Genomic DNA, 55900 nt, shown 5'->3' with positions numbered 1-55900 from the left:
AGTGCCCCAAACCAATGTCTATGAGGCGTTTCCGTCAATTCTGTTAATTTAAACTTTTTGTTAAGTTATGTTTTTTAACTGACAACAGAAATCTACCTAGAGTAGTGAGGATAATACATAATTACAAAAGATGGGTTGGGGAAATCTGACTTTGGGGAACCCAGCCGAAGAACGAATATAATTTAACTCAATATCAGACGTTATTTCACCCGTATAAGTTTCAACTCTCGGCAATACTTTACGTAGTTAAATACTTGGTTTTACTTGAAACCATAAAATTGTTTCACTAAGTATATACATGGTAATTAGCAATTAATAATAATTTGATGTTACAAATCCACTAATCAAGCTAATTGATGCTTGTATAAATATTGCTTGCAAATACTGTTACTGTGATGGAAAAATACACCATATTTGCTAAATTTTCCAAGTCGGAATTGGAAGCAAAACAGGCTCTAACCCATACTACAGAGTTATGTTGTCTACTGCACTTAACTGAAATCCCTGATACTTTAATACGTAAGTAATTAGACAAACTTCAGTTAACAATTCAAAATTCCAAATTCAAAATTAAAGACATTTTGAGGCAGGGATTTAAACCCCGACTGAAACTGGGACTACGTATAGACGTAGCGCAAAATCTGTAGCTTGCTTCTCGCAGTCATCACAACTTTGTAACAAAGAGGTCTTAAACCCTTTGACTTACGATAAAACTTGATAGATTTTGGGTATTCCTGAATCAAGATATGAATGAGCTTCGCAGAAAACCAATGTAGGTGCTAATAGCGCCAATGGATTCTAGTATGCTGGATAGCGATCGCTATTCTAAATAATAGGGATAAATGTAGGAATTGTTCGTTTTAATTTTTGAGCAAAGCCAAAGACGCTTGACTTCCAAACAAACATGAGCCATTGGTCTAAGGCGATAGCGTAGCGTTAGCGAGCCTGCGAGCGTCTGACTCCGCCAACGCCAAAAGTAAAAAAACTGGGCTTGATTTATCGTCCGTTCGAGGATCTAACAATGGGGTTTTCTACAGATTCTCGATATTGTTGGACTTCTTCTGTGTAAGCAATTGGTAGAACAGCTTCAACGTTTTCATGGGGACGAGGAATAATCACCCAAGACTCTAGAGTACCACCATAAACATTTTCTGCGGCTTCAACACCAGCAGCCATAGCTGTTTTGACTTCAGAAACATCGCCACGAATATTAACTGTAAAGCGAGCGCTACCAACTCGGATGTAACCAACCAGAGTGACTCGACCAGCTTTTACCATAGCGTCTGCTGCTGCTAGCACAGCAGGAAAACCCTTCGTTTCCAGCGATCCGACTGCCTGTAGGGACATTAGTAATCTCCTGTATGAATAAACGATAATGTGGCGCGACAAATTAATTGTACGAAGCTTCGCTACAGATTTTGATGGCGAAATTGCTTAGAACATACGGAAAGGTTCTGATTTTTCAGTGAAATGGATTGGTAATATAGTTTCCACATTTTCCGGGGGATTGGGAACAATGTAATGGGTGATTACTGTTTGGGCCTTTACTTGCTCTCCAGCATCAATACCTTCTGCAACAGCTCTTTTTACTTCAGCAACTTGTCCCCGGACGGCAACTACAAAGCGACCACTCTCGGCTAGACCATAATACACCAGTGTGACTGCGGCAGATTTTACCATTGCATCTGCCGCGGCTAAGACACTAGGAAAACCTAAAGTTTCAATTACGCCAACCGCCATCGGCATGGCATTAGCTCCTAACTCAAGAATAAGTGATATTAATTGTACGTGGGTTTAGTCCCAATTTTGACATTTTGGAAAACTTTCTTTAATGGTGACTTGGAGGAGTAGGGAGTAGGGAGTTAGAATATTTTGATGGGGGCGCAATTATATTTTATATATTACTAGCGATAATTAATAATATTAGTTTTTGTAATTTTGTGGTTTAACAAAATCAGCGATGTTTGGAAGTGACCTAGTACGATAAACTGATATTTATGTTTCCGAATTTTCTTCCTACAGCAGTTGGGCAACTAACAGAAGCAGCCTCGATCGCTCTAGCTCGGAGTATTCAAACTTCTGCGATCGCAACACCTTTAACTAATCAACCAATTACCACAACTTATGTTAAACAAGGGAGCGATGGAACTCCTATTTTATTAATTCACGGTTTTGACAGTTCTGTATTAGAATTTCGTCGGCTTTTGCCATTGCTTGCTGAAAATAATGAAACGTGGGCAGTGGATTTGTTGGGTTTTGGCTTTACAGATAGGATCTCAGGGATTGCCTATAGCCCAACTGCGATTAAAACCCATCTTTATTATTTTTGGAAAAGCCTGATTAACCAACCTGTAATTTTAGTTGGGGCTTCAATGGGGGGTGCAACAGCGATTGATTTAGCGCTAACTTACCCGGAAATTGTCAAGAAGTTAGTGTTAATTGATAGTGCTGGGTTGGCAGGTGGTTCACCATTAAGTAAATTAATGTTTCCACCATTGGATTATTTAGCAACTCAGTTTTTGAGTAATATGAAGGTGCGCGATCGCGTTTCCCGCATTGGGTATAAAAATCAAAGTCTTGCTTCTTTAGATGCTTTATATTGTGGCGCATTGCATCTACAAATGCCGAGTTGGCATCAAGCTTTGATTGCTTTCACAAAAAGTGGTGGTTACAGTGCTTTTAGATTTCAAAAATTATCACAAATTGTGCAACAAACCCTAATTTTATGGGGGGATTCCGATAAAATTTTGGGCACTAAGGACGCCATAAGGTTTAAAAGAGCAATTCCACATAGTACCCTGACCTGGATTCAAGATTGTGGACATCTTCCTCACCTAGAACAACCACAAATCACTGCCCAGCATATTTTAAAATTTTGTAGTGAATGATATTACTTTTTCAGCTGACACTCAAAAAATTTAGGCTTTCTGTTCTGAAGTTGACGCCAATGAGCAACACGCTTTGCCCCTACGAAGTTCTGTTCTACTCAATCAAGAACTATAAAAGTGGTCTGGTTCTAGCTCTATAGTCCATTAAGGCTCCTTGGCTAATGACAGTCCGCCCGTTTCTTCTGGTAGTGGGAATCTGTCCTCTTTGCAGAGCCATGTATTAAAGTACTGTGGTCTACACCCAAAAATCTCGCTGCTTGTACAAGTGAAGTACCCTGTTGCAGGATACTCCCTCTTCTTCTGTTCCTAATTGATGAGGGACGTATCATGGCGAAATGTAAAGAACAACTTAAGAAATCTCAATTTTCTACGAAAAAAATCTAAGAATTAACATTAATTTACAATTAGCGAAGAGAAGGCAATGCTGTGTCAGAAGAGGACAGCAGAGCTAATTTGATTTTTTTCTAATTAGATTGATATCTAATTCGATCATAACAAATTATGGAGAAAGAACAGTTTCAGACCCTGTTGCGATTTTTCAAAGCTTTAGCAGACGAAAGCAGATTGAAGATTGTAGGTATCCTGGCGAATCAGGAGTGCAGCGTCGAAGAATTAGCTGTATTACTGCAACTTAAGGAACCGACTGTATCCCATCATCTAGCGAAACTTAAGGAATTAAATTTAGTCACTATGCGCCCTGAGGGTAATAGTCGCCTGTACCAGTTGGATAGTGAGGCTTTGCAAAGCATCAGTAAGCAAATTTTTACACCTGAGCAAATTGCTTCTTTGATACAGGATGTAGATACTGAAGCCTGGGAAAACAAAGTATTGAAAAACTATTTTGATGTCGATGTCTCCGATAACAACTCTGTCCAACGCCTCAAAGAAATCCCTGCTAGTCGCAAAAAGCGCTTAGTAATTCTCAAGTGGTTAGCAAATAGATTTGAAATTGGGGTTCAGTATCCAGAACGCACAGTGAATGATATTCTCAAGCACTACCATCCTGACTACGCCACCCTACGACGGGAATTGATAGGCTACCAGTTGATGCAGCGAGAGAATGCAGTTTATTGGCGTTCGGGCTGATAATTGCTTGCCACGGGCTACCGCCAAGGACGCAAAGAAAGAAGTAAAAAATTTTGCCGCAGCCTCAGAAATAAATGGTATCAAGCTTAAATTATTTGTGAAAAATAAGATTCCCAACTTATTTGAAAAGTTGGGAATCTTATTTTTCATAAGGAGATATATTTTTATATCAGAAATTATTTTCCCAAATAAGCTTCGAGAACTTTTGGATTCGTTTGAATTTCTGCTGGGATACCGTCAGCCAAATTCTGTCCTTCGGCAAGTACCCAAACACGATCGCACAAGGACATAATGACATCCATATTGTGTTCAATAATCAAAAATGTCATGCCATCTTGCCGATTCCAAGTAATAATGCGATCGCAAATATCATCAATTAATCTCGGATTTACCCCTGCTGCTGGTTCATCCAACAAAATTAACTTGGGATTAGTCATGAGTGCGCGTCCCATTTCCAATAGCTTGCGTTGTCCGCCAGATAAACCACCAGCATAATCGTGTGCTTTTTTTGCCAAGCCCACTGATTCTAACAAAAACATTGCTCGTTCTTGGAGTTGCTTTTCTTCCTTGGCTACTATATGCGGTTGTAACTGCACTTGCCAAAAGTTTTCACCGGTTTGTTTTTGCGCCGCCAACAACATATTTTCTAACACCGACAACCGCGAGAGAGTTCTTGCAACTTGAAAGGTGCGTATTACCCCTTGTTGGGCGATTTGATATGGTTGCAAATTGTGAATAGGTTCGCCGTCAAAAATTACTCGTCCTTTATCTGGGCGGATGAAGTTGGAGAGTAAATTAAATAAAGTGGTTTTACCAGCACCATTGGGGCCAATTAAACCCGTGATGCTGCCTTTTGCAACTTCGATTTTTGCTTCATTAACTGCCTTAACACCGCCAAAGCTTTTAGAAAGTCCAGTGGCTACGAGCAGAGGAAGTGGTGATGATTGGTTATTTACCAAGGGTGAGTTCCTCCTTTTTCCCTAAGATACCTTGAGGACGCCAAATCATCAGTACCATTAAAATTAATCCGATTACCATGATGCGAAATGCACCCAAACGTGCTTCATCAAAGGGGACGATTCTAGGTAAAACTTCTCGCGTGATGGCATCGTAAGCGAAGAAAATTACCGCGCCTAAGATTGTGCCAATATTATTACCAGAACCGCCTAAAATCACCATAATCCAAGTATCAAAGGTCAGCTGGGGCTGAAAATTATCAGGATAAATAGCGCCGAGTTGCCAAGCGAAAAAAGCGCCAGCGATGCCAGCGATCGCACCTCCAAGCATGAGAGATTGTAATTTATACCAAAATACATTTTTTCCCAGTGCCTTGGGAATTTCTTCATCTTCACGGATAGCTTTGAGAATTCTACCCCAAGGCGATCGCACCAAAATTTCTAACCGCCAAAATACAAGTGCTAAAACCAACAGCAACACCAACATCAAGCCTGCTTTTGGGTTGTAGTTATACAGTCCAATTACCCCAGATATATAAATTGCTACTGCCAAAACTGCTAACAAAATTCCCACTCCCAAACGTGATGCAAATTCTTGTTTGCTATTCAACCTTTGGCTAGAATCAGCGGCTTTAAGTCTTTGGGCAGTGCGAATCCATCGCCATAACGTAAACAAAGTTACGACAGCTAATAGTGTTAACAGTCCAATCATCACTAATCTCAAAAACAAACTCGGCTGTGTGGAGAAGGGTATGGGATAACTTTGTACGCCAAACGCTCCAGAAACCCAAGAATTTCCTACAGGTAATTCCTGATTATTGACTACTAAACGAATTAATTCTCCTGTACCAATGGTGACAATTGCTAGGTAATCTTCTCGCAAGCGCAGAGTCGCAAAACCAATTATCAAACCCAACAAAGCGGCTACGATTCCTCCAAGGAGCGCCGATATCAGTAGAGGAACGCCCTTGAAGCTTAACAACACAGTTGTATATGCTCCCAGGGTCATGAAAGCAATATGACCAAAATTAATTAACCCAGTAAAGCCCCACTGCAAATTCAGTCCGAGAGCGAATAGGGCAAAACTGGCTGTAGAAATTGCTAAGAAAATGAGATATTCAACCATATTAAGGAGTGGAAAGTAGGGAGTAGGGAGTAGGTAGAAACGCGATTAATCGCGTCTGTAAGGAGTGGGGAAGTTCCAACAAATAAATTATCGAGTTGAGGTTAAAAGGTTGAACTTGATCTTCCCACACGCCCCTCAGCCTTCCTACCTCCCAGACTGAGCGAATAAATTTTAGCTTAGCTTGAGCATAGTACTGCAATTTTCGTTAAGCCTGACTAATTTTTTGGGAATACTATTTACTGTTGGTGTTTGCTTATAAGGAATAATTAACGTATGAATTTGCTACGACTGAGAATGCATCATTTAATCGAGCAGTTAGCCGACGAGGATCTGCAAAGCATTTGGGACGTTCTTGAAGCTTTACATTGTGACTTTTATATGCTTAAAGCCATACAAAAAGTGAAGCGATCGCAGCAGCCGTGGGACATCTTAACCCATGATGAAGCAATACGACTGCTAATGTTTTTCTAAGGTAGCAGTGCTTTCGATCTCGTTTCAGTATGGGTAGCTTGCTTGTTTGCAGGAGTGCACGATCCAAAATCTCAAATCCAAAATCCAAAATGGTATAACGTCTAGTGAGTCTAGAAGTGCGCTATGCAAGGTCTTTTTTGCTAGACCTGAAAAATTTAGAACCTGCTGCTTACGAGCGGGTGTATGATTTTGTGTTTACTCAGTTTGCCCAAAAGTGGCAGTTGAGTGGACTAAAAGAGCTACGACAGCTTGATAGTGAAGGAATTTTTCACCGCTTCACTCTAGATAATTATCTCATTGGTATAGAAATTAGGGGTGAAATTGTGAAATTTTTGCGTGTCATCCCTATGCCAGATGTTTAAAGGAAAGAGTTAAGCGAACACTTAAAACTGTAAACTGTATAAGGCTAGGCAGGGATCGCTATTACCTTCCATTAAACTGGTTTTTGAAAAACACTTTACTTGAGATTTCCCTATGGATGCTAGGGCACTTTGGCAACGATACCAAAACTGGTTATATTTCCACGAGGGATTGGGACTGTACTTAGACGTAAGTCGAATGCGGTTCGATGATGCCTTTGTGGAGTCGTTGCGGCCGAAGTTTGAAAAGGCGTTTGCGGATATGGCTCAACTGGAGAAGGGTGCGATCGCAAATCCTGATGAGAACCGCATGGTTGGACACTATTGGCTGCGAAATCCTGATTTAGCGCCAACTCCAGAACTTACACAAGAAATTGTCCAAACCCTCGAACAAATCGAAGCCTTTGCGGAAAAAGTCCAAACAGGTGCTATTCATCCTCCCAGAGCCAACCGCTTCACAGATATTATCTCTATTGGTATTGGTGGTTCCGCCCTCGGTCCCCAATTTGTCGCTGAAGCTTTGGCGTCTGATTTCCCGCCCCTGAAAATTCACTTTATTGATAACAGCGATCCGGCAGGTATCGATCGCGTTCTGAATCATTTGCGAAACAATCTTGCCAGTACTTTAGTATTGGTAATCTCCAAATCAGGGGGAACGCCAGAACCTCGCAATGGCATGATTGAAGTTAAAAAGGCTTACGCCGGTCATAATTTGGAATTTGCTCAATATGCGGTAGCTATTACTAGCCCTGATAGCAACCTCGATAAAGTAGCCAAAGAGGAAGGCTGGCTGGCTAGGTTTCCTATGTACGACTGGGTGGGAGGACGCACCTCAGAAATGTCTGCTGTGGGGCTAGTACCAGCAGCGCTGCAAGGCATTGATGTCCGCGCCATGCTGCAAGGTGCAAAAGAAATGGATGATGCCACCCGCGTCCCAGATGTGAAGAATAACCCAGCAGCCTTGCTTGCTTTGTCTTGGTACTTTGCTGGGAATGGAAAGGGTGAAAAAGATATGGTTGTTCTACCTTACAAGGACAGCCTATTGTTATTCAGCCGCTATCTGCAACAGCTGGTAATGGAATCCTTGGGCAAGGAAAAAGACTTAGACGGCAAAACTGTTTATCAAGGCATCGCCGTTTATGGTAACAAAGGGTCAACAGATCAACATGCTTACGTCCAGCAGTTGCGCGAAGGTGTGCCGAATTTCTTTGCTACCCTCATCGAAGTTCTGGAAGATCGTCACGGGCCATCGGCAGAAATAGATCCGGGAGTTACATCCGGCGATTATCTTTCCGGTTTTCTCCAAGGAACCCGACAAGCACTTTATGAAAATCAGCGCGATTCCGTCACAGTCACTATTCCCCAAGTTAACGCCCGCATTGTAGGGGCATTAATCGCTTTGTATGAGCGTGCTGTTGGTTTATATGCTAGCTTGGTCAACATCAACGCCTACCATCAACCAGGCGTAGAAGCTGGCAAAAAAGCCGCCGCTAGTATTCTTGACTTGCAAACACGAGTAGTAGCAGCGCTACAAAAAGAAAAAACTCCCCTTTCTTTGGAAGAACTTGCCGAAAAGGCTGGTGCATCAGAGCAAGTTGAGGCGATTTACAAGATTTTGCGTCATCTCCATGCCAATCAGCGCGGTGTGGTTTTGCAAGGCGACCTTCATAAACCTAGTAGTTTAACGGTTTCTGCTAGCTGATAACTTTAGTGTAGATATCACATTTTGTCGATAATTGTTGTATCTGCAACAATTTTTTATTGTGAAGCATTTTAGATAGAAGGTCTACCTTCAATCTAAGATGCTTCATTGTATAGCTGGTAACTCATTATTTTAATTATGAATTGCCATTAGGCGTTGGTTAAAGTAGCTCTTAGGTAAGAAACAGCGATCGGGTAAAAAAGGATTGTTGACATTTTGAGACAAAAAAGTACTTGGCTTATCTCTATGGCAAAACGGCGGTACAATTCCCCAGTCTTCTGCCAGCCAAATCCAGTATCCTGTTTCAATCCTGCCGTAGTTTGATACCGTTAGAATCTCCCCAACACTATTGTTAATCGATACTAATTCTGAAGATGATTTGATTTCAGTTAACAGCCAAGCTAATTCATCTACAGAAAAGTAATAGCTATTCTCCGCGGCTATGTTGACAAAATGCTGTGGACTTTTTGCTGTTAACAATTGTTCTTTGAGAGACGGCGTTTTTTGTGCTAAGTCAAAAAGATCCCATATCTGTTTTCTGCTGATTAAAAACCAGGCAAGTTCTTCTGCGGTTAGATTGTAACCATTTTCTGTTGCTAACTTAAGAAATGGCTCAAGACTATCAGTTTCTCCTAGTTGATATTTGAGTGCGAAAGTCTGCTCTACCAATGACAAAAAATCAATAATCTTTTGCCATGTAACTCTGTTAAACTTTTTGTTAACTTTTATTCTCTCTTTCCAATAATTATATTTATCTTCTTGAAGAAAAAAGTTCCAAATTTGATAATACATGACTCATCTTTCCTAAGTCTTAAACTTGCTACTGGATTGTATTTAATGAATACCAGTGTAGTAAGTATAAGAAGACTCTTCGACAGTATTTAGTTGATTATCTAATGTAAATGAAATTACACAGTAGCTAAGTATAAATTTTTTGTAAAGTTTATCACTATAAATTAAAAATACTGAGGAAAAATTCCAGATAGCGATGCTTAGGTTAGGCATCGCTCGTTGTTAGTTCCCATAATATAAAGTTAAAGCAACATCAAGAGGTAGGAAAGGATGACTGAATCAACTGCAAAACAACCTGCACGTCGAGGGACAATCTTTCCAGAACGTACTTTATCATCAGAAGAACTTGCCAGACGCAAAGCAGAACGCGAAGTATTTCATCAGCGTTGTCGTGCAATATTTGAGCGTGTGCGTTCTGATTTAATTGAAGAACACTATGGTTGATATATTGCAGTGGAGCCAGATAGTGAAGATTATTTCATTGATAAAGATATAGAAGTAGCTAGTCAGAAAGCACGCGAGAAATATCAAAATGGTGTAAATTGTATGTTTTGCCTAGATAAAACTGGAGCCACTGGTACAATATGATTCAGGGTTAATTGCTGTTAATTAATTGGAAGGTAATGAAATCATGAATATCCAAATTAAACCTGAATTAGAGCAAATTATCCAAGCGCAAATTGCTATAGGTAGATATGCAAATCCCGAAGAAGTGATTAGTAAAGCATTGAAGTTGCTATTACAGTGGGAAGAAGGTTATCAACAGTGGGTTGAAGAAACACGACAAAAAGTTGACGTTGCTATTGAGCAACTGGATAGAGAAGAAGGTATTGATGGAGAAATTGTAGTCGAACAATTACGAGAAAAACTGCGTCAGGCGAGAGAAACTCAAGGATGAAGCGACATATTATTTCTCCAGAAGCAAGTCAAGATATATCAGAAATTATTGATTATTTTGTAACTAAAAATATTAATGCTGGAGAGAGTTTTGTTAAAAAGTTTGACCAAAAGTGTAGATATTTAGCTTAGCTAATTTCCCAAATATGGGGCGCAGCTACGAAAATATTAAAGTTAATTTGCGAGGTCTTCCTTTAGATGGCTACATTATTCTTTCTCGGGTTATAGATAATGGAATTCAAATCCTCCGTGTAGTTAGCGGTTATCGAAATATAGAATCTTTATTTGCCGAACCAGATGAGTAAATTGGTCTTTTTTTGGCAATCATACACTAGTTTATTTTAGATTAATATGTAAATCGCGTAAAAAGTAAAAGCGATCGCTCTTCCAATCACTGCTTTTAATTCGTCCTAAATAGCCTGTTAATGGCGAAGAAAGTTCTATCAATAAATTGTGAACTACCTCATCAGTTAGTTTGGGGTTATGAGTGGCATTATAATGAACACGAATTTCTGTAACTGTGAAATTCTGGTGTATAGCTTTTGAATTTTCGTTGTCTTGTTCAGAGAGTTCTTTGACTGCTATAGTAATCTGCGATCGCAGACTAATTTCTATATAAATCTGGTCAATATATTTTTCTACTTCCTCATCAGATTGACCAGCTTTTAAATATTCTTTGAGTTTAAATAAATCTACTGAATTGCGATAGTTACTTTGCAATTTGACTAATTTCTGAAGTGTTTCTGGTTTAATGATAGACATACCTTGTACTTTTGCAGCGTCTTGTAGTTGAGTTGTTGGTTCGCCAGGGCCAATAATTAATTTAGCGGCTTGGTTAAAAAGGTCTGGCCGCCGTAGCATTCCCAAGTTCAATAATTGCACTGCGGTATCGTTGGGAATCTTTCTACCTGCCTTGCATTCACCAAATAGTGGGTATGGTTGAGAACAAAATAAGTCTAAACCACCTGCACCGCCTTTATGAGCATAGTCAATGGTAAATCCCAGAAATTCGAGACTATCACGGACTATATTTTCAAAATCTGTACCAGCTTGGTAGTTGGTTTTTTTCTCTTCTTGTTCGATGCTGCGATCGCCTAATTTTGCGATATTATTTATCCAAGCGAAATCTGCATCGGTTTGCTTAATAATGAGATTGTCACTACTCCAACCTAAAAGTGCTTTGATATCATCGTCTAATTGTTTAGCTGCTGGCTCAGTAATGGTAAGAGATGCGATCGCACTTTGTAATTCTTCCAGTTCCGGATGCAGTGGTGGCTGTAGGTTTTCTAGTTGATGCTTGCGTTGGGCGAAAGTGCGATCGGTTAAAATTGGCTTGTCTTCAGAAACCTTTAGAGAATTAGGTAAACTAACAAACTTTCCTAACTTTTCCTGAATGTTAGGATTAGCTGCGACTTCATATAATTCGGACAAATGATAAACACGCAAGTAAGCCAAGAAAATATGCTGTTGTTTCTGTAATATTGCTTCAAATACTTCTGGATTCCATATTGTTAACTGAGAAAAAATATTTAAAGGTTTAGTCTTATCTAAGATTTGGCAGCGTTCACATCTAGCCCAAGCTTTAATTGAAACTGTCTTATGAGATAAGAGTGGTAATTGTAACTGTTTTTCATTTTGAAGTAAGCTTATTTGCTTAGGTTGGAATAAAACACCTTGACTGGTTAACTGTGTCAATGTAATTTGAGCAATGGGTAAAAAAGTTGCGCGGTAGTATTGCTCAATTGAAAGCTGATTGACTGAATAATCAAGGGGATAAAGAGCGAATTTTTGTCCATTATTAAGCAATTTACGAGGCATGGATGCAACAATTCGCCCTTGTATTAAAGCTTCAATATCAGGAGCAGGTAGACACAGAGCGTTATAAATCAAAACTGATTCGTTCATGATTAACTAAATAACTCGCTCAAATCGTCTGAGGTCTCTGTTTCATTGATATTTGAAGAATTGAGGAAGCTATCTATTAGTTTAATATCTTCCTCCTCTTCATTAACGGCAGGCATATTACCAGATGGATTACTTAAAATTTCTCGCAGTAACAGATTATCAACTGTAATCTTCTTCTGGACAATGATATCAAAAATTTGCTCCTCTGTTAGTTGATAAGTGAGTCGCTTATGATAAATATCGAAAATTGCTATGAGTGGACGAATTTGTTCTGCTATTAAATTCACATTTTCACCACCTTTTTCTGATATAAGTTCATTAAGTAACTTATATGCTTCAGAATTTTTCCTCATTTGTTCTATTTTCGATTGGGAACGAACTAAACAACCACGAGTTAATTCAAAAGTTTCATAGTCAGTTAACCGTTTTAATGCCGCATTTAACGTAAATTGAGAAGATTGGACTACAGCTACACCAATTTTTACTTCTTTCCCATTTTCACTACCAATAATCTTAAAGTTGATAAAGTTTTTATTCTGTGTTTTAGGCTTGATATCTTTTGTAATTTCTTCAATCAAAACTTCTTCGATAGTCTGACCTTTCAAAGACACAAAGCCAAAATAGATAGCATCAGCAATTAGGTCGCTATTCTCTAGGTAATCTCCAATATCTGCTTCACTTTCCCTTTTCAATGCCAGTTCAAATCTCTCAAATGGATCGGATGGTAGTACCTCTTCCTCAACCTTAAAGTTATTTGCACACCACAGTAAAGCCTCCCTAACAGTTGGTTTACTTATTTGTCCGTATTCTTTTAAGTTACTTTCTTCAAAGGGATAGAGTTGATGAGGAGGAATTAAGTTTTTTGTCTTGTAATACTCTTGCAGCCAAAGACTTACTAATTGAACCATCAAATTACCGCTAACTGGGTCTAATTTTAGTGGTTTTCTTTGTGTATATTTTGAAATTCTATCAGGCGTACCACTTTCTATTTGATCTATCTTATCTCTCCATGTTTCAGGCATCATTACTGTAAGAATAACAACACCTTGACTCAGTTCAGAGTTTTCAAGAGTATCATGCAGAATTTTGACAAAATTAGCAATTAAGTATTCTGTTGGCAGTCCATCATCATTACAGTTGTTAATAACATCTATTTCGTCAAAACAAATGATAACTGGGTTATAGAAACTAACTAAATTCAAAATTTGCTGAATATTCTTCAGAGCTTCAGCTTCTCTATCTTGGTTAGTTTTACTAGGATTTGGTAATCCCAACTCGTCTGCATTAAATTGAGCTAATTCTTCACCAGATAGCCATTTAATTGCATATGTAGCTTGAGTTTCTGAAAGCGTCCACAAAATAGCCCGAAGAATATAAGGATCTGCATTGGGTTTATTTTTAAGAACCTGTTTTTGCAGAGCATTCATTAAGTTTTTATTTTGAGCCAAACTATTTGCATAGGCTTGGTCAAATTTTTTAACTAACTCTGCTGGAGTAGGGCAATTATCGCTTCTACCTTCATTTGCCATAGCTGTAGCTACTTCCTGCCACTGCTTTACGCCTTGGCTGCCAGTTTTACTGAGGCTATCTGCCAAGGTTTGCTGGAATTGGTACTTAACCAAATTTAAGTCTGTATAGTTATTACCACCTGCATAAACAAATAAAGCGCCACCTTCTTTTTCCAGTTGATGACGAATGCGACGAATGAGATGAGTTTTTCCAACTCCTTTTGGCGCAATTATGGCAATTGAGGTCACTTTGTCTTGACTAGATTCACTTTTTCGCACAAATTCAATTGCTTCAAAAACTTTATTAGAAGCATGGGCATTTAGGGTGGTTACATCAGGGAATCCTTTTCCCCAGACATCCTGTTGTTGAGTGATGCCTGCGTTAGTAAATGGATTATGACTTTTAATGGCGGCGTTGACGGCTTCTATGGGAGAAATAGGGGTATTTGTCATAGTGATGTTATGGTGCAAGGAACTACAAATTTTTTGCCAAAATCCTATTAAATCAAGCGTTTGGCATAAGAACGTAGTTGTGTGCCAGGTAGAGATATTGAATCTTCACGTTTATCAGGGGTAAAGTCTGGTACTTCTCCAGTCATCAGCTGCAAAATGTCATGAGCTTGCATTTCTATTAGCCACTCATTAAAGTTTGTACGACTAACCCGATCGCCTATTTCTCTCCTAATGCGATAAATTGGCACCAAATCATCTAAGTTGTAGTTTTGGTTCAGCTTGTCGTAAACTTCCAACGCGGCTGACTTAAACTCGTTGTAAGAAGCGATCGCCCCAGTCTTCCCATTAAGTAATACATCTGCACTAGCTACCGCAACATCAATCTGACTAATCCACTTAATTAAGGCATTCGCCGCCCAAGTTCCGACAATCGTCCCTTCAAACTTAAAATCACCACTTCTCAAACCCTCACCCAATACCTCTAAACCCTTGGGAGATATCAGAGAATATCCCTTTTTGGAAATTGCGATCGCTCCTTGCTTCTGTAATTCCTCGAATATGCCTTGATAATCTGCTACCTTTTTAGTTTTTGATACAATTCGTTTTGTGAGTAAACCTTTACTTACTTGCTGCTCAATTCCTCCCAAATCCCACAAAGCTAAAAGCAGACGGGTTCTAGTTTGGGTTAAATTTTTTGATGTCATATTTAGTGTGTTTTTTGACAAATATCATCGTAGTACCTGTATCTTTCTAAGTTATTGAGCCACGTAAAAATAACCGAGAAATTGCTGAATATTTTTATCTTTTAAGGAAATAAATTCATAAAAAATCAACAAGATATTTCGTTGGGATGAAGGGAGTTTCTCTCAAAGGCAAGATGCAATATTTAATAAATTCGCTCATTATGTTAATCAAATGCCGTAATTGTGCTGTTGTAAATCAGCAGTAAATGTTTTTGCAATCCCAGGCAAAATAACAGGAACTCTAACTCTGTTGCTACAACAGCAAGGCTTTTAGTAAACGTAGTTGATGATGAGATACGATGATTACAATATTTAAAGAACGTAAAGTAGTTTCACGTTTGCTGGCTGTGTTGCTTTCGGCATTGCTAACAGTGCCATTGCTGAGTAGTTGCGGAGGAGGTTCTCGAAATGCTTCAGTGCCACCACCTGTTGACGATACTGTTGGTAGAACAGTGAGCGATCGCAGCACCCAACCTGAAGTTAAAAAGGGCTTATCTGGCGGTCAAAAAGTAGCTATCTTGGCGGGTGCAGCAGCACTTTACTACCTCTACAACCAGCATAAAAATGCTCCCCAAGAAGGAGCGCAAGGTAAGTACTATCTTTCCAAGAATGGGCGTGTATACTACCGTGATGCTGAACATCGCGCTCACTGGGTAACTCCACCGTCAGAAGGAATTCGAGTACCGGAATCTGAGGCCCAGCAATACCAGCAGTTCCAAGGCTATAACGGACGTTCCACAGGTCGCGACCTAAGTAACTTAACTTCATCAGCAGCTCCGGCACTTTAGATCGGCAGAGGTGTTCGCAGAGGATAACGCCGATCGCCCATGTCGGAAACACGAACTTAAAATCAGGAGATAAATCATGGTAAATGACTTTTTGCGAAAGGCGAAAGATTTCCTCTTGGGGTCAAACCGCGACCAAGCTGAAATAGATGAATACCGCGATCGCAACGTCCGCCCAGCTAGCGAAGATCCCTACGGCGACCCCGCAGACCCAGCATCTTACGGTAACGTCCGCCCAGCTAGCGAAGACCCCTACGGCGACCCCGCAGACCTAACATCTTACGGTGATGTCCGTCCAGCCAGCGAAGACCCCTATGGCGACCCCGCAGATCAGGATTACCGCCGTTAACAGAAAAGTAATATTTTTTGAAGCTGCCCACGCCTAAAAGACGTGGGCAGCTTCATAGTAGTTTTACTAAAGGCTTTTAATCCAAAATCGTTCGGCTGAGCGACTTGCCTTGAGCGGAGCCGAAAGGAGCCGAAGTCCAAAATTGCCATCATTTAATTGTTAGCCAAAATTTCCTGCGATCGCTCAATATTTTTCCGCACAGATTGAGCCGAAGTATGCAAAGCTTCTGTTTCTCCATCGGTGAGATTTAATTCCAACACACTTTCAATTCCACCGCATCCCAACCGACAGGGAACACCAATCACAACATCTTCTAAGCCGTATTCACCTTGCAGATAAGCCGCCACCGGTAACAACCGCGATTGATTTAATAAAATCGATTCCACCATCACACTAGTGGCCGATGCAGGAGCAAAAAAAGCGCCACCTGTCTGCATTAATTCCACAATTTCAGCACCGCCGTTGCGAGTTCTTTCTACCAAACGTGCAATTGTAGCTGCATCCAGTAATTCTGTAATGGGAATGCCGTTAACAGTGGCATAACGAGACAAGGGCACCATTAAATCGCCGTGGCTACCCAATACCATTGCTTTGACATCGGCAGGTAAAACCCCCAATTCTAAAGCAATGAAGGTTTCAAAACGGGCAGAATCCAACACACCAGCCATACCCATAATTCGACTGCGGGGTAAACCAGTTGCTTGCCAAGCTAAATAAGTCATCACATCCAAAGGATTGGTGACGACAATAAAAATAGCATTGGGAGAGTGGGCGATCGCATTCTTGGCCGCTTCGACTACAATCTTGGCATTGGTTTTCAGCAAATCATCCCGACTCATACCTGTTTTTCGGGGAATCCCTGCGGTAATCACCACAATTTGCGAACCAGATGTATCAGCATAATTATTTGTGCCAATAATCTGACGATTATGTAATTCAATTCCCCTAGCCTCAACCAAATCCAGTGCTAGACCTTGGGGCATTCCTGCAATAATATCTAACAAAACCACATCTGCTAGATTTTTCTCCGCAATGCGTTGGGCTAAAGTACTGCCAACCCTACCCGCACCAACAATGGTGACACGGGGTAAATTACACAGAATTGGGGAGTTAGAAGAAAAAGACATAAATTAAAGTCCGATTTTTCTCAACCAGAATTCAGAAATCAAAATTCAGCATCCATTCTGACTTCTGAATTCTGAATTCTGTTTTCTTATTTAAACTCTTCGAGTTGATCTACACGTAACCAAATATTGGGTGTTGGCACCTTCCCAAACTTAACAAGTGCATAATCACCTTTAAGATCTACAATTTCGCCCTTAGAGTCAAATAAATACGAAGGAAAGCGAGTATCACTGGCTTTTGCTTCCAGACTGTTTTCCAGTTTCTCCCGCACAGCGCGAACTATATCGCCTTTTTTGACTGCCATGAGTTCCCCTCTCAAATTTGTAACTTGTTTTATCTGCATTCTAAGAGACTTAGAACTCACAAGTCACAATTAAGTCTAAAAACTCTAAACCCCCCACTCCCTACTCTTTACTCTTGCACAGACGCGATTAATCGCGTTTCTACCTACCGCCTTTGACACTGAGGGCAAAAGTGACTCGATCGCCCAGCAAGCTTAATCCGCATAATAGGCGTATCACAAACTCGACAAGGTTCTCCAGCACGGTTATAAACCCAAGCTACGCCTCCATAGTTGCCATTGACACCCTTAACATTGAGAAAATTACTAAAAGTAGTACCACCAGCCTCAATGCTGGTTTCTAAGACTTGAATTATCGCTGTTCGTAAATCCTCAATTTGCTTGAGCTGCAAATCGGTACACAACGTTTCAGGTAAAATTCCACTTTTAAATAGAGCTTCATCAGCGTAGATATTACCTAATCCCGCCACCACCGACTGATCCAATAGCGCAGTCTTAATGGGACGGCGACGCTTTTGGAGTTTACCTGCTAGATACTCAACGCTGAATTCATCTGAAAATGGGTCAGCTGCCAATTTTGCCAAACCCGTTATAATACTTTCTACAGGAACACCAGGCGGAACCCACCACATTTGCCCGAAAGTACGTTGATCGACAAACCGTAATTCTTGCCGATCGCCAAAGAATAATCTGACTCGTGTGTGCTTGTGTAATGGTTCATCTCCATGCACCCACAGTAGTTGACCAGTCATTCGCAGATGAACCCCTAGCCAAGCGACAGCAGAAGACGCGGGGACGCGGGGACGCGGGGACGCGGGGAAATTTTTTCTTTCTACATCCTCGTTTTCCCGTATTTTCATATCGTCTAATTTTTTCTTCCCCGCGTCCCCCTGTCCCTGCGTCCCCCCGTCCTCTTCTAAAGGGGTGAGTTCAGCTAGCAGATATTTGCCGCGACGATGCCAAATAGCGATCGCATTGTTTTTAATTCCATCAACAAACTCACCGACAGAAAACGGGTAGGCGATGGTGCGATCGAGCAACACATCTCCACCCGTAATTTTTTGGTTGAGGGTCAACTGATTTAGACCCCTTCGGACTGTTTCAACTTCAGGCAGTTCAGGCATTCAAGCTGATTAAGCAAGCAAATTTTAGTATATTTGGGGACTAAGCAATCCAGAGATAATACAGTATGTAGATACCCGTAGGTGGCTTTACCATACTACTCTGAACAGAAACCGTAAATACCCGCAGGGCGGCTTCTTGTAGATTAGGGTAGGCTAAAAGCAAGGATGAAACAGCTGAAAGTTTCGTATTTCAGACTTCATACTTGAGACTTCCCTTCATCATCCCATTAAACAGTCCCCTTGTGGGTTTGCTGCTTATTTTTTCGCCTTAGCCTTTGGTGCTTCCACCTCTAATAATTCATCGGCGGCAAAGTTGTTGGTATTGATACCAGAGTAATTGACCTTTTCAAAACGGACAATTACTGGGTATTTGATGCCGCTTTGATCGACAGAAGCCACGGTTCCTACATCTTGAAACCAGTAGGATTCAGGGCGGAGAATACGTACTTTAGAGCCACGTTGAACCATGATTATCTTCCCTTTTAGTTATCAATTGCCTATTTAGAGGGCTAATTGATTTCACTCTACAACCTGAAGGCCGCAGCAAGAGGCTTTGTTAAGTTATTTGTCTGAATTAGGTGTAGGGTATGGAGAAGAGGATGGGGGCAGAGGGGATGGGAGGCAGAGGGAATGGGGGGCACAAGGGCACAGGAGACAACCGAATAAGGGGACAAGGAGAATAATTCGTCACTTCTACTCTTGACGGGCTAAACGCCCGGTTGGCGCAATGTCTCCTAGAGAAGAAAGCTAACAGCATTCCCAATGCCCTAACATATGCGAAATCTTAAAATAGTGCCTAACCCTTCTTGACAAAGTTCTTGTGATAACGTACCCTCGTTCGCAAACAGTATTTTTGCATAAGCTTATGTTTTACTCAATACGAACACACTTCCCTCGTTACCTCTACCGATTCGTAAATCGTTATCTATATAAGTAATATCTAACCAGCCTTGTTGTTGATTGTTGTTGATCGCAACATCAATTCCCGGAAATTTTCTACCTGCTTCAATTTGTTGGATAAAAGTTACCGGAGAATTGTATTCTATTAAACGTTGTAAGCCGATAATAGACCGCTCGAATTTTACTTGGACACGTCGAAGTGAAACTGGCTCAAATTTGGCAGCAACGCTGACTAATCCTTCTAAATAAGGTAAGCCGTAAATCTCCGCTATGTTGTAAACGCTGGTAGTTTCTACTCGGATACACTGATAGATTTGACCGAGTTTGCACAAAGGTAGACGATCTAAGTTTAAAAGAGCCTTGCTAGTGGTGTATAGTAATCGCCAATTGCCATCAAGCAATTCCTTAGCTTCCAACGGACGTGGTGTAGGATTAAAGTCTTCTAAGTTAGCGATCGCTGCTAAGATAGCCTGTTTCTGTGCTTCGGTCGCCAATAGACCGCGATTTGTACCAGCGATCGCATCGATAAGAGCCGCTTTTCCGATCATAAGTCTGTGACCTCAAAAATCCTCTCTTTTCATCAGCATAAACAAGTTATTGATAACCTATGTGTAAAGCCAAAAAAATTACTAATAAACACTTTCCGTAAACCATAAGCGTATTAAATAAAAAATTCTATCTCAATGCGGATTTATCAACCCAAGGGTTGAAAGGATAACTAAAGTAATCCGTGTCAAGTGATAGACTCTAAATGTCAAGTTAGGTAAACCTTTTGTTCTCTTCGTCGATATGTTGAACTCTCCATTACGTGAAGAACCCCGTAACCAACGAGCTGGTGTCATCCCCCTAAAGCAAGAATCTTCCCTTCTGGATTGGTTACAAACTAACGGTCGTCTCATAGCGCGTGACGTTCACGAACCGGATTTTCAAGATGATGAAGAAGAAATAGACTCCCTAATGGGTGTAGAAGATGGAATTGGCGATTACGACCTTGATGATGACGACGATATTGGAATCGCTGAAAATTAATAATTTGTCTTTAGGAACTTGGTAATATGCCTAGTTTCTGGTATTTACTTTTGTAAGTGTGGAGTGAAGGGAAACATCTGTGGACGCTAAATTATCTCCTGAGCAAGGATTAAACATTTCTGGAATCGCTCTAGCCTCTTTATTAACCGTAGGGTTAGGCACAACTGCATTTTTCTTGGATTGGATGGCAAACAGGTTACCGTGGCAAGCGATGTCGCTAACCCTGCCACTATTGTTGTGTGCGCTAGGTTCAGGTATTATGGGCTATTTGGTAATACCTGTACTACAAGCACTCAAAACCGGACAAATAATCCGCGAAGATGGGCCCCAAGCTCATCTCAAAAAGGCAGGGACTCCCACAATGGGCGGTATATTTTTTATACCTGTATCTGTAATACTTGCGTGCGTATTATCTAACTTTGCGACAGAAGTGCTTGCAGTTTCGGCATTAACAATCAGTTATGGATTGATCGGCTGGCTTGACGATTGGCAAATTCTCCGCCGTAAGTCAAATAAAGGTATATCTCCCCGGATGAAACTGGCTTTACAGGTAAGTTTTGCGGTGGTGTTTTGTTTATGGCTGATGTTTAATCAACCTTCTAATATTACAAATATAGCTTTGCCTTGGGTTAGCTTTACACTACCCTTAGGGTTTCTATTCTGGCCTCTGGCAGGTTTTGTGCTAGTTGCAGAAAGTAATGCTACTAATTTAACTGATGGTATTGATGGCTTGGCAGGCGGAACAGTAGCGATCGCTCTTTTAGCCTTAGGCGCCCTCATCGCACCCACAGCACCGGGTTTGATGGTGTTCTGTGCTGCTTTAAGTGGCGGTTGCTTAGGTTTCTTAGCTCATAACCGGAACCCAGCCCGCGTTTTCATGGGAGATACTGGTTCTTTAGCACTGGGAGGAGCTTTAGCGGCTGTAGCGCTGTTGACAAATAGCTTAGTAGCGCTGTTCATTCTCAGTGGTATCTTCTTCGTAGAAACTCTTTCTGTGATGGCACAAGTAAGCTACTACAAAGCCACTAAAGGCCCTGATGGCAAAGGCAAGCGTCTTTTCAAAATGGCACCCCTACACCATCATTTAGAGCTAACAGGCTGGTCAGAATTACAAGTAGTTGGAGTGTTTTATATCATCGCTGCGATTTTAGCTACCATTTGTTTAGCGATCGCTCCATTCTAAAAATTCTTGAAAAACTAATTTAAAAAAAACCCTCGAAGCTTCGGGGGTTCTTTTTTTATTTATTGAATAACAATCTTTTTATCTAGATTTACACTACGATCTTTCTAGAGCCAAAAACTAGAGAATGAAAATGACAGTATATGCTCTAAATCTACCTGACCAATTGAAGCATGAAGTTGAACAATTAGCCCAAAGTCAGGGCGTAACCTTTGACCAATTTATTCTCTGGGCTGTAACAGAAAAAGTAAGTACCCTCAAAGCATCTTTTCCACAAATTGCTTATCGTCAGGGGACAAATGGACAACTTGTGCCAATTATTAAGGGAACGGGAATTAGGATACAGACTGTGGCGATCGCTTCCCAAAAATGGGGTATGAGTCCAAGCCAAATTACTAATGAGTATGAACTTACCGAAGCACAGGTAAGAGAAGCTCTAAGTTTTTATGCAGTAAATAAGGAGCAGATTGACGCGGCGATCGCTTCTGAGCAATCCTTAGAAATGACTAATGGTTAAACTTAAGCTTCATCTGGATGCAGATACCTCAAGTAAATCGCTGCATTCAGAATTGGTGTCTAAAGGCTATGATGTGACTCGTACTCCAAATGACTCGATGCCGTTGGATGCTAGTGATGAAATTCAATTATTACGCTCAACTGCTCAGGGCAGATGTATCTTTACTTTCAATATCAGAGATTTTATTGTTCTATCGCAACAGCATCCTGAACATGGCGGTATTATCCTTGCTGCTCAGAATAGTTGGTCACTTTCAGATTTGATTGCAGCATTAGATAACCTATTAGAAGCGTAGACGCTTGCGGCTTGTCGTTAGACACCCCTTTCATAACTCGGAGTAGGCCAATGCAACTAGAAGATTATTTTGACTTTTTATCAGCCGATGATATTCGCTTGAAAGGACACCGCATCGGCATCGACAATGTACTTGATTATTACTTAGAAGGATATACGCCGGAAGAAATTGCTGCTAATCTACCTAGTTTGAGTTTAGAGCAAATTCACGCTACTATTACTTACTATCTTCATAATCGTGCTGATATCGAAGCTTATCTATCACGCCTAGCAACATGGCGTGAGGAACGTTACCAAGAATCGGTTGCAAATCCTTCTCCTTTGGTACAGCGCCTCAGAATCTTAAAAGCTCAAAGAAATGAAGGTCAGGTAAGTGCTTAGTGAAGGTTCGTTTTTTGCTTGATGAAAATTTGTCGCCCCGTTTGAAAGTAGCTGTTCTTCGTCTTAACCCGACGATAGATATTTTGCGTGTGGGTGAAAGTAATGCACCACCATTGGGAACTTTAGACCCTGACGTGTTGGGTTATCTGCAATTATCTCAACGGCTGTTAGTGACAGATAATCGCGCTAGTATGCCGGCTCATTTAGAAGCACATTGGGCAGAAGGTGGACATATTTGGGGCTTATTCTGGTTGCGTCCTAGAATACCAATAGGACAATTAGCACAAGAACTGTTGCTGGTTTGGGAGACTACTGAGGCGGAAGAATGGATAGATCGGTTGGAATGGATTCCTTTTTAAGCGATCGCCTGTAGATTTACACTTGAAAGTGGAGCGATGTCTAAGGGCGGGCTACGCCTACGCCTTTACAACACCATCGTTCCACCTCAGAACACAAAACTTCGGGTAAAAAAGTCGAGCGATCGCTGATTTTTGCTATCATAATGCCAAGAAAAAGTCTATATGAGGAATGTGTGTAATGGTTAGCACCACCATCACCACTACAGGACAAGTAACTATTCCTAAGGAAATTAGAGATTATCTTAATCTTAATGCAGGTAGTAAGGTTGATTTTGTGATTGATGAAAATGGGACAGTCAAATTGATTCCGCTTAATGTCCCTGTTCAAAGTTTATCCGGCATTTTACATAGTCCGGGGATGAAGAGTGCAACTTTAACAGAAATGGAAACAGCAATTCAAGAAGGCTCAAGTGATTGGAGTTGATACTAATATTCTAGTGCGCTATTTGACAAAGGATGATGAAAAGCAGTGGAAACAAGCTTCTGAAATTATCGAAAGCGGAGAGCAATGTTTTATTGCAAATATAGTTCTTTGTGAATTGGTTTGGGTTTTACGAGGGAAGCCTTATCAATTTAGTAGAGGAGAAATTAGCAATGCTATAAATTTGATGTTGCAATGTTCGACGTTTGAGTTTGAAAATCGCTCTGTAGTTTATCAAGCATTGCAGCGATTTTAACAAGGAAAGGCTGATTTTTCTGATTATTTAATTGGTGGAATCGCTCAACAATTTCAGTGTAGTTCGACAGCAACTTTTGATAGAAAATTGCAAAGTGAGAAGGGGTTTGATGTGTTTGAGTAATGCTTTTTTTGTAAGGCATCGCCCTCACAACACCATCATTTTACCTGCGAACACAAAACTTCGAGTCAAAAGTTAGAGCGATCGCCTTCACAACACCATCATTCCACCTGCAAACACGAAACTTCGAGTAAAAAAGTCGAGCAATCGCCTTGACAACACCATCATTCCACCTACAAACACGAAACTTCGAGTAAAAAAGTCGAGCGATCGCCTTCACAACACCATCATTCTACCTGCGAACACGAAACTTCGAGCTTGGAACATGAAACATCGAGTTCAGAACACAAAACTCCGAGTTCAGAACAAGAACACTCTCACTTGAAACAAGAACATTCTCATTTAAAACAACACTTTTGCGTCTTCCTTTGCAACTTTGCGCCTTTGCACGAGATAAAATAATGATCTGGGACTCAAAATTACTGTTGTGAGTTGAAAGAGTCGCGCAAATTTGCTAAATTTTTACGCACAGTCATATTATGAGGATGATTTGCGCCTAACCCTCGCTCCAAAATATCTAAAGCTTGGATTAAAAGCGGTTCGGCTTGGCTGTATCTGCCTTGGGAGTAGTAGAATACTGCAAGGTTGTTGAGGCTAAGTGCGACATTTGGATGTTCTTCACCCAGCAGCTTGCGCCACAGTGCCAAAGCTTGGATGTGCAAAGGTTCGGCTTCGCTGTATTTGCCTTGGGATTTGTAGAGTTCTGCAAGGTTGTTGAGGCTTTCTGCAACATGGGGATGTTCTTCTCCCAGGAGTTTGCGCCTCAGTGCCAAAGCTTGGATGTGCAAAGGTTCGGCTTCGCTGTATTTGCCTTGGGAGTAATAGAATACTGCTAGGTTGTTGAGGCTTTGTGCGACATTGGGATGTTCTTCTCCCAGCAGTTTCCGCCACAGTGTCAAGGCTTGGATGTACAAGGGTTCGGCTTCGCTGTATCTGCCTTGGGATTCGTAGAGTGCTGCGAGGTTGTTGAGGCTAGAGGCGACATCGGGATGTTCTTCTCCCAGCAGTTTGCGCCACAGTGCCAAGGCTTGGATGTACAAAGGTTCGGCTTCGCTGTATCTACCTTGGGATTTGTAGAGTGCTGCGAGGTTGTTGAGGCTAAGTGCAATATGAGGATGTTCTTCTCCCAGCAGTTTGCACCACAGTGTCAAGGCTTGGATGTACAAAGGTTCGGCTTCGCTGTATCTTGCTTGTGAGTCGTAGAGATTACCAAGGTTGTTGAGGTTAAGTGCAATATGAGGATGTTCTTCTCCCAAACGTTTTTTGTTAGTTTTTAGACACTCCTGCAACCAGGGTTCAGCCTGAGTATACAATCCTTGAGAACTGTAAAATAGAGCGTTACCAACGAATGGCTGAGACAAATCATCATCGCTGACATACTGAATGAGATTGTTCGCTACTTCTGCTAGGTGAGGTATAGCGGGGGTGACATCTTTAATTTGCTTAAGTGTGGGGTTTTGAGGAATATTTTTAGCAATTGCTACCATTACCCGACAAAGCGATCGCTTTAATTCCTCTAGTTGATTAAACTCAGCCTGCTTGAGTTGAAAAAACTCCCGAATCAGTTGATGTAGTTGGTAGCCGTCCTTATCTTGAAGCAGATACAAACTCTCTAACTCAACTCTGCTATCTTCCAACTTTTCAACATTTTTCCCAGTTTCTACACTTTCTACCAGCGTCCAGGGAATAGGAGCTAAAGCAAATAAACTCAGTAAAACACCTAACTCCTTGGCATCATCACTTAAATCGTCCCAACTTAATTCAAAAGCAGCAGCAACACCTCGTTTGACATTCAGCGTCCAAGTGCGGTCTTTCTCATCCCTTGCTAAAGACTCATGAGCTAACTTTTTTTCTTCTAACCGCCGCAACATTTCTGCTAAAGAGATTTTCCGCTTTTTCACATACCTCCCCACCAAGTTCAACGCCAAAGGCAAATAACCTAAACGTTGACAAATCTCTTTCGCTTCGACTAATTCCTGTGCGACTTTTTCTCCTCCTACCCACTCTTGTAAAAGTTCCAGTGCTGCGGACTCACTTAAAACATCCAGAGTGAATGACTGAGGAAAATCTAGCTGTAACCTGGTGGTAATTAGCAGTTTAAACCTGGGGGATTGTGGTGGTAAATAGTTTTCTACCTTGGCATAATCGTTGACATCATCCAGCACTACCAACACATCGCCAGCGTGCCAGCGCGACCAACAAAAATCAACTTGCTTTAGTACATCCCAATCTTCTGGCGGTTTGAGTCCTAACTTAGCTATGGCAAATTGCAATATCTGAAGCCCAATATCTTCATCTCTAGCGCCTAACCAACAGATACCACCTGGATAAGTGTTGAGTAACAAGTGAATTAGCGCATACTGAGTGGCTAACTCTGTTTTCCCGACTCCTCCCATACCCTCAACAGCAGCAACCACTACTGGATGACTGTGTTGCAGCCTTTCGTGGAGACTGACTAAAGCATCAGCACGTCCAACAAACTTGACTACGTTACCACGAGGAATATTTTGTGGAGTTTCTTTCGGCTTAAAAACCTCTGGCTGTTGAATAATGACAAGTAAATTTAGGATTTGGGTAATATCGCCTGTGGTCAAATTACTGCCTACTTGTACATTCTGCAGAATGCTTTGGAGAATTTCTTCTGGGCTGCGATGTTCGCTCATGTTTTAAGCCTTAATATTCACATTACCCAGGTTGAGATCGTCTCCAAATTCAGAATCAACTACTGCTTCTTGATTTACTGCACCTTCTCTTGCAGCTTCCAGGTTGATATCACCCACTGTTGCTTTACCTTTTACCGTTACACCTTTAAGCACGATTTGTTTAACAGTTTCGTTTGCTTGCAACTGCGCCATCAGTGCTTGCAATTGCTTGGCAAAAGCTTCGTCTTCTTCCATCTGCGTTTCCAGTTCATTCTGGAACTTGGCTTGATTCTTGTCTGTAGGATTTTCTTCGGCTCGTTTGAGTATTCCTTCTGTTCCCGCCGCTTGGAATTTCTGCCGAATGGCCTTTAGTAGTTGAGCAAATTGTTGTGAAATCCCTTGACCTAAAGTTTTTCCGCCTTCCTTCAAAGCTTCTGAGAAAATGAGAGTTGCGTAGGCGTAGCCCGTCGTAGACATCGCTGCTGCTGTCAGTGATACAGGCTCCATAGCTTTACCAATAATTACGCGATTATACTTAAATATTCACCAGTCTAAACTCTATTTCCGCATTTGACTTACTAAATGAGCTAGTTCAGGTAAAATCAGTTTTTCCATACCCAACCGCACAGCATTACTCGAACCAGGAAGCGAGAAGATTAATTTATTTTGATAAATACCAGCAACGGCGCGAGAAGCGATCGCCCGCGAGCCAATTTCTTGATAACTTAAAAAACGAAATAACTCACCAAATCCCGGCAAGGTTTTCTCTAGTAACTGCTCAATTGCGTCATAGGTAGTATCTCTCGGTGCAATACCTGTACCACCATTAAAAATTACAGCATCCAAATTTGCAGTTTTACCCAGATTTTCTATCTGCTCTTGAATTTGTGTTGGCTCATCTTTAATAATCGCATAGGCTCCTACAGCATGATTGGCAGCCATGAGTAACTGCTGAATTAGCTGACCACTTTTGTCTGTTTCGGGCGTGCGTGTATCGCTAACAGTAACCACGGCACAAGTTAGCGTAATTCCAGATGAGTCTGGATGGGGTTGTTGTGTCATGAAAAAGTTATTAATTTTTAATAGTGGGGAGTGGGGAATAGGGAGATGAGGAGATGGGAAGTGTGGGGAAAAAGGGGGGAAAGATTTCTTCCCTATCCTCCCACACCTCCCACCCCTCCCACACTTCCTGCTTGCCCCATGCCCTATGCCCTATTCGTTTTTATTAAGTCCAAGACCGTTTTCATCGCCATATCGCTGCATAAAGCGCATGAAGCGATCCCATTCTTCGGGGGATTTCATAATGTAAACAGCTTCTAATCCTTCCGGTTTTCCGTTGACAAATTTAGCTTTAACTTCGCGGGTGATGATTTCGCCTTCTTCGTCAATCAGGTACATGCCAGTGATGTCGTCGGTGCTGCCTTGGTCTAAAATCTTGGGATTTTCAAAAATAAATGTTGCCGTACCACTTTCACCACTACGCCCTCGTGTCACGCGCACGTCTGGAACTACTTCTTCGTTAACACCTCTAGCAAACTGTATTTTCGCCATGATAAATGAATTTAAACTTTTGCGATCGTTAGTTTAATATTCTCTCATCAATTAGAACTTCACGGTCTAGAGGCGACTGTGATTAATATTTTTATTAATCTATATACTTATACTGCTTCTTTTTCAAGTAACAAAGTTACTGGGCCATCATTTTCAATTGTCACTTGCATCATTGCACCGAATTGACCAGTTTCTACCTGCAAACCACTGGCTCTTAACTTGGTAACAAAACGATTATATAAATCTTCTGCTGATTGAGGAGCAGCTGAACGGTCAAAAGAAGGGCGACGACCTTTGCGACAATCACCGTAAAGGGTAAACTGACTAACTACCAACAACTCACCGCCAATTTCTTGTACAGATTTTTGCCAGCGTTCATCCCCTTCTTCATCAGGAAACAGACGCAATTCTAAGCACTTACGCACCATCCAATCGAGTTCAGCATCGGTATCGGTATTGGCAATGCCTATAAGTAAGTTAAGTCCCCGCCCAATTTTGCCAATGATTTCGCCGTTAACGATAACTTGAGATGATTTAACTCGCTGGATAAGAACACGCATAAATCAATTCAAAATTCAAAATGACGCTCGCGGACACGGCTTAGCTGCGCTAACAAAATTCAAAATTCAATACAGCCACCCACGAGGGGGAACCACTGCGGTGGACGGGTTTCCTGACATATAGGAAGTGGCATTGGGGTTTCTACCTACCTAGTAAGATCAGGATTTTTTTGTGCCATAAGGGGCAAGGTTTTGAACCTAGCTTTGTTTTATAAAAATAGATTCCCAGGCAAAACCTGGGAAGAAGTACACAATTTTAACTCCTAATTCTTCTACAGATGCGATTAATCCTCTTGTACAGACAGGGGTTAATCGCGTCTGTACTTTTATTTACCAAACCCTTTACCGCGACTGCTAGAAGGTAAGCAAATGCAGTTTTCTATTTGAGTGATTAAAGTTTCACGATCCAAATTTTGACCAATCAGTACTAGTTGATTTTTAGGTTGACCTTGCCAATCATCATCATCCAATGTGAAGCGTTTACCGCAGAGGTGGAAAATATGACGCTTCGGACTTTCATCAAACCACATAATCCCCTTGGCTCGAAAGATATTTGAGGTTAGTTGGTTATCTAAGAAATACTGAAACTTCCTAATAGAAAAAGGCTTGTCACTTTGGAAAGATATGGAAGTAAAGCCATCATTTTCTAAATGATCGGAGTGATGGTCATGGTGGTGTTCGTGGTCATGGTCGTGATGGTCATGACCGCATGTTGAGTGGTCATGGTCGTCGTCGTGGTCATGATGGTGATGATCGTGATGGGCGTGTTCATCCACCACTGTGTCAAAATATTTATCGGACTCAAACAGACCGACACTGAGAATTAACGGAAGTGGCACTTGCGATCGCGTAGTACGCAGAATTCTTGCGCCTTCCTTAACTTCGTTAATTTTCGTCTCTAACTCATTCAAAGTTGCTTCATCAACCAAATCTGTTTTGTTTAAAACAATCACATCGCCATAGGCAATCTGGCTGTATGCTGCCTGAGAATTAAACAAATCTAGACTGTAATTCGCCGCATCTACAACGGTGATAATCGAATCTAAGCGAGTTAAATCCCGCAATTCTGTACCCAAAAATGTTAGGGCTACTGGTAGCGGATCTGCTAGACCAGTTGTTTCTACTACTAAGTAATCTAGATTTTCTTGGCGTTCTAAAACTTTGTAAACTGCATCTACTAAATCATTATTAATAGTGCAGCAGATACAACCATTATTTAGTTCCACCATGTTCTCACCAGTGGAAACGATTAGCTCATTGTCGATGCCAATTTCCCCAAACTCATTCACTAAAACAGCGGTCTTTAAACCCTGTTGGTTGTTGAGGATATGATTAAGTAAAGTCGTTTTGCCACTACCAAGGAAACCCGTAATAATTGTTACTGGCATTCCTTGTTTAGGTGTATCCATTGCCTGAGATTCAGAAATAGCTGCTGATTGCATAGCGCTGTTATCAAAAAAATCAAAAATAGTAATGTAGCGCAGATAGTCCAGAAAACACTAGCGCCGCTACGCGGAATTCAAAATTCAAAATTCAAAAACCTTTGATTTTTAGGCTTTGGAGATTTTGTCGAATAGTATGTTGATTTCCGCCGTTACGTACTAGCATAGGGATGCTGGATCGTCATCCCATCTGCTTTACTTTATTATTGCGTATCTCCCTATTGAGCATTACACCCCTTGAGGTGTTCGACCTTTGATTTGCATACAGTCAGCAGTCAGAATGCTTGCCAATACAAGGTTTTCCATTTTGAATTTTGAATTTTGAATTTTGAATTGATTATGACCCTAACCCTTTACAATACCCTCACCCGTCGTCAAGAACCGTTTGAAACAGTGGAACCAGGCAAGGTTAAGATGTATTACTGCGGCGTGACGGTATATGATTATTGCCATTTGGGTCATGCGAGAGCTTGCATCGTTTGGGACGTAGTACGTCGATACCTCCAGTTTATCGGCTATGAAGTACGTTATATTCAAAATTTTACTGACATTGATGACAAAATTCTCAATCGAGCCTGTGTTGAGCATTCATCAATGGAAGCTGTAGCCGATCGCTTTATCAAAGCATATTTTGAGGATATGGCACGGTTGGGAATCAAAGAAGCTGATGAATATCCCCGTGCTACTCACACAATGAATGGAATTTTGCGGTTAATTCACGATCTAGAGAATAAAGGCTTTGCTTACCCCGCTGACGGGGATGTGTATTATGCAGTGCGACAGTTTTCTGAGTATGGCAAACTTTCGGGACGCAGGTTAGAAGATATGCAAGCTGGAGCCAGCGATCGCGTCAACGTCGAAGATCCAGAATATCAGAAAAAGAAAGACCCTTTTGATTTTGCCTTGTGGAAAGCAGCAAAACCGGGAGAACCAGCTTGGAAGTCACCGTGGGGTGCAGGGCGTCCGGGGTGGCACATTGAATGCTCAGCAATGGTGCGCGATCGCTTGGGCGATACCATAGACATTCACGCTGGTGGTGCCGACTTAATTTTTCCCCACCATGAAAACGAAATTGCCCAATCCGAGGCTGTTACAGGAAAACCCCTAGCGCGTTACTGGTTACATAACGGTATGGTGAAAGTAGATGGTGAAAAAATGTCCAAATCTTTGGGCAACTTTATCACCATTCGAGAATTGCTGGATCGGGGAGTTGACCCGATGGCAGTACGGTTGTTAGTGCTGACAGCCCAATATCGCACACCCATCGATTTTACCGACGAAGCGATCGCAGATAAGACAAACGCTTGGCACACCCTCAAAGCAGGTTTACTTTTCGGCTACCAACACGGGCAAAAACTCGGCTGGAACTTAGGAGCTGGAAATATCCCAATACCCAGTACCCAATCCCCAGTACCCAATCCCTATATTGAGCGTTTCCAAGAACTTGTTAATGATGACTTTAATTTTCCTGGTGGCTTAACAGTGCTGTTTGAATTGGCGAAAGAATTGCACCGAGAAGGAAATATTCTTGTGCATCAAGGAAAAACCCAAACACCAGCTTTGGAGTTGCAACGTCAATGGCAAACACTCCTTACATTAGCTGGAGTGTTGGGTTTAGAAGCCAAGCCAGAAGTAGAAACTTCTGTAACAGAAGGTTTAAGCGATGCGGAAATTGAGGCGAAAATTCAGCAAAGACAAGCAGCACGTCAAGCCAAGAATTTTGCTGAAAGCGATCGCATTCGTAAGGAACTGCAAGCACAAGGTATTACGCTAATTGATAGCCGTGAGGGCACACGTTGGCATCGGAATAATTAAATTCAAAATGATGAGCAACCACAAACAAATCACTGATAGAACATTTGAATTTTCTGTTCGGATCATTAACCTTTGTAAGGTACTCAATGAAAGTTCTGGAGTAGGGCGAACACTCTCGCAACAGTTACTGAAATCTGGTACGTCTATTGGAGCAAACGTTGAAGAATCGCAATCGGCACAGAGTACAGCCGATTTTATTCACAAGCTAGAAATTTCTCTAAAAGAAGCTAGAGAAACCAAATACTGGCTAAGACTTCTAATTGCAACTGAGTTAATTTCCGAAGACCGTCTACTGCCAATGCTGGGGGAAATTAACGAGTTAATCAACATAATTGCCGCCATAGTCGTCAAAACCAAACAAAATCGTCAACAATAACTTCATTAATTTTGAATTTTGAATTTTGAATTGTATTATGTGGTCTGAACTCAAAAAAGCGATCGCTAGTTTTGATATTCCCGCTGATTGGATTGGTATCAGAGCCGTCAAGGAAACTTCCACTAATCGTTTAGTCCGTGACGGCCTACCCCAAGCCAACGGCAAATCCTTCACCGTAGGAGCCATGCTGGAAGTTTTGGTCAATGGCTGTTTGGGTTATGCAGCTACTAACTCTCTAGAACTGCCATCCCTACAAGAGGCTGCCCAAACAGCCTATAAACAGGCACTAGCAGCCAGTGAATGGTGGATACATCCCTTCCGTGAAAGTGAACGTCCTAAAGTCGTTGGTGAATATAAATCTCCATTTCTTGAGCCATTGGACGCTTTAAGTCCTGGAGAAATCAACAATTTACTGGTTCGCATTTGCCAAACCCTAAAAGTTGACGACAAAATTGTGCAAACCATCGCTGGCGTCAGCACAACCGAGAAGGAGTCCTGGTTTGTCAGCAGCAATGGCTCAGAAGTATATCAAAAATTTCTATCCATAGGCACTCATTACGGAGCCACAGCCCAAGATGGGGCAATTATACAGCAACGCAGCCACAACGGCGCTCAAGCAAACTGTTACCAAGGCGGGCTAGAACTTTTAAAACAAGAGAATTTATGGCATCGAATACGGCAAATCGGCGAACAAGCAATAGAACTTTTAACAGCAGAAGAATGCCCAAACACCCGTACTAATTTAGTTTTAGCCTCAGACCAAATGATGCTGCAAATCCATGAAAGTGTCGGGCATCCCCTAGAAATTGACCGAATTTTGGGAGATGAACGTAACTATGCAGGGGGCAGTTTTGTAAACAAAAGTGATTTTGGCAAACTGGTATATGGTTCGCCATTGATGAATATTACCTTTGATCCCACCGTGCCTGGTGAATTTGCCAGCTATGGCTTTGATGATACGGGTGCTGTAGCAACACGAGAGTATTTAATCAAAGAAGGTGTACTCCAACGGGGTTTGGGTAGCCTAGAGAGTCAAGCTAGAGCAGGTGTACCAGGGGTAGCTTGTGCCCGTGCTTCCTCATGGAATCGGCCAGCGATTGATCGCATGGCAAACTTGAATTTAGAGCCTTTAAACGCTAGTTTTGAAGACATGATTGCGGGCATAGAACATGGCGTTTACATGGAATCTAATCGCTCTTGGTCAATTGACGATCAACGATATAAATTCCAATTTGGTTGCGAATACGCCAAATTAATAGAAAACGGGAGATTTACCAAAACCCTCCGTAATCCCAACTATCGCGCTACAACACCAGAGTTTTGGCATAGCTTAATTAAAGTAGGAAATGCGAACAACTGGCAAATGTACGGTACTCCATATTGTGGCAAAGGGGAACCAAATCAAGCTATTTGGGTAGGACACGGTTCACCAGTTTGTGTATTTGCTAATGTCGAAGTTTTTGGTGGAGGAACTTGAAAGATTGCTGAGCGGAGCCGGAGACGCTCCGCCTCTGGTGAGGAGTTAGCAGTAGAGACGCGATTAATCGCGTCTCTACAAGAGTTAAGAGTTATTCTCCCCACCTCCCTATTCCTTATTAATAGTTAATATCCATGAAAATTGAAGAATTATCTACTTTAGAAGTCAGCTTTAATCAATTGATTGAAACTCTACTTATTAAAAAAGTAGAAGATGAAGAATTTACTGTAAAACTCAGCAGCGAGCGTAGTCAATTTACTCGTTTCAATCATGCAAAAGTCCGACAAACTGGTTGTGTTACTGATGGTTGGCTCGAACTAACTTTGATGAAAGATAGGCGCAGTAGTTTTCGGCTATTTCCCTTTACTGGAAATTGGGAGAGAGACTGGGAACTTGGCTATACTGCTTTGCAAGAACTACGAGATGAACTGATTCTATTACCCATCGACCCCTATTTAGTTTTACCATCAGGAAATAATACTAGTAGAGAAATACATTCTGGAAATTTATTGCCAGAAGAAGCAGTAGTAGCAACTATCTTAGAACTAGTTTCCGAACTAGATTTTACTGGGATATATGCTGGGGGATTTGTAGTTAAAGGTTATGGTGATTCTAGCGGACAAAAACACTGGTTTGCTACTGATACTTTTACCTTAGATTATTCTCTATTTATTACATCTGGGCAAGCAGTTAAAGGTACATTTGCAGGTAGTGATTGGGATAAAGCTGCATATATAGCCAAAATCAACGAAGCTAAAAAGCAACTAGAACTACTTTCCCGTCCAGCCAAAGAATTACAACGAGGACAATACAAAACTTATTTTGCCCCTGCTGCTCTTGCAGATTTATTAATGATGCTTTCTTGGGGATCTGTAAGCGAAGCTGATATCCAACAAGGAAACAGTTCTTTAGCTGCCCTAAGGCGTCAAGAAAAACAACTTTCTCCAAAATTCAGGTTAAAAGAAAACTTTCAAAGGGGATTAGTACCACGATTTAATGAATTGGGAGAAATAGCAGCACTGGAGTTCCCTGTCATCGAAAAAGGATACTTGGTAAATACTCTGGTGAATTCTCGTACTGCTAAGGAATATGGGAAAATTGCTAATGGTGCGAATGCTTCAGAGACATTACGCTCGCCAGAAGTGAGTTCAGGTAATTTAGTATTTGAGCAAATTCTTCCAAGTTTAGATACAGGATTATATGTATCAAATTTGCATTACTTGAATTGGAGCGATCGCCAAACTGGTAGAATCACAGGTATGACCCGTTATGCTTGTTTTTGGGTGGAAAATGGAGAAATTATCGCCCCCATTGAAAACTTGCGTTTTGACGAAAGTCTCTATCGCTTTTGGGGAGAAAACCTCATAGATTTGACCACTTTTCAAGAATTTATTCCCGAAGTCGGAACATACGAAAGTCGTCAACTCGGAGGTAGTTTAGTTCCCGGTATGTTAGTCCAAGATTTTACCTACACTCTGTAATCAGGTGAGATTTCGCAATCAATAGAACAAGGGATTAGGTGTTGGTAACTACAAATAATTTCTCCCATTCCCCACTCCCCACTCCCCACTCCCCATCTCAGCCTTGCCAAAACCTAAAGTTGGCATAGGCATTCACTCTATATCTGCTAATAATAGAGAAGTAGGTTTTTTCAGGAATTGCGATGATTAGTCCGCAGCAGGTTGAGGCAATGATCAAGGCGGAACTGCCAGACGCCCAAATTCAGGTGCAAGACTTGACTGGTGGTAATGACCACTATCAGGTCACAGTCGTTTCATCGCACTTTGCAGGTAAAGGACTAGTGCAACAACACCAATTAATTTATGGTGCGTTGCAACAAGCTATATCAACTCAAGCGATTCACGCTTTGTCTCTAAAAACATATACTCCTGAGGCTTGGCAAGCAAAATCAGCTTCGTAAATATAAAGTCAGGAGTTATGAGTAGAGACGCGATTAATTGCGTTTCTACAAGGCGATTAATCGCGCATGTACAGGTGTTAGGAGTGATAAATTTTTTACTTTTTACTCCTAATTGCTGATTGTTCAATACAACATAGGAAACATAAATACCATGACACCAGAACTCAAAGAGAAAATTGATAAATTGGTACAAGACAACAAGATTTTGGTTTTCATTAAGGGAACTAAATTAATGCCCCAATGTGGTTTCTCTAACAATGTTGTCCAAATTCTGAACAGTTTAGCAGTTCCTTACGAGGCGATTAACGTTCTAGCAGACGATGAAATCCGTCAGGGAATTAAAGAATACTCTAACTGGCAGACATTTCCCCAAGTGTATATCGATGGTGAATTCGTTGGCGGTTCCGACATTATGATTGAACTCTACCAACAAGGTGAATTGCAGCAAAAGGTAGAAGTAGCAATCGCTTCGTAACTCTCTGTTCACAGCAAACCGTATGCCCAAGACTGGGAATTGGGCATTGAGAGGTGTGCGAGGTGTGGGAGAAGGGAAAAACATAAATTATCTTTCTCCCCACACTTCCCAGTCCCCAAAGCCAAAAATCCCCTCAGTCATATTGGCAAGACCAATACAAGGCTGAGGGGATAAATTTTATCAACACAATATCTCCAAAATCTCACACCACGACAACCCGTTGACCAATACAAATAATGTGCTATAATTATCTGCGTTGATTTACGGTTACTATCAATGACCAAGCAAATGGTATTAGTAGTAATCGGGCTGTGGCTCTGGTTGCGGCACTGCAAAATTCGATGCATCGTACAAGTAGCGGCTGGCTTCCTCTTCTAAACGATGAATCAGAAAGGGTTCAATGGTGTTACCATGTCGCAGTGCGGCTAGATATCCATCCAAATACATCCGCATATCATCCATACGATAACCGCGATTCCATAACTCGACGAAGGCGTCAGTGAGTCTTTGGTAATAGCGGATAGTTTGTGTGTCTTGGAGCATAACTGCTGTATTAATGTCTTTGGAATGAGAATTGTAAATGATTCACGCTCAAATGTGAAGTGTAATTTCACTTTGGGATCAATTAAAAGTAAACATATGTCCTTCGGTTAGCACTCTCCTAGTAGCTACAAACTACTTCAATCGTATTCCAGAAAACACCTATTTTACTTATCTGCTAAGGTATTTTTATGATTTTGTCTCGCAGCAAGGCGATTTTATTAGTGTTATATTCATGGATGTAAGCACTAATCTCTTCATCAAGAATCACTTTTCCATCAGAGTGGAAAGCTATTTTCTTAACAATTAGCTGCTTAGTTTATGGTTGTTGGATATCATAGCCATCAAGAAACAGAATATTTAAGCTAGAAGAACTTTTGATAAGTTCGATAACTCTTTTTATAAGTTTAACAAAAATTTAAGAATATTTCTAATCCCCTCTTGGAAAGGACAAATTAAAGATATTGGCACTTTTTTTATGAGGAAATGTAAAGCTAATAGCAGTTGAAGTAACAAAGGCTACAAAACCTTAGACATGGGCTTGTTACTTTGAAAGTCATCGACGCTAAGGGGTCTTGCCACCGTGGGTTCGGTTTGTATAGAAATCATTGAAGGGAATCCCCATCTAAGGTCGTTGCTAGGTTGGCACTTGCAACAACTGGAATACCGGGTGCATCAAGCTGCCAGTATTTATCAAGCAAGGGAAGTATTTTTAAGCCATCAACCAACACTTGTGGTTTTAGATGCAGATCTTCCTGACGGTGACGGCATTGAATTTTGTCGTTGGTTGCATCGTCAGCAACAGCCTTTAATCTTAATGCTATCTGCCCGCAATAGTGAAGCTGATATTGTTGCAGGTTTAAAGGCGGGTGCAGATGATTACTTGAGCAAACCTTTTGGGATGCAAGAGTTTTTGGCACGGGTAGAGGCACTGATTCGCCGTAAGCGCACACCGACTGCACCAGCATATTTGGATTATGGTACTTTGCAAATCGATTTAGTTCAGCGCCGCGTTCGCTTCCAGGGAGAGTTCATTGACTTAACGCCTCAGGAATTCAGTTTACTATACGTTTTAGCACAAGCTGGGGGAGTGCCTCTAAGTAGGTCGGAATTGCTGCGTCGTGCTTGGCCTGATGCCATCGATAACCCTCGTACCATTGATACTCACGTTTTGTCGCTGCGAAAAAAGGTTGAACTCGATCCCCGACAACCTAGCTTGATTCAAACTATCCGCAATGTGGGATACCGTTTTAACATGGAAATTTTGAATACTAATATTCCACAGTCACAAACAAAGTTAACTAGAGAGAGATTTAGTAATCAACGTTCAACACTTAGTAGTAGTCAAGTGTGATCAAGAGTGGGGACTGGGGACTGAGGACACTTCGACAAGCTACTTCGACTTCCTTCTCTACGAGAGGCTGCGCCAACGGCTCTGCTCAGCACAAGCCGCTCAGGACAGGTCGCTCAGTACAAGTCAGTGCATTGCTGGGGACTGGGAAGTGTGGGGAGAAAGAGAATTTATGCTCCTCCCTCCTCCCATACCTCTCAATGCCCAAAATCTAACATTCAAAATCGTCTTGAGATTGCGCTTTAATCAAGGTTTTTCGTAATTCATCCCAGTTTATTTCAGAAACTCTTTGATTTACCGATAAATGACCTTGCTGTAGGTGCAATAATCGAGTACAAAACATCTGAGCTAAGTCCAGTTGGTGATTTACCATCAAAATTGTAGTTTGATGAGTTTGACTCAACTGAATTAAGACTTGTATTAGATGGGAAGCTGTACCAGCATCTAGGTCAGAGGTTGGCTCGTCTAATAATAAAATTTTAGGTTGGATGAGTAAAGCACGTGCGATCGCTACTAATTGTCGTTGTCCCGCAGAAAGTTGCAACTCTGTTCGACCTAACCATTCATTGGGAATGTGAAGTTGTTCTGTCCAGTAACTGACTCGTTCCTGAATTATTTGTTTAGACAAACCACGCAAAACTAAAGGATAAGCTAAAGCTTGCCCAACTGTCATCCCTAACAGCTTTGGTTCTTGCAATACAAGTGTCATCATCTGACGTAGCTGGATGACGGGAATTTGGCGATACTCTTGATTTTCTAGATAGATTTTGCCGCTAGTGGGTTCAATAAGGCGGTTGAGGAGGCGTAGTAACGAAGTTTTACCAGCACCCACTGGACCTACAATGCCAATGCGTTCGCCGCAGGCGTTGGCGAGGCCATCGCCTTGGAATACCTCAAAGGAGATATCCTGCAATATGGGATATCCCTGCTGATTCCCTGAAAGTTGGGTTTTCAGCTTTGTAAACAGATTAACTTGTTCTAGCCTGAGTGTGGCTTTTGCTGTATTCAAGGGGAATGGGGAGATGGTGAGAAATATCCAATGTCCCATTCCCAATTTTATGTTAATTGTCTGGTAGTTAAGGCTGTAGCGATCGCCCAGGCATCGACCAACAGTAACAACAGTGTGAAACCTAGTAAAATCGCATACATCCACGGTTGTGCTAAAGGACGAACATCTGTAGTGTCAATCTTCGTCTTTGCTTGGACAATCTGCACTAAACGGGCAAATCCAGCTACACGCATTGGTAGTAAATAAGCTTTTCCATCTTGGCTGAGGAAATAATAAACTAGACCTCCTTGGCCAGTACTGCGAGGTTTTAACTCTTTGACTTCTGACCAAGTTAAAAACCAGCCTTTACGAAAAAAGCGGGGCACCCAACGGGGGTAAGTAACCTGAATGCCTTGTTCATCTACTATTACTTGTTCTGTCAACACCGCGTACAGAGCAACTAAACCGATGCTAATCCCTAGCCACAATAATGCTGGGGGTACTGGTGCGGCTGTTACCTGCGATAAGAAGGGTAATGGAACTGTGAGTGCTATGTATAGACTCAGTAGCGTTATCCGAATCAAAGGAGAGAGGTGAAAAATAGAAGCTGAAGTATTGGCTGAATTTGCTGTCACGGCTCAATTACAATGCTTTTCTTCATTGTAGAATAGCTTTTCGTCTTACCTCGTCTAAGAGGTTGTTTGAAAAATCTAAATTATTACTAACCGGGCGATTGTAAATCGCGGCTACACAGACGAAACCCACCTACGTGGGTTTGAAAACATTGATTTTGTGTTAGTCCACCTTTGTGGACTAAGCTTTGTGTAGTAGCGAATTCTATTCCCCCAATACTTTTCAAACATCCTCTAAGGTAAATACTTTTGGACGACACTCCAGCCAGTAATGGATACCCAGGCAAATCCTAGAAATAAAATAATATTGACGCCGATATGTAAAGGTCTAGCCCAAGGTCGTCTGGCATTAATTTGGGTTGCACTGAAAGCAGACAGTAAAACCAAGGCTACTACAATCAATCCCGCCGGCAAATGTGACGAGTGTCCTAGAGAACCAAAGTGACCCAAAGTGCCAACAATGCCGATCGCCAGCAATAGTAGCACTAAACTTACCATGCTAATGCCCATTAGATAGTGCAGCGATCGCACTCCCCTATTTCCGCCCATGAATAACGGAATAAAGGGAAACTGCTGCGAAGTTCTTGCCCGAAACATCCAAACGCCGGTGACTGCTAACATCAGGTATGCCAGCAGGGACAACCCCATCGACCAGGCGGCGATTTTCCACAACCAAAAAAATGAAGGCAGATTCATAACAATGATTGTAAATGAGAGGGGGGCATAGGGCATGGGGCAAGCAGGAAGTGTGGGAGGGGTGGGAGGTGTGGGAGGATAGGGAAGAAATCTTTCCCCCCCTTTTTCCCCACGCTCCCCACACCTCCCCATCTCCCTATTCCCTGTTTCCTATGGATTTGAGATAGGCATTAAGCTTGGGTAAGAGTTGATCGAGAATTGGTTTAAATCTGTTTACCTAATAAATAAAAAAGGCTGCTGAATTCAGCAACCCAGAAATTGAGCCAAATTGTTTTTTTAATCAACAGCTGCTAAACCAGCGATTTGTAAGGGTTTTATACTATCTCCGGTCTTTGTATTAAGTTGCTGCACCATTGCTGTGGTATCTATAGGTTCTTTTCCAAATGATGAGTCTGTATCTAACTCATAATTGCTAGGGTCATCGAGCATCAGGCGATCGCACGGAATATTATCCGATAAAATTGCACTTGCCATCATACCCGTATGAATCTCCAATTGAGCTTTTCGCGGAGCTTCAAACACTAGGCGTTGCCCTGGAAAAACAACCCTTTCAAAATACCAATTGGGAATATTAGAGATGCGAGCTACCTGTATTTTGCTCGTGGCATTAATGTAGCAGCAGAGAATTTTCCCCGATTGCTCAGGTGGTAGAGGATCTAAAATTTGAGCCATAACTGCTGAGGAGCTTTACGCCACAATTTTACATTACACTTCCCAAGCCTAGCACCGAGTGATCCCCAGTTGCTGTAACTGTGAATACCAACTGAGTATTTGTAAATTATTTCTATCTAAAGAATTATTTATGGTTATGAAAATTTTGTAATTATTTATGCCTTTTTGGCAATTATACACTATAAATAAAAGTTTTAAATATTTTCCCTGAGTATAAAAGCTTTAATTCGCTGAGGAAAGATAACTAGGACATTAATCTGAGGATGATCCCCTTGCTTTTGACTTAGTGAACAAGTCAGTTTTGCTGTTTTATCTATCCCAAGATTAATACGCTTAGATGGTCGCTTAATGAATAAACTCAATGTTATCGTAAAGCTATATGAAAAATATCTTCATAAATGTCTCTCAGTCATATGCATTTAGTGTGCAAAGTAACTTTATTGATTCCTACAATTGGGAACAAAAAGTTGTTACTTACCAATAATCGGCTTCAATGTCAAGCAACATTGTGATAGATAAAAACAACCAAAACAAAAACACCCTTTAAAACTGAAGTTTTTCTAGTTTCCCCCAACATTGGCAAGATGGCAGTCAAAACACCCATAATGGAAAATCGAATTCTTTACGTTCGCCTTCCCTGTAACCCCATCTTTCCCATTGGGGTTGTCTACCTTAGCGATCACGTCCATAAGCAATTTCCCAACATCGAACAGCGCATCTTTGATTTGGGAACAATACCACCTTTAGACTACAACTCGGCTTTGGATCGGTGTATCGATGAATTTAAACCTACACTACTAGTATTTTCTTGGCGGGATATTCAAATTTATGCCCCAGTTGGTGGACGTGGCGGTAACCCGTTACAAAACGCCTTTGAATTTTACTACGCCAAGAATCCCCTATTAAAACTACGCGGAGGATTGGGGGGTTTGCGAATCTTCATCGCTTACTATGTAGAGTTGTGGCGTAACCAGGGCTTAATCAAACGCGGTTTAAAGCGTGCCCAAAAATATAATTCTCACGCCCGTACAGTTGTAGGTGGTGGTGCAGTCAGCGTATTTTACGAACAACTGGGTAAAAGCTTACCCCAAGGGACAATTATTTCTGTAGGTGAAGGGGAAACTCTGCTGGAAAAACTTTTAGGTGGCAGAGAGTTTCGAGATGAACGCTGTTATGTTGTGGGAGAAACTCAACCACGAAAACGGCTAATTCACGAACAACCTACTCCCCTAGAAAAAACAGCTTGCAACTACGACTATATCGAAAGCATCTGGCCGGAATTTAACTATTATCTGCAAGAAGAAGACTTTTATATAGGTGTACAAACTAAGCGTGGTTGTCCTCACAATTGTTGCTATTGCGTTTATACAGTTGTTGAAGGCAAGCAAGTACGCATCAATCCAGCAGATGAAGTAGTTGCCGAGATGCGCCAATTATACGATCGCGGCATTCGCAACTTCTGGTTTACTGATGCCCAATTCATCCCAGCACGTAAATTTATCGACGATGCAATAGAACTATTGCAAAAGATCGTCGATTCTGGTATGACAGATATCCATTGGGCAGCTTACATTCGAGCCGACAATTTGACACCTCAATTGTGTGAGTTGATGGCGAAAACCGGGATGAACTACTTTGAAATCGGCATTACCAGTGGTTCTCAAGAACTCGTGCGGAAAATGCGGATGGGTTACAACCTCCGAACTGTCTTACAAAACTGTCGTGACTTAAAAGCCGCTGGTTTTAACGACTTAGTTTCTGTCAACTATTCCTTTAACGTCATTGACGAACGTCCCGAAACTATCCGCCAAACCATCGCCTACCATCGGGAACTAGAACGAATTTTTGGCGCTGATAAAGTCGAACCTGCCATCTTCTTTATTGGACTACAACCCCATACCCACTTAGAAGAATATGCCCTCAAAGAAGGCATCCTCAAACCAGGATATAATCCAATGAGCTTGATGCCGTGGACAGCCAAAAAACTGCTTTGGAATCCCGAACCCCTTGGTTCATTCTTTGGGGAAGTTTGTTTACAAGCTTGGCGACAAAATCCCAACGATTTCGGACGCGAAGTCATGAATATCTTAGAAGAAAAACTCGGTTGTGCCGACTTAGAAGCAGCACTTTCTTCACCAATAGAGAGGAAAGAAAAGCAGCTAGCAGGTGTATCCTAGAAAACACAAGAATCTGGGGATGTTCAAAATTTTGAATTTCTCCTCCTCTCTTCCTCAGCGTCCTCAGCCCCCACCGTACCCCTACGGGGAAGCAAGCTACGCGTAGCGTCTCTTTTAGGAGAAGTTTTGATGTTTTTGACAAGCCGCCCTCCAGGCGTCTACGGCGGAAGCCGCCCCTCAAACTTCTCTGTTGCGGTTCGTTTTCATAAAATCCCAAACTCATGTTAGAAGGTTCAATTCTACAACAGCTGGAAACAGCCCATCGCCACAGCACCAGGCCAATTCGATTCGGAGTGTACTACAAAAATACCCTAGTATCTCTCTGCCATGCCTTAGAAGACCATATCCTAGCAGACGACGATAAACCTTTAGTCATCACAGCCTTCCAACAGGGTAAATGGTATCTGCAAGAAGCTCAACGATATGCAGACATCGCCCAGCGCAGCCGCGAAATTGCTATCATGGCTGCATCTGATGCTGGCTTTGCCGAACATCCTACAAGCCTTCTACCCAATGTAGACTTAGTACCATTAGACACAGCCGATCCGGTGGCGCAAGAATGGCACTTAATTATTTTGTCGCCAAATTACACAGCAATGGTAATTTGTCAAGAACTATCGGCCGCTGATTATGGCAGCAGTGGAATACCTACATCAGACTTAGAGCGCAAATTCTACGGTTTGTGGACATTTGAGCCAGAGTTAGTCCAAGAGACAGCAGAAATAGCGATCGCTCACATCAGCAAATATAACCAAGAACTAGCAAATAAACTCATTGCCGATAAAAAGGCGATCGTTCCATCTACTGCCAGATTAGAAAATTTAGGTGCAGTTGTCTCCCGTGTAGTTGATTATCTCCAGACTGGGCAAGACAATTTATCCATTCCCACAGCCCTTAGCCAACAAACCCTAGATCGGAACTTGGTTTCTAACGAAATTCAGGCATTTTTGAGGATGGCGCAACTGCTGGATATAGCAGATGTCAACAATCCAATGGCAGCTGCCGAAGTAGTAGTACTTGCCGAAGCGATCGCCCAGCTTTTAGATCTTCCTGCATGGCAGATTAAGAGATTGCGGCTAGCAGCTTTATTACATCGCATAGATCCATTACAAAAAGCAGAAAGCGTTCTCACTTCTGATAAAATATCCACACGTTCTCAAGAAGATGCCCCCTGTTGTCCTTTAATACCAGGAACACAAGTATTGCGAACCATGCCGCGACTGCGAGCAGTTGCCCAAATTATTACTCACCAAACCGAGTGGTGGAATGGCACAGGAGAGCCAGCAGGTTTAGCCGGAGATGAAATTCCCCTAGAGTCGAGAATTTTGGCATTATTGGCAGACTTTCAGTGGCGAGTAAATCAGCGAAAATCCTCAAATCAGAGTCGGCAAGAAATATTTACTCAAGCTTTAGATGAGTGCAGACAGCAACAATCCACCCGCTTCGATCCTAAACTTGTAGATACCCTAGCTTTATTAGTTATGGGTTTACAACAGGGACTCGACTTGCCCATAATGACACCCAAAGTTAGCAGCGGCGTTTGGCTACTTGATTCCCAATGGGATAGCCACAGCAAGACAAGTGAAGAGATTGGTACTTACTACAAATGAATATTGAAGCTATCAAATTAGGAAAACTCAAACAACTTCCAGGTGCAAATTTAGAAGACGAGGAACTTTCTCGGCTCGATTTAAGCCGAATTAATCTTGCTGGTGCTATCCTTGTCGGCGCTAATTTCGCTGCTTCCAAACTCGAAGGTGGGCACTTAGAAGGAGCGAATTTAATGGGGGCGAACCTGCAAGGAACTGACTTGCGGGCAAACCTTATGGGAGCAAACCTGATGCAAGCAGATTTAACAGGGGCTGACTTGCGAGGTAGTAATCTGCGGGGTGCTAACTTAATGGGAGCCAGACTCAGCGATGTATCCTTGGCGGGTGCTTTCGTCAGTGGTGCGAATTTGATGAATGTCAACCTCCAAGGTGTAGACTTGCGCGGTGCTGACTTACGTGGTGCCAATCTGACTGGGGCAAATCTCAAAGGTGCAGACTTGAGTCGCGCTGATTTGCAAGGGGCATTATTGAGTGAAGCAAACCTAGAGGAAGCTGACTTGCGGGGCGCGAATTTGGCAGGGGCGAATTTTACAGGGGCGAATTTGCTGTGTGCAGAGTTAGAGGGGGCGAATTTAAGCGGCGTTAATTTGGATAAGGCTTGTTTGGTGGGTACAGTGGTTGAAACGCGAGCGTAATAGCAATTTGAAAAAAGAATGTGACAAATACAGTGGGTAGGGGCGCACAGCTAGTTGTGCGCCCCTGCAATCTGCTGTATGTGTTGCAAAGATTATTAGAATTATGTAACGTCGTACAAGCGATCGCTATCTTTCAGTGTCTCAGGCGAACAATTGGAGAAGAAAATATCGTGTTCACCATTGTAATTTCCTACAACCAAAAATTATCGAATTTCATTTAGTTGCAGGGCTTCTTCTGGGTCTGAATCTCAGCGAATGATAGCTCTATTAATCGTACAAAAGCTAGTTTATCTTTATTAAAATCAACTACAACACCTGTAGGTTCCAGCTTAATAATTTTTCCAGCGATGATATTGCCAACTTGAAAGTTAGCTAAAGTGAAGCTCATAATATACTGCGATTAGTATGCATCATTATATAAACAATTTAGTAATGCTCATATTATCAGACAGGCGATCGCCGAGATTGCCCCCATATCAAAAACGCCAGTATACTCATCAAAAATACTCCCATCAGTCCTTGTAAAGGATTATTATTCACACCAGTCACCCAATCAGGAACTTGACCAGAATATTTGACTAATTTCCCTACATTAATAATGTAGTAACCCCAGACTAAACCACCATGCAAACCAATTGGAAAACCTAAGCGTCCCCTACGCCAGCGCTTTCCCCATACCTGCGTTAACCCCAGCAATACTAAAGCAGGAAATTGCGGCAATGTCTGAATAATTACTGCCAGCGGCTTGATAAAGTGCAATGTTGCAAATGTAATTGCATCTGTCCACAGTGCTACAGGCTGACTGTAGTCTCGTTGTAATTCATCTAGCAACCAACCTCGGAATAACAATTCCTCAGCAAAGCCAACACCCAAAGCGACAATTAAACCCTCTAAAATCACTTTCACCAAGAAAACTTTTGGTTGTTGCCACACCAACCAACCCAACAAACTCTGTACCCCAAAAAGTATCAAAGTATTAATTATGCCCATAGCCAAACCACGCATTAAATCCACACCGTTTTGCCGCGTGAGTTCTAAGCCATAATGTCGGAGAATTTGAGGCTGCTGATAGACACGCTTACCCCACAGCCTCAAGAGAATAATAAACAACGCATATAATAATACAATTGTCAATATACTTACTAAATTTGAATCATTCACTAGTAAGTAAATTGGTGTAGCTAAGGGCAACCATAGCAGCAATAAAATCCCAATAAAATAACCCAGCCTAATAGGGGCAGGGCGTTCGGCTAAACGGACAAGGTTTTTTTTCATACCAATTAAGTCACCAATCGCAAATGACCAATGACCAATGACTAATGACTATTCATCAGGTTCAATCGTGCTACTTAAACCGTGACTTTTCAATGTTTCGCAATAGAACTCAGCATGTTCCTGAGCGCAAGTAATGACTAAAGCCATTCCATTAGTATGGGCTTCCATCATGATGCTAACAGCCTGGGGTTGGGTAAGACTCGGCACAGTGGTTATTAGTACCTGTACCACGTACTCCATAGAGTTGTAGTCATCGTTATGGAGCAAAACGCGATAGCGAGGCGCGAGCTTGCGGGACGTAGAACGCTTTTCAATGGTTTCAACTGACACTGCTCTTTGCTCTTTAATCGTTAATTCACTACAACAAAGCCTCTGTTTAGCGATCGCTTAACAGTTGTTTACCTATTCTATAGTATTTCGTCGAGATACTATGCGAGGAAAACCCTTTGCTGTTGGGGATTAGTCCTATTAGTTTTGCGTAGGCACTGATAAGCAATATCTCTAAGACATCGTTGCCGTGAGAGTGCTACCCTAATGTTACAGAAGCTTCTTTTAAAAGGAGCGCATTCTCACTTTTAAATTCAAAAACTTACAAAACAATCTTTGTCACTACCACAACTGTCTTAATGATGGAGATGAACCTAGATTTTCTGCAACCGGGACAAATAGTGTCTTTAAAGCATGGTGAGAGGAATCTATATGCAGAAGTCATTCAATTTGTAGTTTCTCGCCAGTTGTGCTGGGTGCGTCCTTTATTAATGGTCACCTTTATTGAAGAATCCCCCCTGGTTACCGATTTACGCGATGCATCTGATTTACTTTGGCCTGCCGATTTATTTCAACCAGCTTTAGATACAGAAGTAATTACCTTATTGAGCCAAGTTTTAGCAAAACAACCAAAAACTGAGCTTGACTCAGCTGCCAAACAGCAACTCAATCAGTTTATTCACCAACTTTGGCAAGCATATCAATAGGGACTGGAGATTGGGGATTAGGGATTGGGGCATTAATTATTAATTCTACTCCCTCACTCTCTCATCCCCCAGTAGGTGAGCCGAGCCGAACCGCATCTCCCCCTGTCCCCAGTCCCTAGTCCCCATTCCCCAGTTACACATAACGAATACCAGCATCTCTCATCCGTTGAATTCCTTCTTGCAATCTTTCATCAGAGATAGTTAAAGCAATTCGGAAAAAGCCTTCTCCACATACACCATAACCACTGCCAGGAGGTACAACAATGCCACATTTGTCAAGTAGCAAATTCACAAATTCTATTGAGGAATATCCTTGAGGAATAGGTGTCCAGACGTAAAGGGTAGCTTTAGGAGGCTGAATTGGCCAACCTAGAGATTGTAGTCCATTGATGATAATGTCACGGCGATTTTGGTAAACCGATATGATGGCTTGAAGTTCTGCCTCTGTGGTATTAGAATAAGCTGCGATCGCTGCTTGTTGAATTGCCTTAAACACCCCGGAATCAACGTTACTTTTTACCTGCGCTAAGCCTTGAATACCCAAAGCATTACCAACAACAAAACCCACTCGCCAACCAGTCATATTGTATGACTTAGACAGACTGTGAAATTCGATAGCCACATCTTTCGCACCTGGAACTTGCAGTACACTAGGCGGTTTGTAGCCATCGTATGCCATTTCTGAGTAAGCGTGATCGTGGCACAACAAAATATCATATTGCTTGCAGAAAGCTACCAATTCTTCAAAAAACTCTAGTGTTGCCAACGCCCCAGTGGGATTATTAGGATAATTAATCCACAACAGCTTTGCCTTGTGAGCTACTTCTTCGGGTATGCTACTCAAATCAGGCAAAAAACCGTTTTCTGCCTTCAAAGGCATAGTAAAAGACTCACCACCAGCGAAGATTGTGGAAGTCCGATACACAGGATAACCAGGATCTGGTATTAATGTATAGTCCCCTGGTTCCACAAAAGCTAAGAAAGTATTATGAATTGCTTCTTTAGAACCAATTGAAGAAACAATTTCTGTATAAGGGTTCAACCCCTTGACTCCAAACCGATTTTCCATCCACTTAGCCGCTGTCTCTCGGAATTCTTTCGTACCTTGGTAAGGTGGATAATTGTGCATTGAAGCATTCTCAATCGCCTCATGCATTACCTGAAGAATATGAGTAGGAGTCGGTTTATCTGGATCGCCAATACCCATATTGATGATATCAACTCCCTTAGCAACGAGTTCATTTTGCTTCTGGACAATTTCAGCAAACAGATAGGGAGGAATTTTTTCTAGGCGTTTAGCGAACTGCATGGCGATTTATGAGGAATGCACAATGTAGATGGTCATTAGCACAGTTTACGCCACCTTAGGATTTAAATAATTAATCTCATAGAAAAATAAAAGTAATGATATCGCCCCTTTGTTACCCACGCTGTCTTTGAATAAAGTAAGCGGTTAGATTAGCATAGCTATCCGTGCTAACCTACAAGGAGCTATTGTTCATCTGTAGTAAATTATTTTTTCTCTTCCTTACCGATGCAGGAGGAACTATAGCTATTTTAAAGTTTGATTGCTCTAGTCTTTATTAAATTCATTTAATAAGCTAGAAACTTCTATGTCCAAAGACTGAGGATTAGTATCCCAGGCTAGAAACCAACTGAATTCGACCAGCATCCATCTCTGCCATTAATAATTCTAAAGCTTCGTAGTCCACGTCAGAAATGTAACCTAGTTGTGTTAATTCCGAGTTGATTTCATTTTCTATCTCAGGAGTTAATTTTTTAATATCAAGAGCTTTTTCTACCAATTTACGAATAGCGTACCTAGTTCTCATAAGTAATAACCCAACTCTATTATGATATTAATTATTCCAGATAAATCTAAGTATAAAAAGCGATCAAATACTACTTGATTAGTGATATAGATCACAATTTAAATTAGCTAGATAAATAATTGCTGTGATTTTGCCTAATATCATCAGTAACAGTAAAGTGTGAGATTTAACTTACTGTTAAGACTTGGCTAAATTAGCTTAAGTTATAGACTAGGCAAGTTTCCTCAGGAAAGTTACGGATAATTTCTCTGTTCTAGTCCTGTCTATGTTGATTGTTTTTGAACTGAGATAAAAAAAAAGTATATATGAACACATTTTAAACAGGAATTATGACAATCTTTAAACAGAGATACTAAAGCAATAAAGATTCAGCAAAGAAACCTAAGACATATGGTCGATGCAACAAAAAAAAGTTTATGTTCAAATAATTCTTACCTTGACGCTTCAATAACTCTCATTAGGATGTAACCATGCAAGCAGTGCTTCAGTATCCCAAAATTGCGGTTATTCAACCACAAGGCTGTTTGAATGCTGCAAACGCCTTGGAATTTGAACGAGATCTGACCACAGGGCTAACAAAAAATGATATTTCCATCTTGGTAGTAGATCTAGCCTCAGTAGAATCCTTGGACAGCGCAGGGCTGATGGCATTGTTATCTGCACATAAACTGGCTGTTAGCTTAGAGAGGAGTTTCCGACTTTGCAATATTGCTCCCTCAGTTAAAATTATTTTTGAACTGACGCAACTCGATAGAGTTTTTGAAATTTTAGAAAATGAAGCTGACTTGTCTGCAACATAAATTTATATAAAAGTTATGTAAAACAAGCAAAGTTCAAGTGAGGAGCGGACTTTATGTAAAGGAGTTATAAGTTGCAACGATAAATTTTGTTGAAAGGCCTGATTCGATGCTAAGGTTGGGTTTTAGTAACTGTAATTAAGGTAGCTCGAAGATAGCATAGTGGCTGTTGCAGTTGAAAAGCTAATAACATCGGATATTTTAAAACCAGGGCGTTACTTGGGTAACGAGCGCTTAGCAATACACAAACCTTGGGATACGACAACAATACGCTGGGTCTTAACCTATCCAGAAGTCTATGAAGTCGGTGCATCGAATTTAGGGCACATCATTTTATATAACATTTTGAATGCCCAAAAGAACCAATTGTGCGATCGCGCCTACTTACCAGGGCAAGATCTATCAGCCAAACTACGGGAAACTAATACACCGTTATTTGCAGTAGAGTCAAAGCGATGGCTCACAGAATTCGATATTTTAGGCTTTAGCCTCAGTTACGAACTGGGTGCAACTAATATCCTAGAAATGTTGGATTTGGCGGGAATTCCTTTAACATGGCAAGAGAGAAGAGACGCAAAGACGCGAGGACACGGAGACAGGGAGAATAAAGAAAATATCACCGCGTCTCCCCATCCCCGCGTCGCCGCGTCCTCTCCTTACCCATTAATTTTTGCTGGGGGACAGACAGCCACATCAAATCCTGAGCCTTACGCTGACTTCTTCGACTTTTTCGCTCTTGGAGATGGAGAAGAACTACTACCAGAAATTGGTTTGGTGTTGGAAGAAGGCAAACAAGCTCTTTTGAGTCGGGAAGAATTGTTACTAGACTTGGCACAGATACCAGGCGTATATGTGCCGCAGTTTTACAAGATGGCAGACGATGGCTCAGTTCATCCCCTGCGGCCAGACGTGCCAAAACGAATTCTGCGAAGAGTTGCAACTCCCATCCCAGCATATTCCATTGGGCTAGTTCCCTACGTAGAAACAGTACATGACCGATTGACCATTGAAATTCGGCGTGGTTGCACTCGTGGGTGTCGGTTCTGTCAACCAGGAATGCTGACTCGACCAGCACGGGATGTAGAACCAGATAAAGTGGTAGAAGCAATTGAACAAGGTATGCGGGCAACCGGTTACAATGAGTTTTCCCTGCTTTCCTTGAGTTGTTCTGATTATTTATCCCTACCAGCGGTGGGGATGGAAATTAAAAATCGCTTAAAAAATGAAAACATTTCTCTGACTCTACCCAGCCAGCGGGTAGATAGATTTGATGAAAATATTGCCAATATCCTTGGAGGTATCCGGCAAAGTGGATTGACCTTTGCTCCAGAAGCTGGAACTCAGCGGATGCGAGACATCGTAAATAAGGGTTTGACAAATGAAGAACTGTTGCGGGGAGTGAAAACTGCTTGGGAGCAAGGCTGGGATAAAATTAAGCTATATTTTATGATTGGCTTGCCAGGTGAGACAGATGCTGATGTCTTGGGCATTGCTGAAACAGTAAGTTGGCTACAGCGCGAGTGTCGGGGCAAAGGCAGAAAACCCCTAAACTTTAATTTGACAATATCTAACTTTACCCCCAAGCCGCATACACCATTTCAGTGGCACTCAGTGTCTAGCAGTGAATTCCAGCGCAAACAAAACCTGTTGCGGCAAGAATTCCGCCGGATAAAGGGAGCAAAGGCAAATTTTACCGATGTCCGGATTTCGGCAATGGAAGATTTTATTGGGCGGGGCGATCGCAGTTTGGGGAAAGTAGTGCGCCGCGCCTGGGAATTAGGTGCAGGTATGGATTCCTGGTATGACAATTTAGATCGAGCTTTTACTGCTTGGGGAGATGCAATCGCCCAAGCCGGTCTAGATTGGAAATACCGCCAAATCGAAAACGGGGAGTGGAATCTGTTTCACCCACAAGAGCAGAGGAGCATAGGGGCAGAGGGACAGACGGGAGAATTCCTACCTCAGGACGGGCTAAAGCATAGCTATCCGCTAACAGCACTTAGGACTCAGCACTCTCCACTCGCCACTCTCCACTCCCTCGACACTCCCCTACCTTGGGATCATATTGATACTGGCATTGACAAAAAGTGGCTCAAAGAAGACTTGGAACGCGCTCTAGCAGCTACAATTGTACCCGACTGCTCTTTTGAAGGTTGTTCTCACTGCGGCGTTTGTGGCACTGATTTTGGCCACAATATCGTCATTGAACCTCCTGCTGTGCCAAAATTTGTTGGTGAATTTGTCCCCAACACCGCTAGGACACAGCGAATACGAGTGTGGTTTGGTAAACAAGGTAACATGGCTTTAGTAAGCCATCTCGATTTAATCCGTTTGTTTGACCGAGTTGTGCGGCGAGCTGGCTTGCCAATTGCTTTCACTGGTGGGTTTCATCCAATGCCGCGAATTTCTCTAGCCACTGCTTTGGCTTTAGGAGCTACAAGTAGCGGTGAAATTGCGGATTTTGAATTAACATCGTCAGTAGAAATTGATATTTTTAAAGAGCAACTAGTTCGAGAAATGCCCACAGACATACCCGTATATCATGTGGCGCAAATCGATTTAAAAGCGAAAGCAGCTAGCCAACTATTGGAGGCCGCAGAGTATTTGATGACTGTGGCATCACCAAAAGAAGTGACACCTGCACAATGGCAAAATTGGATTGATACCATCAAAGCCAAAGACGAACTCTGGTACGAGCAAACAACCAAGTCAGGCAAAAGCCAGTTAATAAATCTGCGCGATCGCTTGTTTGAATTGGAATTGGCAGAAACTCACAGTAACATGGCAGAATCTATATCTGTTATTCGTTATCTAGGCAGCTATCGCCAAGATGGTTGGCTCTTACGTCCCGAACAAATCGTGTTTATGCTAGAGGCAGTAGCTAATGTAGAATTTCAAATCCTACACATCCACCGCAATCGCCTAGTTTTAGGGGTATAATCCTTCTATGGCAATTTGCTAGTAGTTGTCATAACATGGCACATCATAGGAATTGATTTTTAGCAAGGTTGCGTTAGAATGGGATGAAGAGAAATTTTCTGGCGCTGCATTGAATTAGCTGGTTCACTACCCTCGCATTCAGGGGGCGAAAGCAAAGATATTAGAGTGCAACTTCTAGGATTTTATCCCAGACAAACTGAGGCAGATTAAAGAACACACACTCTCTCTATAGCTAACTTGTGAATCAGTAACGAACAGCAGGCTCGGTTAGGTTCTCTAACTCCATGCTTTTTAAACAACTGCTGAATGTCTAATCCACAGTAGTGCCTAGGAGCCAGTGCGTTACTCTTGTAGAGTTGTACTCCTTTGGAGAACTCACAATGAAAGCAACTGCCGTCGGCTATGCCGACTTATAGACGCCCACAGACGCACAAAGCCAAAGCGCAGTTTGCCGTAGGCTAGGGCAACTTCAGGCAGAGTAGCAACTGGTGTTGCTGAATATAACCCTAAGGATAAATTTGGGGAATGGAAAATAGAAGTAGTTTTTTTTTGTTAACGACTTCAGTAGATTACTCTCAAATCAAACATCCTGAGTTAAAAGTTGACTCAGGATTTAGTACTTTCAAATCAGAACTCTCTTTCAAAGAGAGTATTGCATCACAAATCAACCACGGACAGTTGGTTTAATTGCTTAAACAATATGAATATGCAGCCGTTCTGGAATAATCAAGCGTGTGAAAGCTCTTAAGAGTACCAGTAACTCTTTAACTGAGAAGCTGAGGTTGACTTGCAATTTTCAATTTTAGATTTTGCGAAAGGTTGAGTCAGTCGCTTGGGTCGGTTTCGCGGTTTGTACGTAGACGTCCGAAGGGTGGCTTGTCGTAGAGTACTGGCGTTGAGCAGAGGAAAACTCCGGTTAAAGCTTTTCAAGACAAATTTTGGATTGTTTTGTCGTTCATGCCCCACCTTTGTGGGTGGAACAAATCTCAAATCATCAATCTAAAATCCTTAAGCTTGTTATCCTTGTGGTCTGTTTCAATCCAAAAGACGCTCGTTCCTCTCTAACAGACGCTGCGCGTAGCTTGCATCCCCGGAGGGGTAAGCTAACGCTGCGCTATCACACATCTAAAATCCAAAATTGCTTGACGATTGTTATTACCAGTAACGTCTTTTTAGGCTTACAGGATTAAAAGGTATAATATCGAACTGGGATCACACAGAAATGAAAACTGATGCAAAAACGAGGCAGGTGCTAACAGCGGGTTCTCCGACTTGTTTGCCTTTGGCATTTCCAAAGGCTAGCACTGCCCTGCAAAGAGAAGTTTGAGCTAGGGCTAAAGAGTTGATTCTTTTTCGGAGTATCAACAATAGCTGTACCATCGCCTCAAAAAACATGGAGATGCAAAAGTTTTCATTTACAAGTAATTAACCGGACTTGATACAACAAACCTCTAGACCTGTTAGTGCTGCCAATTTTTGAGGAAATTGAATGCCAAAACAAATTATTATCGCGGAGCAGCACCAAATTGCTGCGGTTTTTTCTGAAGATCAGATACAAGAACTGGTTGTTGCTACAGGTCATCATCAAATAGGTGATATCTACTTAGGAGTAGTAGAAAACGTATTACCTGGGATAGATGCGGCTTTTGTCAATATTGGTGACCCAGAGCGCAATGGCTTTATTCACGTCACCGACTTGGGACCATTAAAGCTAAAGCGTACAGCAGCGGCAATTACAGAACTATTAGCACCACAACAGAAAGTGTTGGTGCAAGTAATGAAAGAGCCAACGGGGACAAAAGGACCGAGGCTTACGGGTAATATCACCTTACCTGGACGCTATGTGGTACTAATGCCCTATGGCAGAGGCGTAAATTTATCCCGACGGATTAAAAGTGAAAGCGAGCGCAACCGCTTGCGGGCACTAGCAATTTTGATTAAACCGGCAGGAATGGGTTTGCTTGTGCGTACAGAAGCAGAAGGCAAACCAGAAGAAGCGATTATGGAAGATTTAGAGGTGCTGCAAAAGCAATGGGAGGCAATCCAGCAGGAAGCCCATTCCACCCGCGCCCCAGCACTGCTCAACCGCGACGATGATTTTATTCAGCGCGTATTGCGAGATATGTACGGCGCGGATGTAAATCGGATTGTTGTGGATTCCAGTACTGGTTTGAAGCGAGTCAAGCAGTATTTACAGAACTGGAGTGGAGGTCAAACACCTCAAGGTTTGTTAATCGATCATCATCGCGATCGCTCGCCAATTTTAGAGTATTTCCGGATCAATGCTGCCATTCGAGAAGCCCTGAAACCAAGGGTAGACTTACCTTCTGGAGGTTACATTATCATTCAGCCGACTGAGGCACTGACAGTAATTGATGTTAACTCAGGTTCCTTTACGCGATCGGCAACAGCCAGAGAAACAGTTTTGTGGACAAACTGCGAAGCTGCAACAGAAATTGCTCGGCAGTTGCGTCTGCGAAATATCGCCGGGGTGA

61 protein-coding genes and 2 pseudogenes (1 of these 63 only partly in view) are annotated in these 55900 nt (G+C 41.8%); 34 read left to right on the top strand and 29 right to left on the bottom strand.

Annotated features, from left to right (window positions below; all coding sequences use genetic code 11):
* Window positions 1-996 precede the first annotated feature (996 nt).
* Both ACM0OY_RS00725 and ACM0OY_RS00720 read right to left on the bottom strand, forming a co-directional pair.
* Window positions 997-1347 (bottom strand): carbon dioxide-concentrating mechanism protein CcmK, encoded by a 351-nt coding sequence (locus tag ACM0OY_RS00725; protein WP_096536804.1) that lies wholly within the window; start codon window positions 1345-1347, stop codon window positions 997-999.
* A gap of 87 nt (window positions 1348-1434) precedes the next feature.
* Complete coding sequence (locus ACM0OY_RS00720; RefSeq protein ID WP_414566984.1) at window positions 1435-1746, bottom strand: carbon dioxide-concentrating mechanism protein CcmK; 312 nt, start codon at window positions 1744-1746, stop codon at window positions 1435-1437.
* A 251-nt stretch (window positions 1747-1997) separates the two neighbouring features.
* Here ACM0OY_RS00720 and ACM0OY_RS00715 point away from each other — a divergent pair, with 251 nt between their 5' ends.
* A complete protein-coding gene (locus ACM0OY_RS00715) occupies window positions 1998-2888 on the top strand; it encodes an alpha/beta fold hydrolase (protein WP_414566983.1) in 891 nt (296 codons plus the stop codon).
* A gap of 501 nt (window positions 2889-3389) precedes the next feature.
* Window positions 3390-3974, top strand: a complete 585-nt coding sequence (locus ACM0OY_RS00710; protein ID WP_414566982.1) for a metalloregulator ArsR/SmtB family transcription factor — start codon at window positions 3390-3392, stop codon at window positions 3972-3974.
* A gap of 176 nt (window positions 3975-4150) precedes the next feature.
* Here ACM0OY_RS00710 and ACM0OY_RS00705 read toward each other — a convergent pair whose 3' ends face one another.
* Window positions 4151-4933: an ABC transporter ATP-binding protein gene (locus ACM0OY_RS00705; RefSeq protein ID WP_414566981.1), complete on the bottom strand. Its 783-nt coding sequence runs from the start codon at window positions 4931-4933 to the stop codon at window positions 4151-4153.
* Window positions 4923-6056 carry a branched-chain amino acid ABC transporter permease gene (locus ACM0OY_RS00700; protein WP_414566980.1) on the bottom strand — a complete coding sequence of 378 codons (1134 nt, stop codon included), beginning with the start codon at window positions 6054-6056 and terminating at the stop codon, window positions 4923-4925. The genes ACM0OY_RS00705 and ACM0OY_RS00700 overlap by 11 nt, the downstream gene beginning before the upstream one ends.
* A gap of 273 nt (window positions 6057-6329) precedes the next feature.
* Here ACM0OY_RS00700 and ACM0OY_RS00695 point away from each other — a divergent pair, with 273 nt between their 5' ends.
* The 3 genes from ACM0OY_RS00695 (at window position 6330) to ACM0OY_RS00685 (ending at window position 8588) form a co-directional block, all read left to right on the top strand.
* On the top strand, window positions 6330-6527 hold the full coding sequence (locus ACM0OY_RS00695) for a hypothetical protein (RefSeq protein ID WP_099066706.1): 198 nt from the start codon (window positions 6330-6332) through the stop codon (window positions 6525-6527).
* A gap of 104 nt (window positions 6528-6631) precedes the next feature.
* Entirely contained in the window at window positions 6632-6889 is a 258-nt protein-coding gene (locus ACM0OY_RS00690) for a cytotoxic translational repressor of toxin-antitoxin stability system (protein WP_414566979.1), read from the top strand.
* Between the two features lie 112 nt (window positions 6890-7001).
* A complete protein-coding gene (locus tag ACM0OY_RS00685) occupies window positions 7002-8588 on the top strand; it encodes a glucose-6-phosphate isomerase (protein ID WP_414566978.1) in 1587 nt (528 codons plus the stop codon).
* 132 nt (window positions 8589-8720) lie between these two features.
* Here the strand turns inward: ACM0OY_RS00685 and ACM0OY_RS00680 are convergent, their stop codons facing one another.
* Window positions 8721-9380: a Nif11-like leader peptide family natural product precursor gene (locus ACM0OY_RS00680; protein WP_414566977.1), complete on the bottom strand. Its 660-nt coding sequence runs from the start codon at window positions 9378-9380 to the stop codon at window positions 8721-8723.
* A gap of 270 nt (window positions 9381-9650) precedes the next feature.
* Here ACM0OY_RS00680 and ACM0OY_RS00675 point away from each other — a divergent pair.
* The 4 genes and pseudogenes from ACM0OY_RS00675 to ACM0OY_RS00660 all read left to right on the top strand — a co-directional run bounded on the left by ACM0OY_RS00675 (window position 9651) and on the right by ACM0OY_RS00660 (window position 10582).
* A pseudogene (locus ACM0OY_RS00675) lies at window positions 9651-9968 on the top strand (hypothetical protein).
* Between the two features lie 43 nt (window positions 9969-10011).
* The gene (locus ACM0OY_RS00670) at window positions 10012-10278 is read left to right on the top strand and encodes a ribbon-helix-helix domain-containing protein (protein WP_414566976.1); all 267 of its coding nucleotides are present in this window, start codon (window positions 10012-10014) and stop codon (window positions 10276-10278) included.
* Entirely contained in the window at window positions 10275-10409 is a 135-nt protein-coding gene (locus ACM0OY_RS00665) for a hypothetical protein (protein ID WP_414566975.1), read from the top strand. Before ACM0OY_RS00670 ends, ACM0OY_RS00665 begins: the two co-directional genes overlap by 4 nt.
* Window positions 10410-10423: 14 nt before the next feature.
* Window positions 10424-10582, top strand: coding sequence for a type II toxin-antitoxin system RelE/ParE family toxin (locus ACM0OY_RS00660; protein ID WP_414566974.1), 159 nt, complete (start codon window positions 10424-10426; stop codon window positions 10580-10582).
* A gap of 31 nt (window positions 10583-10613) precedes the next feature.
* Here the strand turns inward: ACM0OY_RS00660 and ACM0OY_RS00655 are convergent, their stop codons facing one another.
* The 3 genes from ACM0OY_RS00655 to ACM0OY_RS00645 form a co-directional block, all read right to left on the bottom strand.
* Window positions 10614-12182: a DUF1802 family protein gene (locus ACM0OY_RS00655; RefSeq protein WP_414566973.1), complete on the bottom strand. Its 1569-nt coding sequence runs from the start codon at window positions 12180-12182 to the stop codon at window positions 10614-10616.
* Between the two features lie 2 nt (window positions 12183-12184).
* The gene (locus tag ACM0OY_RS00650) at window positions 12185-13969 is read right to left on the bottom strand and encodes an ATP-binding protein (protein WP_414566972.1); all 1785 of its coding nucleotides are present in this window, start codon (window positions 13967-13969) and stop codon (window positions 12185-12187) included.
* A gap of 221 nt (window positions 13970-14190) precedes the next feature.
* Window positions 14191-14847: a hypothetical protein gene (locus ACM0OY_RS00645; RefSeq protein WP_414566971.1), complete on the bottom strand. Its 657-nt coding sequence runs from the start codon at window positions 14845-14847 to the stop codon at window positions 14191-14193.
* A gap of 338 nt (window positions 14848-15185) precedes the next feature.
* Here ACM0OY_RS00645 and ACM0OY_RS00640 point away from each other — a divergent pair, with 338 nt between their 5' ends.
* Both ACM0OY_RS00640 and ACM0OY_RS00635 read left to right on the top strand, forming a co-directional pair.
* Window positions 15186-15674 (top strand): hypothetical protein, encoded by a 489-nt coding sequence (locus tag ACM0OY_RS00640; RefSeq protein ID WP_414566970.1) that lies wholly within the window; start codon window positions 15186-15188, stop codon window positions 15672-15674.
* A gap of 76 nt (window positions 15675-15750) precedes the next feature.
* On the top strand, window positions 15751-16020 hold the full coding sequence (locus tag ACM0OY_RS00635; protein WP_414566969.1) for a translation initiation factor: 270 nt from the start codon (window positions 15751-15753) through the stop codon (window positions 16018-16020).
* A gap of 152 nt (window positions 16021-16172) precedes the next feature.
* On the opposite strand, the gene mdh is transcribed toward ACM0OY_RS00635, so the two are convergent.
* From mdh to ACM0OY_RS00610, 5 genes are all read right to left on the bottom strand, one after another.
* Window positions 16173-17147, bottom strand: coding sequence for a malate dehydrogenase (mdh, locus tag ACM0OY_RS00630; protein WP_414566968.1), 975 nt, complete (start codon window positions 17145-17147; stop codon window positions 16173-16175).
* An 86-nt stretch (window positions 17148-17233) separates the two neighbouring features.
* Window positions 17234-17449 (bottom strand): NAD(P)H-quinone oxidoreductase subunit O, encoded by a 216-nt coding sequence (locus ACM0OY_RS00625; RefSeq protein WP_414566967.1) that lies wholly within the window; start codon window positions 17447-17449, stop codon window positions 17234-17236.
* Between the two features lie 143 nt (window positions 17450-17592).
* Window positions 17593-18570: a DNA-formamidopyrimidine glycosylase gene (locus tag ACM0OY_RS00620; protein WP_414566966.1), complete on the bottom strand. Its 978-nt coding sequence runs from the start codon at window positions 18568-18570 to the stop codon at window positions 17593-17595.
* A gap of 255 nt (window positions 18571-18825) precedes the next feature.
* A complete protein-coding gene (locus ACM0OY_RS00615) occupies window positions 18826-19038 on the bottom strand; it encodes a photosystem I reaction center subunit IV (RefSeq protein ID WP_414566965.1) in 213 nt (70 codons plus the stop codon).
* Between the two features lie 395 nt (window positions 19039-19433).
* Complete coding sequence (locus tag ACM0OY_RS00610) at window positions 19434-20018, bottom strand: PAP/fibrillin family protein (RefSeq protein WP_414566964.1); 585 nt, start codon at window positions 20016-20018, stop codon at window positions 19434-19436.
* 241 nt (window positions 20019-20259) lie between these two features.
* Between ACM0OY_RS00610 and ACM0OY_RS00605 the strand changes: the two genes are divergently transcribed.
* The 8 genes and pseudogenes from ACM0OY_RS00605 to ACM0OY_RS00570 all read left to right on the top strand — a co-directional run bounded on the left by ACM0OY_RS00605 (window position 20260) and on the right by ACM0OY_RS00570 (window position 24030).
* Complete coding sequence (locus ACM0OY_RS00605; RefSeq protein ID WP_414566963.1) at window positions 20260-20499, top strand: DUF3134 domain-containing protein; 240 nt, start codon at window positions 20260-20262, stop codon at window positions 20497-20499.
* 79 nt (window positions 20500-20578) lie between these two features.
* Window positions 20579-21682, top strand: a complete 1104-nt coding sequence (gene mraY / locus ACM0OY_RS00600; protein ID WP_414566962.1) for a phospho-N-acetylmuramoyl-pentapeptide-transferase — start codon at window positions 20579-20581, stop codon at window positions 21680-21682.
* Between the two features lie 130 nt (window positions 21683-21812).
* The gene (locus ACM0OY_RS00595) at window positions 21813-22196 is read left to right on the top strand and encodes a DUF433 domain-containing protein (protein ID WP_414566961.1); all 384 of its coding nucleotides are present in this window, start codon (window positions 21813-21815) and stop codon (window positions 22194-22196) included.
* Complete coding sequence (locus ACM0OY_RS00590) at window positions 22189-22491, top strand: DUF5615 family PIN-like protein (protein ID WP_414566960.1); 303 nt, start codon at window positions 22189-22191, stop codon at window positions 22489-22491. Before ACM0OY_RS00595 ends, ACM0OY_RS00590 begins: the two co-directional genes overlap by 8 nt.
* Window positions 22492-22541: 50 nt before the next feature.
* Window positions 22542-22871 (top strand): DUF433 domain-containing protein, encoded by a 330-nt coding sequence (locus ACM0OY_RS00585; protein WP_414566959.1) that lies wholly within the window; start codon window positions 22542-22544, stop codon window positions 22869-22871.
* Complete coding sequence (locus tag ACM0OY_RS00580) at window positions 22871-23230, top strand: hypothetical protein (RefSeq protein ID WP_414566958.1); 360 nt, start codon at window positions 22871-22873, stop codon at window positions 23228-23230. The genes ACM0OY_RS00585 and ACM0OY_RS00580 overlap by 1 nt, the downstream gene beginning before the upstream one ends.
* A 178-nt stretch (window positions 23231-23408) precedes the next feature.
* Window positions 23409-23654, top strand: a complete 246-nt coding sequence (locus tag ACM0OY_RS00575) for an AbrB/MazE/SpoVT family DNA-binding domain-containing protein (protein WP_229550828.1) — start codon at window positions 23409-23411, stop codon at window positions 23652-23654.
* Window positions 23641-24030, top strand: a pseudogene (locus tag ACM0OY_RS00570) (PIN domain-containing protein). Before ACM0OY_RS00575 ends, ACM0OY_RS00570 begins: the two are co-directional and overlap by 14 nt.
* Window positions 24031-24446: 416 nt before the next feature.
* On the opposite strand, the gene ACM0OY_RS00565 reads toward ACM0OY_RS00570, so the two are convergent.
* The 6 genes from ACM0OY_RS00565 to ACM0OY_RS00540 form a co-directional block, all read right to left on the bottom strand.
* On the bottom strand, window positions 24447-26690 hold the full coding sequence (locus ACM0OY_RS00565; protein WP_414566957.1) for a tetratricopeptide repeat protein: 2244 nt from the start codon (window positions 26688-26690) through the stop codon (window positions 24447-24449).
* Window positions 26691-26693: 3 nt separating this feature from the next.
* Window positions 26694-27176 carry a hypothetical protein gene (locus ACM0OY_RS00560; RefSeq protein ID WP_414566956.1) on the bottom strand — a complete coding sequence of 161 codons (483 nt, stop codon included), beginning with the start codon at window positions 27174-27176 and terminating at the stop codon, window positions 26694-26696.
* Window positions 27177-27227: 51 nt separating this feature from the next.
* Entirely contained in the window at window positions 27228-27731 is a 504-nt protein-coding gene (locus tag ACM0OY_RS00555) for a MogA/MoaB family molybdenum cofactor biosynthesis protein (protein ID WP_414566955.1), read from the bottom strand.
* A 150-nt stretch (window positions 27732-27881) separates the two neighbouring features.
* Entirely contained in the window at window positions 27882-28220 is a 339-nt protein-coding gene (psb28, locus tag ACM0OY_RS00550) for a photosystem II reaction center protein Psb28 (RefSeq protein ID WP_414566954.1), read from the bottom strand.
* Window positions 28221-28327: 107 nt separating this feature from the next.
* Window positions 28328-28780: a D-aminoacyl-tRNA deacylase gene (gene dtd / locus ACM0OY_RS00545; RefSeq protein WP_414566953.1), complete on the bottom strand. Its 453-nt coding sequence runs from the start codon at window positions 28778-28780 to the stop codon at window positions 28328-28330.
* Between the two features lie 326 nt (window positions 28781-29106).
* Window positions 29107-30222, bottom strand: a complete 1116-nt coding sequence (locus tag ACM0OY_RS00540) for a CobW family GTP-binding protein (RefSeq protein WP_414566952.1) — start codon at window positions 30220-30222, stop codon at window positions 29107-29109.
* 339 nt (window positions 30223-30561) lie between these two features.
* On the opposite strand from ACM0OY_RS00540, the gene cysS reads away from it, so the two are divergent.
* The 6 genes from cysS (at window position 30562) to grxD (ending at window position 36286) form a co-directional block, all read left to right on the top strand.
* A complete protein-coding gene (gene cysS, locus ACM0OY_RS00535; protein WP_414566951.1) occupies window positions 30562-32037 on the top strand; it encodes a cysteine--tRNA ligase in 1476 nt (491 codons plus the stop codon).
* Between the two features lie 10 nt (window positions 32038-32047).
* Complete coding sequence (locus ACM0OY_RS00530; RefSeq protein ID WP_414566950.1) at window positions 32048-32413, top strand: four helix bundle protein; 366 nt, start codon at window positions 32048-32050, stop codon at window positions 32411-32413.
* 37 nt (window positions 32414-32450) lie between these two features.
* A complete protein-coding gene (locus ACM0OY_RS00525; RefSeq protein WP_414566949.1) occupies window positions 32451-33890 on the top strand; it encodes a TldD/PmbA family protein in 1440 nt (479 codons plus the stop codon).
* Window positions 33891-34024: 134 nt separating this feature from the next.
* Window positions 34025-35371 (top strand): TldD/PmbA family protein, encoded by a 1347-nt coding sequence (locus tag ACM0OY_RS00520; RefSeq protein WP_414566948.1) that lies wholly within the window; start codon window positions 34025-34027, stop codon window positions 35369-35371.
* Window positions 35372-35553: 182 nt separating this feature from the next.
* Entirely contained in the window at window positions 35554-35811 is a 258-nt protein-coding gene (locus tag ACM0OY_RS00515) for a BolA family protein (RefSeq protein ID WP_414566947.1), read from the top strand.
* Between the two features lie 151 nt (window positions 35812-35962).
* On the top strand, window positions 35963-36286 hold the full coding sequence (gene grxD, locus ACM0OY_RS00510) for a Grx4 family monothiol glutaredoxin (protein ID WP_414566946.1): 324 nt from the start codon (window positions 35963-35965) through the stop codon (window positions 36284-36286).
* Between the two features lie 294 nt (window positions 36287-36580).
* On the opposite strand, the gene ACM0OY_RS00505 is transcribed toward grxD, so the two are convergent.
* Window positions 36581-36829 carry a DUF6761 family protein gene (locus ACM0OY_RS00505; protein ID WP_414566945.1) on the bottom strand — a complete coding sequence of 83 codons (249 nt, stop codon included), beginning with the start codon at window positions 36827-36829 and terminating at the stop codon, window positions 36581-36583.
* Between the two features lie 580 nt (window positions 36830-37409).
* Here ACM0OY_RS00505 and ACM0OY_RS00500 point away from each other — a divergent pair.
* Window positions 37410-38180 carry a response regulator transcription factor gene (locus tag ACM0OY_RS00500; protein WP_073641170.1) on the top strand — a complete coding sequence of 257 codons (771 nt, stop codon included), beginning with the start codon at window positions 37410-37412 and terminating at the stop codon, window positions 38178-38180.
* A gap of 208 nt (window positions 38181-38388) precedes the next feature.
* Here the strand turns inward: ACM0OY_RS00500 and ACM0OY_RS00495 are convergent, their stop codons facing one another.
* The 4 genes from ACM0OY_RS00495 to ACM0OY_RS00480 all read right to left on the bottom strand — a co-directional run bounded on the left by ACM0OY_RS00495 (window position 38389) and on the right by ACM0OY_RS00480 (window position 41165).
* Window positions 38389-39225, bottom strand: coding sequence for an ATP-binding cassette domain-containing protein (locus tag ACM0OY_RS00495; RefSeq protein WP_414566944.1), 837 nt, complete (start codon window positions 39223-39225; stop codon window positions 38389-38391).
* Between the two features lie 8 nt (window positions 39226-39233).
* Window positions 39234-39800 (bottom strand): hypothetical protein, encoded by a 567-nt coding sequence (locus ACM0OY_RS00490; protein WP_414566943.1) that lies wholly within the window; start codon window positions 39798-39800, stop codon window positions 39234-39236.
* Between the two features lie 231 nt (window positions 39801-40031).
* Complete coding sequence (locus tag ACM0OY_RS00485; RefSeq protein ID WP_414566942.1) at window positions 40032-40493, bottom strand: DUF4079 domain-containing protein; 462 nt, start codon at window positions 40491-40493, stop codon at window positions 40032-40034.
* A gap of 276 nt (window positions 40494-40769) precedes the next feature.
* Complete coding sequence (locus tag ACM0OY_RS00480) at window positions 40770-41165, bottom strand: DUF1830 domain-containing protein (RefSeq protein ID WP_414566941.1); 396 nt, start codon at window positions 41163-41165, stop codon at window positions 40770-40772.
* 584 nt (window positions 41166-41749) lie between these two features.
* Here ACM0OY_RS00480 and ACM0OY_RS00475 point away from each other — a divergent pair.
* The 4 genes from ACM0OY_RS00475 to ACM0OY_RS00460 all read left to right on the top strand — a co-directional run bounded on the left by ACM0OY_RS00475 (window position 41750) and on the right by ACM0OY_RS00460 (window position 45808).
* Window positions 41750-43342, top strand: coding sequence for a photosystem II high light acclimation radical SAM protein (locus ACM0OY_RS00475; RefSeq protein WP_414566940.1), 1593 nt, complete (start codon window positions 41750-41752; stop codon window positions 43340-43342).
* 221 nt (window positions 43343-43563) lie between these two features.
* Window positions 43564-44952: a DICT sensory domain-containing protein gene (locus ACM0OY_RS00470; protein WP_414566939.1), complete on the top strand. Its 1389-nt coding sequence runs from the start codon at window positions 43564-43566 to the stop codon at window positions 44950-44952.
* Window positions 44949-45587 (top strand): pentapeptide repeat-containing protein, encoded by a 639-nt coding sequence (locus ACM0OY_RS00465; RefSeq protein WP_414566938.1) that lies wholly within the window; start codon window positions 44949-44951, stop codon window positions 45585-45587. Before ACM0OY_RS00470 ends, ACM0OY_RS00465 begins: the two co-directional genes overlap by 4 nt.
* 20 nt (window positions 45588-45607) lie before the next feature.
* Window positions 45608-45808: a hypothetical protein gene (locus tag ACM0OY_RS00460; protein ID WP_414566937.1), complete on the top strand. Its 201-nt coding sequence runs from the start codon at window positions 45608-45610 to the stop codon at window positions 45806-45808.
* Here the strand turns inward: ACM0OY_RS00460 and ACM0OY_RS00455 are convergent.
* Genes ACM0OY_RS00455 through clpS form a run of 3 tightly spaced genes read right to left on the bottom strand, consistent with a single transcriptional unit; the run spans window position 45805 to window position 47192 of the window.
* Entirely contained in the window at window positions 45805-45975 is a 171-nt protein-coding gene (locus ACM0OY_RS00455; RefSeq protein WP_414566936.1) for a hypothetical protein, read from the bottom strand. The genes ACM0OY_RS00460 and ACM0OY_RS00455 overlap by 4 nt on opposite strands.
* Before the next feature lie 56 nt (window positions 45976-46031).
* Window positions 46032-46862, bottom strand: coding sequence for a lysostaphin resistance A-like protein (locus ACM0OY_RS00450; protein ID WP_414566935.1), 831 nt, complete (start codon window positions 46860-46862; stop codon window positions 46032-46034).
* A gap of 48 nt (window positions 46863-46910) precedes the next feature.
* Entirely contained in the window at window positions 46911-47192 is a 282-nt protein-coding gene (clpS, locus tag ACM0OY_RS00445) for an ATP-dependent Clp protease adapter ClpS (protein ID WP_099066750.1), read from the bottom strand.
* 299 nt (window positions 47193-47491) lie between these two features.
* Here clpS and ACM0OY_RS00440 point away from each other — a divergent pair, with 299 nt between their 5' ends.
* Entirely contained in the window at window positions 47492-47836 is a 345-nt protein-coding gene (locus tag ACM0OY_RS00440) for a hypothetical protein (protein ID WP_414567076.1), read from the top strand.
* A gap of 133 nt (window positions 47837-47969) precedes the next feature.
* Here ACM0OY_RS00440 and ACM0OY_RS00435 read toward each other — a convergent pair whose 3' ends face one another.
* Together ACM0OY_RS00435 and ACM0OY_RS00430 are read right to left on the bottom strand one after the other, a co-directional pair.
* A complete protein-coding gene (locus ACM0OY_RS00435; RefSeq protein ID WP_414566934.1) occupies window positions 47970-49145 on the bottom strand; it encodes an LL-diaminopimelate aminotransferase in 1176 nt (391 codons plus the stop codon).
* A gap of 322 nt (window positions 49146-49467) precedes the next feature.
* Window positions 49468-49668, bottom strand: a complete 201-nt coding sequence (locus ACM0OY_RS00430) for a hypothetical protein (protein WP_073641182.1) — start codon at window positions 49666-49668, stop codon at window positions 49468-49470.
* Window positions 49669-50138: 470 nt separating this feature from the next.
* Here ACM0OY_RS00430 and ACM0OY_RS00425 point away from each other — a divergent pair, with 470 nt between their 5' ends.
* The 3 genes from ACM0OY_RS00425 to ACM0OY_RS00415 form a co-directional block, all read left to right on the top strand.
* Complete coding sequence (locus ACM0OY_RS00425; protein ID WP_414566933.1) at window positions 50139-50468, top strand: STAS domain-containing protein; 330 nt, start codon at window positions 50139-50141, stop codon at window positions 50466-50468.
* 159 nt (window positions 50469-50627) lie between these two features.
* On the top strand, window positions 50628-53405 hold the full coding sequence (locus ACM0OY_RS00420) for a TIGR03936 family radical SAM-associated protein (RefSeq protein WP_414566932.1): 2778 nt from the start codon (window positions 50628-50630) through the stop codon (window positions 53403-53405).
* A 1489-nt stretch (window positions 53406-54894) separates the two neighbouring features.
* On the top strand, window positions 54895-55900 hold the start of the coding sequence (locus tag ACM0OY_RS00415) for an Rne/Rng family ribonuclease (RefSeq protein ID WP_414566931.1). Its footprint extends 1100 nt past the window's final position; only the first 1006 of its 2106 coding nucleotides appear in the window; the start codon lies at window positions 54895-54897; its stop codon lies off the right edge, out of view.

Origin of the sequence: Nostoc sp. CCY 9925, from assembly GCF_963920935.1 — a bacterium.
Lineage (GTDB): Bacteria > Cyanobacteriota > Cyanobacteriia > Cyanobacteriales > Nostocaceae > Nostoc.
Note: the sequence above shows the minus strand (reverse complement) of the source record. Positions and strands in the feature narration are given on the sequence as shown.

Bases quoted from the DNA above. Each gene is read 5' to 3' on its own strand.
- ACM0OY_RS00725 (WP_096536804.1), bottom strand. From the start codon at position 1,347: ATGTCCCTACAGGCAGTCGGATCGCTGGAAACGAAGGGTTTTCCTGCT.
- ACM0OY_RS00720 (WP_414566984.1), bottom strand. From the start codon at position 1,746: ATGCCGATGGCGGTTGGCGTAATTGAAACTTTAGGTTTTCCTAGTGTC.
- ACM0OY_RS00715 (WP_414566983.1), top strand. From the start codon at position 1,998: ATGTTTCCGAATTTTCTTCCTACAGCAGTTGGGCAACTAACAGAAGCA.
- ACM0OY_RS00710 (WP_414566982.1), top strand. From the start codon at position 3,390: ATGGAGAAAGAACAGTTTCAGACCCTGTTGCGATTTTTCAAAGCTTTA.
- ACM0OY_RS00700 (WP_414566980.1), bottom strand. From the start codon at position 6,056: ATGGTTGAATATCTCATTTTCTTAGCAATTTCTACAGCCAGTTTTGCC.
- ACM0OY_RS00695 (WP_099066706.1), top strand. From the start codon at position 6,330: ATGAATTTGCTACGACTGAGAATGCATCATTTAATCGAGCAGTTAGCC.
- ACM0OY_RS00685 (WP_414566978.1), top strand. From the start codon at position 7,002: ATGGATGCTAGGGCACTTTGGCAACGATACCAAAACTGGTTATATTTC.
- ACM0OY_RS00680 (WP_414566977.1), bottom strand. From the start codon at position 9,380: ATGTATTATCAAATTTGGAACTTTTTTCTTCAAGAAGATAAATATAAT.
- ACM0OY_RS00670 (WP_414566976.1), top strand. From the start codon at position 10,012: ATGAATATCCAAATTAAACCTGAATTAGAGCAAATTATCCAAGCGCAA.
- ACM0OY_RS00665 (WP_414566975.1), top strand. From the start codon at position 10,275: ATGAAGCGACATATTATTTCTCCAGAAGCAAGTCAAGATATATCAGAA.
- ACM0OY_RS00660 (WP_414566974.1), top strand. From the start codon at position 10,424: ATGGGGCGCAGCTACGAAAATATTAAAGTTAATTTGCGAGGTCTTCCT.
- ACM0OY_RS00655 (WP_414566973.1), bottom strand. From the start codon at position 12,182: ATGAACGAATCAGTTTTGATTTATAACGCTCTGTGTCTACCTGCTCCT.
- ACM0OY_RS00645 (WP_414566971.1), bottom strand. From the start codon at position 14,847: ATGACATCAAAAAATTTAACCCAAACTAGAACCCGTCTGCTTTTAGCT.
- ACM0OY_RS00640 (WP_414566970.1), top strand. From the start codon at position 15,186: ATGATTACAATATTTAAAGAACGTAAAGTAGTTTCACGTTTGCTGGCT.
- ACM0OY_RS00635 (WP_414566969.1), top strand. From the start codon at position 15,751: ATGGTAAATGACTTTTTGCGAAAGGCGAAAGATTTCCTCTTGGGGTCA.
- mdh (WP_414566968.1), bottom strand. From the start codon at position 17,147: ATGTCTTTTTCTTCTAACTCCCCAATTCTGTGTAATTTACCCCGTGTC.
- ACM0OY_RS00625 (WP_414566967.1), bottom strand. From the start codon at position 17,449: ATGGCAGTCAAAAAAGGCGATATAGTTCGCGCTGTGCGGGAGAAACTG.
- ACM0OY_RS00620 (WP_414566966.1), bottom strand. From the start codon at position 18,570: ATGCCTGAACTGCCTGAAGTTGAAACAGTCCGAAGGGGTCTAAATCAG.
- ACM0OY_RS00615 (WP_414566965.1), bottom strand. From the start codon at position 19,038: ATGGTTCAACGTGGCTCTAAAGTACGTATTCTCCGCCCTGAATCCTAC.
- ACM0OY_RS00610 (WP_414566964.1), bottom strand. From the start codon at position 20,018: ATGATCGGAAAAGCGGCTCTTATCGATGCGATCGCTGGTACAAATCGC.
- ACM0OY_RS00605 (WP_414566963.1), top strand. From the start codon at position 20,260: ATGTTGAACTCTCCATTACGTGAAGAACCCCGTAACCAACGAGCTGGT.
- ACM0OY_RS00595 (WP_414566961.1), top strand. From the start codon at position 21,813: ATGACAGTATATGCTCTAAATCTACCTGACCAATTGAAGCATGAAGTT.
- ACM0OY_RS00590 (WP_414566960.1), top strand. From the start codon at position 22,189: ATGGTTAAACTTAAGCTTCATCTGGATGCAGATACCTCAAGTAAATCG.
- ACM0OY_RS00585 (WP_414566959.1), top strand. From the start codon at position 22,542: ATGCAACTAGAAGATTATTTTGACTTTTTATCAGCCGATGATATTCGC.
- ACM0OY_RS00575 (WP_229550828.1), top strand. From the start codon at position 23,409: ATGGTTAGCACCACCATCACCACTACAGGACAAGTAACTATTCCTAAG.
- ACM0OY_RS00565 (WP_414566957.1), bottom strand. From the start codon at position 26,690: ATGAGCGAACATCGCAGCCCAGAAGAAATTCTCCAAAGCATTCTGCAG.
- ACM0OY_RS00560 (WP_414566956.1), bottom strand. From the start codon at position 27,176: ATGGAGCCTGTATCACTGACAGCAGCAGCGATGTCTACGACGGGCTAC.
- ACM0OY_RS00555 (WP_414566955.1), bottom strand. From the start codon at position 27,731: ATGACACAACAACCCCATCCAGACTCATCTGGAATTACGCTAACTTGT.
- psb28 (WP_414566954.1), bottom strand. From the start codon at position 28,220: ATGGCGAAAATACAGTTTGCTAGAGGTGTTAACGAAGAAGTAGTTCCA.
- dtd (WP_414566953.1), bottom strand. From the start codon at position 28,780: ATGCGTGTTCTTATCCAGCGAGTTAAATCATCTCAAGTTATCGTTAAC.
- ACM0OY_RS00540 (WP_414566952.1), bottom strand. From the start codon at position 30,222: ATGCAATCAGCAGCTATTTCTGAATCTCAGGCAATGGATACACCTAAA.
- cysS (WP_414566951.1), top strand. From the start codon at position 30,562: ATGACCCTAACCCTTTACAATACCCTCACCCGTCGTCAAGAACCGTTT.
- ACM0OY_RS00530 (WP_414566950.1), top strand. From the start codon at position 32,048: ATGAGCAACCACAAACAAATCACTGATAGAACATTTGAATTTTCTGTT.
- ACM0OY_RS00525 (WP_414566949.1), top strand. From the start codon at position 32,451: ATGTGGTCTGAACTCAAAAAAGCGATCGCTAGTTTTGATATTCCCGCT.
- ACM0OY_RS00520 (WP_414566948.1), top strand. From the start codon at position 34,025: ATGAAAATTGAAGAATTATCTACTTTAGAAGTCAGCTTTAATCAATTG.
- ACM0OY_RS00515 (WP_414566947.1), top strand. From the start codon at position 35,554: ATGATTAGTCCGCAGCAGGTTGAGGCAATGATCAAGGCGGAACTGCCA.
- grxD (WP_414566946.1), top strand. From the start codon at position 35,963: ATGACACCAGAACTCAAAGAGAAAATTGATAAATTGGTACAAGACAAC.
- ACM0OY_RS00505 (WP_414566945.1), bottom strand. From the start codon at position 36,829: ATGCTCCAAGACACACAAACTATCCGCTATTACCAAAGACTCACTGAC.
- ACM0OY_RS00495 (WP_414566944.1), bottom strand. From the start codon at position 39,225: ATGGGACATTGGATATTTCTCACCATCTCCCCATTCCCCTTGAATACA.
- ACM0OY_RS00485 (WP_414566942.1), bottom strand. From the start codon at position 40,493: ATGAATCTGCCTTCATTTTTTTGGTTGTGGAAAATCGCCGCCTGGTCG.
- ACM0OY_RS00480 (WP_414566941.1), bottom strand. From the start codon at position 41,165: ATGGCTCAAATTTTAGATCCTCTACCACCTGAGCAATCGGGGAAAATT.
- ACM0OY_RS00475 (WP_414566940.1), top strand. From the start codon at position 41,750: ATGGCAGTCAAAACACCCATAATGGAAAATCGAATTCTTTACGTTCGC.
- ACM0OY_RS00470 (WP_414566939.1), top strand. From the start codon at position 43,564: ATGTTAGAAGGTTCAATTCTACAACAGCTGGAAACAGCCCATCGCCAC.
- ACM0OY_RS00465 (WP_414566938.1), top strand. From the start codon at position 44,949: ATGAATATTGAAGCTATCAAATTAGGAAAACTCAAACAACTTCCAGGT.
- ACM0OY_RS00455 (WP_414566936.1), bottom strand. From the start codon at position 45,975: ATGAGCTTCACTTTAGCTAACTTTCAAGTTGGCAATATCATCGCTGGA.
- ACM0OY_RS00450 (WP_414566935.1), bottom strand. From the start codon at position 46,862: ATGAAAAAAAACCTTGTCCGTTTAGCCGAACGCCCTGCCCCTATTAGG.
- ACM0OY_RS00440 (WP_414567076.1), top strand. From the start codon at position 47,492: ATGGAGATGAACCTAGATTTTCTGCAACCGGGACAAATAGTGTCTTTA.
- ACM0OY_RS00435 (WP_414566934.1), bottom strand. From the start codon at position 49,145: ATGCAGTTCGCTAAACGCCTAGAAAAAATTCCTCCCTATCTGTTTGCT.
- ACM0OY_RS00430 (WP_073641182.1), bottom strand. From the start codon at position 49,668: ATGAGAACTAGGTACGCTATTCGTAAATTGGTAGAAAAAGCTCTTGAT.
- ACM0OY_RS00425 (WP_414566933.1), top strand. From the start codon at position 50,139: ATGCAAGCAGTGCTTCAGTATCCCAAAATTGCGGTTATTCAACCACAA.